The sequence below is a fragment of the Azospirillum sp. NS33 genome, from assembly GCF_059703765.1.
On sequence record NZ_BAAKJB010000016.1, the window covers coordinates 109,215 to 152,709 of the forward strand.

Below are 43,495 nucleotides of genomic sequence, written 5' to 3' on the forward strand. Positions count from 1 at the left end.
GTTGCCGTTGTCCCAGACCCGGTTGCGCCGGACGGCCGGAAGGTCCGCCCCGGGAGCCCAGAACCCCGACTTCGTGTTGTTGTCACAGGTGTTGCCAATGACGTCGGCCCGCGACGGCTCGCGCGGACTTTTCTCGTCTCTCTGGAGAGCGATCCCGCTGTGGCCGTTGGCCCAGCATTCGTTGCCCTCGATCGCCTCGGACTCGCTTGATGCCAGGAGGATGCCGGAATACCTGTTGTCATGGCAGAGGTTGTTGCGGACGGGCGCCCGCGACGGCGTGTCCGGACTGCTGCTGTCCCGGCCGAGGTGTATTCCGCTGTGGCTGTTGCCCCAGCATTCGTTGCCGTCGATCGCCCCGGACTCGCTCGAACCGAGAATGATTCCGCACTCCCCCTGGTCATGGCACCGGTTGTTCCGGATGGGGCCCCGCGATGGCGCGTCCGGACTTTTTTTGCTTTCCCGGTGGAAGTGTATGCCGCTGAGGCTGTTGGCCCAGCATTCGTTGCCCTCGATCGCCTCGGACTCGCTCGACGCCAGGAGGATGCCCGAAAGTTTGTTCTCATGGCATCGGTTGTTGTGGATCGGTGCGCGCGACGGTTCGCGCGGACTTTTCTCGTCCCTATTGAGAGCGATCCCGCTGTGGCCGTTGGCCCAGCATTCGTTGCCCTCGATCGCCTCGGACTCGCTCGAAAACAGGACGACGCCGCACTCCGCCTGGTCGTGGCATCGGTTGTTGCGGATGGGGGCCTGCGACGGCGCGTCCGGGCTCTGGCCGTCCCGGTTGAGGTGTATTCCGCTGAGGCTGTTGGCCCAGCACTCGTTGCCCTCGATCGCCTCGGACTCGCTCGACGACAGGAGGATGCCGGTGCTCTTGTTCTCATGGCACCGGTTGTTGAGGATCGGCGCGCGCGACGGCTCGCCTGGACTTCTCTCGTCCCGCTGGAGAGCGATTCCGCTGAGGCTGTTGGCCCAGCACTCGTTGCCGTCGATCGCCTCGGACTCGCTCGACGACAGGAGGATGCCGGTGTTCTTGTTCTCATGGCACCGGTTGTTGAGGATCGGCGCGCGCGACGGATCGCCTGGACTTCTCTCGTCCCGCTGGAGAGCGATTCCGCAGAGGCTGTTGGCCCAGCACTCGTTGCCGTCGATCGCCTGGGACTCGCTCGACGACAGGAGGATGCCGGTGTTCTTGTTCTCATGGCACCGGTTCTCGCGGATGGATGCCCGCGACGGCGCGTCCGGGCTCCGGCCGTCCCGGGTCAGGAGTATTCCGCTGAGTCCATTGCCCCAGCATTCGTTGCCGTCGATGGCTTCGGACTCGCTCGACGACAGGGCGACGCCGAATTTGCTGTTTCCATGGCATCGGTTGTTGTGGATCGGTGCCCGTGACGGTTCGTGCGGACTTTTCTCGTCCCGCTGGAGCGCGATCCCGCTGAGGCTGTTGGCCCAGCACTCGTTGCCCTCGATCGCGTCGGACTCGCTCGAGAACAGGATGATGCCGCACTCCGCCTGGTCGTGGCAGCGGTTGTTGCGGATCCGCGCAAGCGACGGCGCATCCGGGCTCAGCGCGTTCCGGGTCAACAGGATTCCACTCAGCCTATTGCCCCAGCACTCGTTGCCCTCGATGGCGTCAGACGTGCTTGAAGACAAGACGATGCCGAATTCCCTGTTCCCATGACATTTGTTGTCGCGGATGGATGCCCGTGACGGCTCGTGCGGGCTTTTCTCGTCCCGCTGGAGAGCGATCCCGCTGACCCCGTTGCCCCAGCATGCGTTGCCGTCGATCGCCTCGGACCCGCTCGAGAACAGGATGATGCCACACTGCGCCTGATCATGGCATCGGTTGTTGCGGATGGGGGCCTGCGACGGCGTGTCCGGGCTCAGGTCGTCCCGGGTCAACAATATTCCGCTGAGTCCATTGCCCCAGCACTCGTTGCCCTCGATGGCGTCGGACCAGCTCGAAGACAAGATGATGCCGAACCCCCCGTTCATATGGCATCGGTTGTTGCGGATGGAGGCCCGTGACGGCTCGTGCGGGCTTTTCTCGTCCCGCTGGAGAGCGATCCCGCTGACCCCGTTGTCCCAGCATTCGTTCCCTTCGATGGCCTCGGCCTCGCCCGATGACAGGAGGATGCCGAATTCTCTGTTCTGATGACAGAGGTTGCCAATGATCCGCGCGGAGGACGGACGCGGTGCGTCTGATCGCGCCGGAACGAGGGAGATGCCGTGGCGCGCCGTCGAGATGTCGTTCTGAACGATCCGCGCCCGCGACCCCTGCAGGCGAATCCCGGAATGCCCGGAAAACGCAATGCGGCAGTGTTCCACGACGCACTGGTCGCCATCATGCAGGAAAATCCCATGAATCGTCTCGCCCTCGTCGCCGACACCGGAAAGGTCCAGCCTGCGCAAGACCACGTTCCGTGATCGGGTGACAACCACAAGGCCGGAGTCCGTACCGGTGGGATCGCCGTCCGGCGCATTCTCTCTGAAAGGTTGCCCGTCCGGTGGTTTGGTTCGAACGGAACGGTCTCCCGTTTCGAGGCGCAGATCCTCGACCCCGCCACCATCGGCCTCATGCAGGCGGATCAGGGGGAAGGAGGCGTGGCGACGCAGCACGGTGCCGGCCATGCCGGCCAGGGTGACGCCGCCGGGGACCGACAGCGTGCCCTCCCCTTCGTACACACCGGGGCGCAGCCGGACGACATCGCCGTCTCGGGCAGCGGCCAATGCCGATTCCACACCCTTCCATCCGTCGCTTTCGATGCACAAGAACTCGCTCATCGTCAGGACGCCTTCCCCTCTCCTAGGAAGGTAGGATACAAGGACATTGCGTCGATGTCTGCCGAGCGCTGCTGTTTTTTCTACCGATCCGGAGCGACGACCACGCGTTGCCCGGGATGGTGGGCTTCCAGGGGGGAGATCGTCAATCCGCCGGACGGGGTTGTCTTCGATGGCGACGGGGGAATGGGATCGTCGGCGCGGGCGTCAGGGCGCGCTCAGGGCGCCACCCGGCGTGCCCGACGCCCCGGTCTCTCAGTCCTGCGGTCCCGGTCCCTGGCGGCCCTTCTTGACCTCGGACCGCTTGGACTTTCCCTCCAGCCGGCGCTGCTTCGATCCCAGGGTCGGCCTGGTCGGGCGGCGGGTCTTGGGCACCACGGTGGCGTCGCGGATCAGGTCGATCAGGCGCTCGCGCACGTCCTCGCGGTTGCGCATCTGCGAGCGGTAACTGTCGCCGACCAGGATCAGCACGCCTTCGTTGGTCATGCGGGAGCCGGCCAGGCGCACGAGCCTGGCCTTGACGTCCGTGGGGATGTTCGGGGACGCCGCCACGTCGAAGCGGAGCTGGACGGCGGAGGACGTCTTGTTGACGTGCTGGCCGCCGGGCCCGGAGGCGCGCACGAACTCCTCCTGGAGTTCGCCTTCGTCCAGAGATATGCGGTGGGTGACGCGGATCATGATGCCGTCACCCTAACCGGGATCGCGCCGTGCGCCAGCGAAAAGTGCGGGCGGGGTGGCGCCCGCGGCGGGGCGCCACCCCTCCCGGCGGCCCCGCGGCGGTCAGCGCCGGCCGGCCACCGTGCCGGCGGGGAAGGGCCCCTCGTACCGCGGCGCGCTCAGCGCGGTCATGGCCCGGAACAGGCGGCCTACGGCGCCGCGGATGCACAGGGCCCGCTCGCGCTCGGCCTGGCGCTGGATCGCCTGGATCTCTTCGGGGGTCGGGAAGCTGGAAAACTCGGGATGGGTGATCATCGGTACTCTCCTCCTCATGACAACGAGAAGGCGTCCCTCCCAGGGACGGTGTTGTGCGTTGCAGCAAGAATGGGCCCGGCGGGGGGCGCGATCAAGGCCCATCGGTGGATAGGGCAGCATGGCTGACCCGCATCACAGGTATCAGGAAAACAAGCGTTTTCAACGGTCAAAATGGAAGGCGCCGATGGTTGGCCGGACCCGCGGATGGTGGTGGCGATGGTCTGCTGCACCGCAGCATGGGGCGTCAGTCGCGGGCCAGGGCGACCACCGGGTCGAGGCGGGCGGCGTTGCGTGCCGGGGCGAAGCCGAACAGCACGCCGATGACGGTGGAGCAGACCACCGCGGCGACGATGGAGGTGCCGGAGTAGACCAGGCTGAAACTCGACACCAGGGCGTTGAAGGCGGCGCCGAAGCCCAGCGCCGCGCCGATGCCCAGCAGGCCGCCGGCCAGGCACAGCAGCACCGCCTCGATGAGGAACTGCTGGAGGATGTCGCTGCGGCGTGCGCCCACCGCCATCCGCACGCCGATCTCGTTGATCCGCTCCGACACCGAGACCAGCATGATGTTCATCACCCCGATCCCGCCGACCACCAGCGAGATCACGGCGATGGCGGCGATCAGCAGGGTCAGGGTCTCGGTGGTGCTGGTGATGGTCTGGCGGATGTCGTCGGTGTTGAGGATGAAGAAGTCCCTGGTGCCGTGGCGGCGCTCCAGCAGGGCGGTCACCGCCTGCTCGGCCAGGTCCATGGCGGTGTCGTCGGCCACCCGGACGGCGATGCTGCGCAGGGTGTCGCTGCCCAGCATCCGCGCCTGCACGGTGGTGTAGGGCAGGTAGACCGACAGGTTCTGGCTGCCGCCGAAGCCGCCCTGCTGCGCTTTGGCGACGCCGACGATCCGCACCGGGACGCGGCCGATCAGCAGGGTCCGGCCGAGGGCGGCGCCGGCCTGGCCGCCGAACAGGGCCTGGCGCGTGTTCTCGTCGATCACCGCCTCTTGGGCCAGCGTGCGCACGCCGCGGGCGTCGAAGACGCGGCCCTCCAGCAGGGTGGTGCCCTTGGCCTCGAAATACTGGGCGCCGACGCCGCTGACCTGGGCGTTGGCCTCGGTGGCGCCGAAGCGGACGGTGCTGGCGGTCGACACGGTCGGCGTCACGGCGGCCAGGTAGGGCTGGCGCGCCAGCTCGTCGGCGTCGCCCACCACCAGGGTGCGCACCTTGCCCGAACGGACGTCGCCGAAGCTGCGGCCGGGGAAGACCTCCAGGGTGTTGGTGCCGAGGCCGCGGATGTCCGACAGCACCCGCTGGCGCGACCCCTCGCCCAGGGCCACCACGCACACCACCGACGCGATGCCGATGACGATGCCGAGCATGGTGAGGAAGGCGCGCATGCGCCGTGCCGCCATCGACCGCAGGGCCATCGCGAAGGCCTCGCGAAAGCGCCCTGCGGCGGCGCCCAGCGTGCCGGTCCGGCCGGCCGGGGGCGCCGGCCGCGGCGTGGCCGGCCGATCAGGCGTGACGGACGGGCCGGGCGTGACCGACGGGCCGGGTTCGCGCGCGGTGCGCCGGTCGGACCGGATGGCGCCGTCGGCGATCTCCACGACGCGGTTGGCGTGGGCGGCGATGGCCGGGTCATGGGTGACGACGATGATCGTCGTTCCCTCGGCGTGCAGCTCCTTGAGGATGCGCAGCACCTCCTCGCCGCTGTGGCTGTCCAGCGCGCCGGTCGGTTCGTCGGCCAGGATGACCTGGGCGCCATTGACCAGGGCGCGGGCGATCGACACGCGCTGCTGCTGGCCGCCGGAGAGCTGGTTGGGCCGGTGGCCGGTGCGGTCTTCGAGGCCGAGCCGGCGCAGCAGGGCGGCGGCGCGGGCGTGGCGCTCCCGGGGGGGCTGGCCGGCGTAGATCGCCGGCACCTCCACGTTGCCCAGCGCCGTCAGCTCCGGCAGCAGGTGGTAGCGCTGGAAGATGAAGCCGAAATGCTCGCGGCGCAGCCGTGCCAGCTCGTCGGGGCCGAGGCTGGCGGTCTCCCGCCCGGCGATGCGGTAGCTGCCCCGGGTCGGCCGGTCGAGGCCGCCGAGGATGTTCATCAGCGTGGACTTGCCCGACCCCGAGGCGCCGATGATGGCGACCATCTCGCCGGCCTCGATGGTCAGGTCGACCCCCTTCAGCGCGGCGATGGTGCCCTCGCCGGACGGAAACTCCCGCCACAGGTCGCTGAGCGCGATCAGCGCCGGACGGGTCGCGGGGCGGGCCGTCGTGCCACCGGCGTCCATGCCCTAGAACCCCAGCGGCGAGGGCGGGCCGCGGCGGGTGCCGCCGCCCGCGGCCCCGGCGAGACGCGCGGTGACCACCCGCTCGCCCTCCTTCAGGCCGGACCGCACCTCGGCCGTGACCATGTCGTTCAGCCCGATCTCGACGGTGCGCGGCTCCGTCGCGCCGTCCGGCCGGAGCACCTGCACGGTGTGCCGCCCCTGGGCGTCGCGGGCGCCCAGGGCCGCGGAGGGGATGGTGAGCACCCCCTTGGCCGTGCCGACGACGATGTGCACCTGGGCGGTCATGTAGGTGCGCAGCTGGCGCCCCGGGTTGGGCACGTCGAACACGCCGATGTAGTAGATCGCCGCGGAGGTGGAGGTCGAGCTGGTGGTGCGGCTGCTGGTGCCGCTGGCCGAGGCGATGCTGCTGTCGCTGACCACCGATTCCGGGGCCGGCTCGATCGCCCCGAGTGTCGCCTCGTAGCGCTGGTCGGGAGCGCCGAGGATGGTGAAGTAGACGGGCTGCCCGGGGGTCACGCGGACCACGTCGGCCTCGGAGATCTCCGCCCGCACCGTCATGGTGTCGAGCTGGCCCAGCACCACCATGGTCGGCGCCGACTGCACGGCGTTGACGGTCTGGCCCTCCTGGGTCACCACCGCCAGCACCGTACCGTCGATGGGCGCGGTGATGCGGGTGTGGCCGAGGTCGGTGCGGGCGATCTCCACCGCCACCTCGGCCTCGGCGATTCGCGCGTCGAGGGCGTCGATCTGGGCGCGCACGGTCTCCACCTCGGCCTCGGCGGCCTCGAAATCGGCTTGCGACACGTTGCGCTGGCGCACCAGCCGCTGCTGGCGCTCCAGCGCCAGCTCCGCCTTGGTCAGCAGGGCGACCCGCTCGGCGCGCTGGGCCCGCACGTTGGCGAGCTGCGCCTCGGCGGTGCGCACGCGGTTCTGCTGTTCGACCGAATCGATGGCGGCCAGCGGGTCGCCGGCGCGGACGTCGTCGCCCACCGCCACCGCGACGCCGGTGACCCGGCCGGACACCTGGGCGCCGACGGCGACCAGGCGCGACGGCTTCAGCATGCCACTGGCCAGCACCGTCTCCTCGATGTCGCCGACGGTCACCGGGGCGGTCATCACATCGGCCGCCGCCGTCGCTGCCGGCCCGTCGCCGGTGCCCGCACCCTCGATCGCCGCCGCCGCCGCCGCGATGCCGAGCACCGTGGCCACCGCCAGCGTGATGATGGTCCGTTTGCGCGCCATGCCTGCCCTCACTCCTCGATACCCGTCCCGGTCCAGCGACCGCGGACCGCCCGAAGATGGGGGTCCGGGTCATAGGTCGCAACGCCCGGGGCAACCCGATCGATGGTCAGCGCGCCGGTGGCGGCGAGCAGCCGGAATCCGGCGGCCAGCGCGTCGTGGCGGGCCTCCACCAGCCCGACCCGGGCCTCCAGCAGCTCCTGCTCCTGGTCCAGCACGTCGAGCAGGGTGCGCGCGCCGACCGCCGCCTCCTCGGTCACGCCGTGCAGCGCCGCCTCGGCGGCGGCGATCCGGGTGCGGGAGAAGCGGATGGTGGCGCGCGCCGTCTGCACCCCCTCCCAGGCGGTGACCGCGTCCCGGGTCGCCGCGCGCCGCGCCTCGTCGGCCAGCAGGCGCAGGCGGGCGGCGGTGTGCTTGGCCTCGCGCACCCGCGCCTCGGGCAGCCCCGCCTGGTAGAGGGGTATGGTCGCCCGCACCGACAGCGACAGGCTGTCGGTGCGCTCATAGGTCACGCCGTCGGACTGCCCGGGGTCGTAGGTCCGCCCGGCGCTGGCCGCGGCGCTCACCGACGGCAGCAGGGCGCCGGCGCGCTGGTCGGCGGTGTGGCGCTGCGCCGCCTCCTCGTGCCGGGCGGCGACCACCTCGGGGTGGTCGGTGCCGGCCCGGGCGACCGCCGCGTCGAGGGTGTCGGGCAACGGCAGCGCCAAGTCCGGCTGGGCCAGCGGCCCGGGCCGGTCGCCGACCACCCGGGCGTAGGTGGCCCGGCTGGTTTCCAGCGTGCCCTCGGCCGCGATGCGGGCGGCGGTCGCCTCGGCGATGCGGGACTCCGCCTGGGCCACGTCCGTGACGGTGTACTCGCCCACCCGGCGGCGCTGGCGGGCGGCGTCGAGCTGCCGCTCGAGCACCCGTTCGTTGCTGGCGCGCAGATCGAGGATCTGCTGGTTGCGCACGACGTTGAGGTAGGCGGTCGCCGCGTCCAGGAGGACGGTCTGCTCGACGCCGCGCAGGGTGGCGCGGCCGGCCTCGGCGGTGCGCTCGGCGCGCCGCACGTCGGGCGCCACCGCGGCGTCGAACAGCGGCTGGGCGGCGCTGACCGTCAGCGCCTTGGGGGTGCTGGCGGTGCGCACCCGGGTGCCGCCGGCATACCGCGTGTCGGCGGCCTCGCGGCCGGTCGACAGCGTCGCCTGCGCCGTCGGCCGGTAGCCCGCCAGCGCCTGGGGGACCTGCTCGTCCACGGCGCGCAGGCGGGCGCGGGCGGCGGCCAGGGTCGGGCTGGTGGCGTACGTCTGGGCGAGGGCGTCGGCCAGCGACTGGGCCGACGCCGGGGCCGGGGCCAGCCCCAGCCCCAGCCCCAGCCCCAGCCCCAGGAGGAGGGCGCCGCCGATCGCCCTGGACAGGATGCGGCACGACCGCCGGTCGTGCCGTCGTTGGCTGCTTGGCATGGTCACCGCTGTTGCAATGGATGGCGTCAGGTCATGTCACCGCTGGTACGGGGCGGGCGGGCGGATCCCGGCGGCGGCGTGGGAAAAAATTTCAGCGCCTGCTTCCGCCGTGCCGGCCGTGCCATCGGTGATGTCACCCCGAGAAGGACCCCCGGCGATGCGCACCGACGATGCCGACACCATGATGGGCAACATGCTGCTGCACGTGAACCTGCTGGCCATGCGGGCCCTGCTGGTCAAGCTGATGGAGGAGGTGTTCCGGGCCTCCGGCGACCCCGCGGGCATGGCCGACGACTGGCTGCGGGTGTTCGACCTGTCGGCCCGCAAGATGACCTTCCCCGACGCGGCCCCGGAATGGAGCGACCTCGCCGCCCAGGAGTTCCACGACATCCTGCTGCAGACCATCCACCATGCCCGCGGCCTGGCCGTGACGCGGCCCGCCGCCGACCGCGCGCCGCGCGCCGCCGCCTGACCGGCGCCGCCTGACCGGCGCTCACCGCGGGCGGGCGGCCAGCAGCAGGGCGCCGTGGCCGGGCAGGGTCCAGGGCCCGTTCTCGGCCAGCGGCGGCGTGCCGACGCCCCCGTAGGCCGGGTCCTCGCTCGACCACACCAGCGCCCAGCGGCGGCGGGCGGGGGGCGCCAGCAGCGGCTCGGGCATCGGCTCCAGCGGCAGGTCCAGGCCGAGGTTGACCAGCAGCAGGCGGTCGTCGTCGGCCGGCCCGAACACGCGCACCACGAAGGCCTGCTCCCCCAGGACCGCGCCGTCGCGGCCGCCGGTGCCGCGGGTGCGGAGGGCCGGGTCCTCGCGGCGCAGGCGCAGCAGGTCGCGGTGCATGTCCCAGACGGGCCGGTTGCGCTCGCGTTCGCCGTGGTCGAGCGCGCAGCGCCGGAAGGTCTCCGGGTCGCCGGGGGCGGTGCCATGGCATTGCGTCGCGGCGCGGCCCAGGCTGGGGAATTGCGCCAGGAAGGCGGCCCGCCCCTCGGCCACCCGGGCCGCCAGATCCGGCTCGTGGTCGGCGAAGTAGAGGAAGGGGGCCGAGGCCGCGAATTCCTGGCCCTGGAACAGCATGGGCGTGCCGGGGCCGAGCAGCAGCAACGCCGTCAACGCGCGCCAGCAGCCGGGGGCGGCCAGGGCGTGGCCGCGCTGGCCACCGCCGGAGTTGGCGATCTGGTCGTGGTTCTGCAGGAAACCGACGAACGCCGCGGGCGGCACCCCGCGGGTCGGCGTGCCGCGGGGCTGCGTCTGCCAGCGGTACCACTGGCCCTGGTAGAGGAATCCGTGCTTCAGCGCCGACACGAATTCCTGCGGCCGGCCGCGGTGGTCGCTGTAGTAGGCCTCGTTGCGGCCGGTCAGCGCGACCATGGCGCTGTGATGGAAATCGTCGTTCCACAGGGCGTCGAGGCCGCAGCCGCCGGCCGGGAAGGGGCGCAGCAGGGTGCCGTCCTGGGGCTCGTTCTCGCCGATCACCAGGGTGGCGCGGCCGGCCGCGGCCCGCGCCACGGCGCGGCGGATCTCCGCCAGGATGTGCGGCGTGGAACGGTCGACGATCTGCTGGGTGGCGTCCAGGCGCAGCCCGTCGAGGTGGAACTCCTCGATCCAGTAGGCGGCGTTGGCCAGGACGAACGCGCGCACCGGGCCGCTGTCGGGGCCGTCGAAGTTGACGGCGTCCCCCCATTCGTTGTCGTAGCGGTCGGTGGTGTAGGCGTCGGAGAAGCGGGGCAGAACGTTGCCGGCGGGGCCGAAGTGGTTGTAGACGACGTCGAGGATGACCGCCAGGCCGTGGCCGTGGGCGCGGTCGACGAACCGGCGCATGGCATCGGGGTCGCCGTAGAGCTGGGTCGGCGCGAACAGCCCGACCCCGTCGTAGCCCCACCCGAAGCGCCCGGGGAAGGCCGCCACCGGCATCACCTCCAGCACCGTGACGCCGAGGGCGGCGAGGGCGGGAAGCTGCTCCGCCGCGGCGTCCCAGGTGCCCTCCGGCATGAACGTCCCGATGTGCATTTCGTAGAGCACCGCCTCCTCGATGGTCCGGCCGAGCCAGGCCTGGTCGGTCCACGCGAAGCGGGTGGGGTCGACGACGGCGGACAGGCCGTGCGGCCCGTCGGGCTGGAAGCGCGATGCGGGATCGGGCAGCGGCGGGCCGGCGCCGTCGAGGCGGAAGCCGTAGCGCGTCCCGGGCTCCAGGCCGTCGACCACCGCGCAGGCATGGCCGTCGCCTTCCACCGTCAGCGGGACCGCCCGGCCGCCGGGCTCGACCACCAGATCCACCCGGCGCGCCTTCGGGGCCCACACCCGGACCAGGGCGCGGCCGCCGGGCAGCGGTTCGACGCCGACCGGATGGCGCCGGGCGGTGGCGATGACGGATCGGGAACTGGTCACGGTGCGCCCCCTCGGCCACGGACGGCCGGGCGGCCGTCGATCGTCCCACAACAGGGCGGCCGGCCGGAACATCCCGGGTGGGCGGCGGCGGGGAGCGGCCTGGGCGGCGCCCAGGCGGGGGCATCGGCGGCGGGCGATCGGCGGCCCGGGATCGCGGCGGGCGATCAGCGGCCCGGGATCGCGGCGGGCGATCAGCGCCCGCTGTCGAAGCGCGCCGCCTGCACGCGGTTCTGCACACCCAGCTTGCGGAAGACGTGGCAGAGGTGGGACTTCACGGTGACCTCGCTGACGTTGAGGCGGCGGGCGATCAGCTTGTTGGAAAGCCCCTCGCGCAGCAGGTCGAGGATCTCCCGCTCCCGGTTGGTCAGCCGCGGCTCGCCGTCGCCGCCGGTCCAGCGGATGCCGTCGCCGGGCGCGTCCTCGATCACCGTCGCCGGGACGTAGCGCTCGCCGGCGACGATGAGGCGCAGCGCCGACACCATGGCCTGGGCGCTCAGCCGCTTGGGGATGAAGCCGGCGACGCCCTGCGCGAGGGTGGCGAGGACGAACTTGCGGTCGGTCACCGACGACAGAACCGCGACGGCCAGGTCGGGATGGCGGCTGCGGATGGCGCGGATGCCGTCGGGAAGGTCCAAGCCCGGCAGCCGGAGGTCGAGGATGAGAAGAGCGACGCCGGGGACGCCGGCCAGGATCTCCAGCATGTCGCCGTAGCAGCCGGCCTCGTGGATGTCCACATCGCTGGCGATCTCCCGCAGGAAAGGGCGCAACCCGTCGCGAACCATGACGTGGTCGTCGGCCATCAACAAACGCACAGCACTCTCCTTTGCAGATGCGGAGCAAATGTTTGCGTAGGGAGTGTCGTCGAAGTGTTGATTTGCGTCAATTCCCCGGCGGTTTCTTTTTAAAGACAGCATATAATAGTCGCGGAGTATCTTTCTTATTTATTTGCGACACAATCGAAAGGCGGAGCGAAAGGCGGAGCGGTCGATCGGGTGTGGCGGTGGTCGCGTGGCCCCGATCGGCCAAAAGGCGCAGGCCGCCTCAATCCCTGGCAGGGCGCCGCGGTCGTGCGGGGGGGGGCGGCCGGTTGGCCAATGCCATGCTCCGCCCTGCCGGGCAGCCGGCGTCGGCAGGGGGGCGGCTGCGGGGTCCGGCGGCCATGGAATCCATAGCCGCCGTGTCGCGGGTTATTCGTAGTCGGCCCAGGTGACGCCGCGGTTGCGGTCGTAGGACAGCGAGATCTTGCTGACGGTGCAGAGGTCGAAGTTTTCCCACTCCGCGTCCTCTTCATCCTCGAACACGATGCGGAGATCCCACATGCAGGACTTTTCCTTGCGCGCGAAGGTGATGTTCGCCACCTCGCCGTTGTCGAGGACGTCCTGGCCGAGGACATCCTCCTCCCAGTCGTCGGCGTGGTTGGGGCTGACGTAGACCTCGTTGATGACGTAACCGGTGCGGTTGACCAATGTGAAATCCTGCTTGCCCTGGGCCAGCGCGCCGCCGGGGGCGGCGAGCATCAGCGACACCAGGGCGGTCGCTGCCAGGGTCTTCAGCATCGTCATGGACGTGATCTCCGATCGGGGTTGATCGTCGGGTGGCCGCGGGCTCGCGGTCATGGGCCGACCGGATCATGGTAGCGCCGGATAATCGACTCTATCCAGAGGGCATATGCAGGGCGGCGATGGCCCGGGCCACGGCGATCCACGCCTCCTCCGGATCGCTGCCGCGCAGCACCAGCAGCGGCGGCCAGACGCCGAGGCGGCTGCCCCGCCGCTGGTGCAGCAGGCGCTCCACCTCCTCGGGGGTCGGCAGCCGGTCGCCCTTGGCCTGGTTGCAGCGGCGGTGGGCCAGAACCACGTTGGCCGGCTCGTCGGCGCCGCCATAGGCCTGCGGGATCAGGTGGTCGAAGGTGGCCTGGCGGCCCACCGTCTCGCCGCAGTAGAAGCAGCGGCCGCCCTGGGCCACGTCCATCAGCCGCGCGGCGTCGCGGTCGACCGCCATGGCCGCGTCACTCCGTCCGTTCGACGCTGCCCCAGAGGTCGTGCTCGTCGGCGTGCTCGATGGTGACGTCGACGATGTCGCCGGGCTTCACCCCGGTCTCGCCGTTGAGGAAGACGCTGCCGTCGATCTCCGGCGCCTCGGCGTAGGAGCGGCCCACCGCGCCGTCCTCGTCCACCTCGTCGATCAGCACGCCCAGGGTCCAGCCGACGCGGCGCTGCAGGCGCGCCGCGCTGATCGCCGCCTGGGTCTCCATCAGCCGCTGGTAGCGCTCCCGCTTGACCTCCTCGGGGACGGCGCCCGGCAGGTCGTTGGCCTTGGCCCCGGCCACCGCCTCGTAGGGGAAGCAGCCGGCGCGGTCGAGCTGCGCCTCGCGCAGCCAGTCCAGCAGGAAGGCGAAGTCCTCCTCCGTCTCGCCGGGGAAGCCGACGATGAACGAGGAGCGCAGGGCCAGATGCTCGCACTCCCGGCGCCAGCGCTGGAGGCGCTCCAGGGTCTTCTCCTGGGCGGCCGGCCGGCGCATCGCCTTCAGCACGGTGGGCGAGGCGTGCTGGAAGGGGATGTCCAGGTAGGGCAGGATGCGCCCCTCGGCCATCAGCGGGATGACCTCGTCGACGTGCGGGTAGGGGTAGACGTAGTGCAGCCGCACCCACAGGTCGAAATTGGCCAGCTCGCGGCACAGCTCGGCGAAGCGGGTCTTGACCGTGCGGTCGTACCACGGCCGCTCCTGGTAGCGCAGGTCGAGGCCGTAGGCGCTGGTGTCCTGGGAGATCACCAGCAGCTCCTTGACACCGTTGGTGGCCAACTTCTCCGCCTCGCGCAGCACCCGGTCGATGGGCCGGCTCACCAGGTCGCCGCGCAGGTCGGGGATGATGCAGAAGCTGCAGCGGTTGTTGCAGCCTTCCGAGATCTTCAGGTAGGCGTAGTGGCGCGGCGTCAGCCGGATGCCCTGGGGGGGCACCAGGTCGAGGTAGGGATCGTGGGCGGGCGGCACCGCCTCGTGCACCGCGGCGACCACCGCCTCGTACTGGTGCGGCCCGGTGACCGAGAGCACGCCGGGGTGGACGTCGCGGATGGCGCCGGCGTCGCCGCCCATGCAGCCGGTGACGATCACCCGCCCGTTCTCCTTCAGCGCCTCGCCGATGGCGTCGAGGGATTCCTTCTTCGCGCTGTCGAGGAAGCCGCAGGTGTTGACGATCACCGCGTCGGCGCCCTGGTAGGTGCCGGAGATCTCGTAGCCCTCGGCGCGCAGGCGCGTGAGGATGCGCTCCGAATCGACGAGCGCCTTGGGGCAGCCGAGGCTGACGATGCCGACCTTCGGCGCGGCGCGGCCGACCGTGCGCGGATCGGTGACGGTCGGGAGCGTGGTGGGTTCGGGCGTGGTCATGGCGCGGATATATAGGCGAGGGGGGGCGGAGCGCCAGCCGAATCGCGCGGCCGCGGCCCACGGCGCCGCGTCACGCGCTCGGGTGGGCCGCGCCGGGCGCTGGACACCGGCCGCGGCGCCTGCTACCGTCGCATTTACGTTAGCGTCTATATGGTTCGGTGTGGAATGTCCAGCAGCGCCCCGCCCGACGGCGTCACGTCGGCCGGCACCGCCCCGTCCCGTGCGGTCGCCGAAGCCATCCTGCACATCGCGCACATCGTCGACAGCCTTGGCTATTCGCAGGGACTGAAGCCGTCGCAATGGACGGCGCTGCGCTATGTCGCCGCCGCCGAGCCGGCGCAGCGCACCGTCTCGGCGTTCGCCGACTATCACGCGACCACCCGCGGCGCCGCCTCCCAGACCGTGGAGGTGCTGGTGGGCAAGGGGCTGCTGACCCGCCAACCCGTGCCGGAGGACCGCCGGGTGGTCCGCCTCCACCTCACCGAGACGGCCGCCGCGTTGCTGGCGCACGACCCCCTGAAGGGGTTCGCCGGGGTGATCGACGCGCTGGCCCCCGACGAGCGGGCGACGCTGGCGACCCTGCTCGACCAGGTGCTGCTCCGGGTCATCGCGCTGCGCCCGGCGGCCTAGGGGCAGCGGGGGAGGCGGGCTTCGGGCGGTCGCGATCCGGCCGCACCGTGCCGCCGCTCGACCTTTTGACGGACACGGACCGACGCGCCCTGCGCCGCTGGCGACCCGCGTCCCACTACGGGGGCTGGAACGGGCCGGCGCGGCCCATTGATTTGTTCCCGCCGGGAAACAAAAGGCGGTGGAACCTCTGGAGCCTTCGCGACCATCCTCTCGGCCGCCGCCGGTTCGGGCGGGGCGGACCCTTCGGCAGGGAGACGGAACGTGAAGGTGAACAGCGTCGCGGAGCAGGATCGCCCGGAGCTCAGCGCAAAGGACGCGGAGACGGTCGGCAAGAGCTTCACCGAAGCGGTCGACAGGCTGACGGAGGGTGATGACGATTTCGCCGGCGCCCTGCGCGACGACGCCCTGTCGGACCTGCGCATCATCACCGGGAGCCAGGACGCGGCGGAGGAGCTCGCCCGGCCGATGGAGGCGGCCCGACTGCTGCGGCAGAACTGGGGCGAATGGGATCTTGGGACGTGCAACTTCGCCGACCCCGAGAGCATGAAGACCTGGGACTCCCTGCCCAAGGACGCCCAGGCCGTTCTGAAATTCGTCGCCAGCAGCGACAACCTCCGCCAGGCACTGGACGCCCCGGAACCCGGGGAAAAGGTGGACGGCAAGATCACCAAGAACAGCCTGGAGGAGTTCGCCAAGCAAGCGGCCGCGGATCTTCGTGCTGCGACCGACGCCTACATCCGCTTTCTCGACGCCAACCCCGGCGCCAACGATACCGCGATGGAGCAGGCGCGGTCCGCGGCGACCCTCGCCGCCAACCAGACCCTGATCGCCGCCTCGGGCGGTGCCATGGCCTATGGCGCCGACGATCAGCGCAAGAACAACCATGGCCTGCACCCCAGCAACCTCAAGGCCGTGGAGCAGGATGCGGCGCTGTCGGGGACGCTGCGGGATGCGGCGTCCTGGGCCCGCCGGAGCGACGTCAACAAGACGCTCGACACCGGCAGCGGCGGCGACGAGGACCGCGTCATCGGCCGCGAGGACATCACCGAGTGGCTGGCCAACCGGGAGCTCGGCGCGGCGGAGCGCAAGGCCCCCGGCGTCGATGCGGGGACGCCCGCCGAGCTGGGCGCGCGGTTCTCCGAGGCGGCGGCCCGGCTGGAGCGAAGCCGCAATCCGATGGACACCCTGATCAGCGAGTCCGTCCTGAAGGACGTCGAACGCTTTGCGGGCAGCGAGCAGGAGGCGGAGGAGCTGACCCGGCCGCTCCAGGCGGCGCGGCTGCTGCGCGAGAACTGGGGCGAGTGGGATCTCGACGGCTGCGACTTCACCGATCCCGAGAGCATGGAGAACTGGGACGAGCTGTCGGCCGACGCCAAGACCGTGCTGAGCTACGTGGCGCGCAGCGGCAACCTCCTCCAGGCCCTGGACGCACCGGAACCCAAGGAGAGGGTGGACGGCAAGATCACCAAGAACAGCCTGGAGGAGTTCGTCAAGCACACCTCCAAGGACATGAAGGCGGCGGGCGAGGCCTACGCCGCCTACGTCGAGAACAACCCCGACGCCGACGACAGCGCCAAGGCCATCGCCAGGTCCGCGGCCCTGCTCGCCGCCAACCAGACGCTGATCGCCGCCTCCGGCGGGGCGATGGCGCTGGATGCCGAGAACCAGCGAAAGAACAACCACGGCCTGCACCCCAACAACCTGGAGGCGGTCGGGAACGACGAGCTGCTGCCCGACTCCCTGCGCGACGCGGCGGCGCTGTGGCGCCAGCCGGGCATGACCGCCCTGGTCGACACCGCCAGCGAGGCGCCGGCCGTGGCCGACGCGGACCGCGTGGTGGGGCGCGAGGACATCACCACCTGGCTGGAGAACACCGAACTGTCGACCGACAGCGAGACCATCTCGCTGCTCGACATGGCGGCGACGCGGCAGTCGGTGGCGGGGGTGTCCACCAAGGACCTGACGGCGGACGTGCTGGAGCATCCGGAGGCGTACGACGGCGACGTCAAGGCGGCGGCGCTGATGCAGCTGCTGGACACCCAGGCCATGATGGCGTCCGGCAAGGACAGCACGCTGTGGGATGACCTGAAGCTCGACGCCAAGCACATCAATCCCAATTACGACAAGGTGTCGGCGCAGCTGTCGGAGGCGATCGCCATCCTTGCCGGCGACGCCGACGTCCAGACGTACCTTGCCGGCCAGCGGCAGAGTTCCCTGCGCGAGATCGTCTCCACCAACAGCGATCTGCAGAACGCCCTGACCGCCTACGCCGATCACGCCATGATCGACGGCACCGCCCTGAACGAGGCGCTGGCCATCACGGACGCCGATGGCAAGCCCGTGGCCACCGGCGACGCGCTGAAGCATTTCGTGAACCAGGCGGCCTCGGTGGACCTGGCGCTGGGCGGCGACGGCAACCCGGACCTGTCCATGGCCGCGAAGAACGCGGGCAAGCAGGACGAGATCAAGGCGTATTTCGACAAGGACCTGAAGAGCGGTGCCGCCTTGAAGGCGGCGCTGGAGGCCGGTGTCGACCCGCTGGACGCCATCCAGACCTTCGCCGCCGACGCGGCGGCGGCCCAGCGGGTGCTGGGCGACGCCGTCACCGACGAGGACCGGGCCGCCCTGCAGAAGAACCACGCCGCCATCGCCGAGCAGGCCCTTCTGGACCAGGTGGACGACGCCGATCTGGAGAGCCTGTTCGGCGACGGGGAGGGCGGCCTCGACGCCGGCAAGATCGAGCAGGCGTTCGACAACGCCGCCGCGATCGACCCGGGCCTCGCCACCACCGCCGACGGCGCGGCGATCTCCGGCGACCAGGTGGCCAAGGCGGTGCGCTCCGCTTTCGATTCCATGCGCAAGGGGGAGAAGGCGTCCGATGCCCTCAAGAAGTTCGACATCGGCGGCGGTGCCAGCGAGGCCTACAAGAGCGGCCTGCTGCACGCCGTCAGCACGGTGCTCACAGGCTCCTACCTCGCCACCAAGGCCGCCAACGGCAAGGGCACGGTCGTCGACGACATCACCCTGGCCGGGGCCGGCATCGCCATGGCCGGCACGCTGACGGAGGCCGGCACCAAGGTCGCCAAGTACTCGGGCGCCGTGGAGGACGGTCCGTTCCTGAAGAGGATCGAGAACGCGGGCAAGATCCTGGGCAACGTCGGTGGCGCGCTGCTCAGCTCCGTCAGCATCGTGTCGGGGGTCAACGCGTTCAAGAACGGCGACCCCCTGGCCGGGGCCTTCAATGTGACGAGCGGGGCGCTGGGCGGCCTCGCGGCGGTGTCGGGCATCGTCGAGGGGGCGCTGGGTCTCGCCGGCACCTTCGCCAGCGCAGCCACCGCGTCCACCCTGTCGACCGTGGCCGCCGGCTTCGGCGTCGCCGCCGGGGTGCTGGGGGCGGCGTCCTCGGGGGTCGGCGTGGTCGGCAGCCTGATCCTGTTCGGCATCGCCGACCACAAGAAGAACAAGGCCGAGGACGACTTCGTCGACACCCTGGCCGACACTCTGCGCCAGTACGGCATCACGGGCGGCGACCGCGTGCGGGGTGACTCCAAGGATCTGGACTTCTACGACGACGAGGCGGAGGCCCCGCTGATCGGCTCGTAGGCGGCGGACGGACCGGCGCGTCGGCCGCGGCGTGCCTCAGCGACCGTCCACCACGGCCCGCAGGGTGGCGACCGGGCGGACCGTGGCGACGCCGGGCAGCGCCAGGGCGGCGAGCCGGGCCGCCATGCCGGTGTCGCCGCCGTCGCGGTAGCGGTCGTGGCGGGCCAGGAGGTGGAGGGTCCGCGCGCCCGCCAGATCCTCCGGCGCGATCGCGCGCAACGCGACCTCGTAGACCTGCTGCACGCCGTGGTCGGTGATCAGCGCGCTCAGCGGCAGACGCGGCGTGCCGCCGGCGCCGGACGCGGGCGGGCGGGCCGGGCCGAGCCATTGCAGCGCGGTGCTGTGGACGCCGATGCGGCGCAGGCGCGCGCCGCCGGGCCTGACCACCAGGGCGGAGACCGTGACCAGCCCGTCGGCCAGCGCCGCCCGGTCGGCGGCGTTGTCGGCTCGGTAGGGCGGGATGACCAGGGCCACCACGGCCTCGTTCCCGCCCAGCGCCGCCTGCAGCCGGTCGAGGCCGGCAAGCGGCGGGGCGAGCGCCAGCGCCGCCCGCTGCGCCTCGGCGCGGGCGCGCAGGGCGTCCAGGGCGCCGCGGTCCCACCCCGCCACCGGCCCGGCGGCGGCGGCGGCCAGCGCCGCCTCGGTGCGCAGCAGGGCGTCGACCGCCGCCGCCCGGGCGGGCTCCGCGGCCGCGGGATCGGCGGGGTCGCCCCGCGGCAGCGCGGTGAGCTGGACCGCCAGGGCCGCGGCGTCGCCCGGTGCGGCGCCGTCTGCGCCGTCGGCGAGGGCGTCCAGCACGGCGAAGGCGAGGTCGAGCGGCGCCGTGCCGGGTGGGCCGGCGGCGGCCGCCCGGCGGCGGATGGCCGAGCGGTCGGCCTCGATGGCGAGCGCCTGGCGCGCGGCCTCGGCCGCCGCCGCGCCGTCGCCGGCGGCGATCAGCGCCCGCGCCAGCCCGCCCAGGGCGCGGCCGGTGGCCGGCGCCGTCGGCCCGTGAACCGCCGCGAGGATCGCCGCAGCGGCGCGGAACGATGGGGCCGCGTTCGGCGCGTCGCCGGTGCGGGACCGCACGCCGCCCAGGGTGTCGAGGGCCTCCGCCACCGCCGGGTGGCCGTCCCCGAGGCGATCCACGACCAGGGCGTGGCACAGCCGGGCCGCCGCGACCGCGGCCCGCGCGGAGGCGGGGTCGCCGCTGCGCGCGGCGCTGTCGGCGAGGGCTTCGGCCAGGCTGCGCAGCACCGGGGCCGGGGCGTGGAAGGCGGCCGGCGGCGGCCCGCCCAACGCCGCCTTCAGCCCGGCCAGGGTGGCGTCGGCGTTGAAGCGGAGCCGGCCGCCGCTGGCGAACCCGTCGAGCGTGCGGTGGCGCGGCGTGCGGTGGGCGAGGGCGCCGGCGGGCAGGCCGATCACCCCCTCGAAGACGGCCAGCGCCGCGAGATAGGCCTGGACGGCCTCCTCCGGCCGGCCCAGGCGGCGCTCGACGTCGCCGCGGTCGCGCCAGGCGTAGCCGACCAGGCCGTGCCGGGGGCCCAGCGCCGCCACCCGGATGGCCATGGCCTGCTCCAGCGCCGCATGGGCGGTGCCGGCCCGGCCGGCCGCCGCCGCCGCGTCGGCGAGAAAGGAGGCGGCGGTGGAGACGCGCAGGTCGTCCGGCCCGTGCCGGCGCATGAGCTGGACGCGCTGGCGGGCGAAGGCCGCCTCGGCCTCGGCGGCACGCCCGGCGGCGAGCAGGAAACGGCCCTGGGTGAACAGCAGCTCCGCCAGCTCGGCCGACGGCTCGCCGGCGGCCGCGGCCTCCGCCCCGGCCACCGCGCGGGCGATCGCCGCGGCGGCCTCCGGGATACGGTCGACCGCGGCGAGCGCCTCGAAGCGGGCCAGCGGGTCGGCGGCGGCGGCCGTGTCGCCGGCCACCGCGGCGGCCGGCCGGCCGGCGAGCAGCAGGACGACGGCGAGTGTCATCGCCGTCCGGCCGGCACCGTGACGTGCGGTTGCGGCTGCGGTGGTGAAGACGGCTGTCATCGGGAAGGCCTGACCTATGCCCTTGCGCGGGTGGGGGGCCAGTCTAGGGGACCCGTCCCCGCCGGCCAAGCGGCGGCCGCGGCGGAGCCGTCACCCCAGCGAGACGTCGAGGAACATCATCACCGCCAGCCCCACCATCAGGCCCGACGTGGCGAGGCTCTCGTGGCCCTTGCGGTGGGTTTCCGGGATGATCTCGTTGGAGATGACGAAGAGCATCGCCCCCGCCGCGAAGCCCAGCCCCCAGGGCAGCAGCGGCTGCGCCACCGTCACCACCCCGGCGCCGAGCAGCCCGCCCAGCGGCTCCACCAGCCCGGTTCCCAGCGCCAGGCCGGCCGCCACCAGCCGGCGGTAGCCCAGCGAGGCCAGGGCGGTGGCGACCGCCAGGCCTTCCGGCACGTTCTGCAGGCCGATCGCCAGCGCCAGGGCATGCCCCTCCTGGGCGCCGCCGCCGTAGGCGACGCCGACCGCCAGCCCCTCCGGCGCGTTGTGCAGGGTGATGGCGATCACGAACAGCCAGATCCGCCGCACCCGGGCGGAGGCCGCCTGCCCGTTGGGGCCGGAGATGAAATGCTCGTGCGGCGCGTAGCGGTTGACGAGGCCGAGCACCAGCCCCCCCAGCAGCACCGCCACCACCACGATGGCCGCCGCGGCGGTGCCGCCATGGCCCTGGCCACGGGCGGCCTCGAGCCCCGGCAGGATCAGCGAGAAGAAGGACGCCGCCAGCATCACCCCGGCGGCGAACCCCAGCAGCGTGTCCTGGAGGCGTTGCGAGAGGTCGCGGACCACCAGGACCGGCAGGGCGCCCAGCCCGGTCGCCGCGCCCGCCGCGGCGCTGCCCGCCAGCCCCATCCACACCGTGTCCCACGCCATGCCCGCACTCCCTCGTCGCTGGTGTCCGCTCAGGTCAACGGCCGTGACCGGCCGCGGTGCCGCGCCGCAGGCCTCAGCGCGGGCGCGGCTTGGCCCGCGCCGTCGGTTCGGCCTGCAAGGGATCGTCGGGCCAGTGGTGCTTGGGGTACTGGCCCCTGAGGTCGGCCTTCACGTCCCTGTAGGCGTTGGCCCAGAAGCTGGCGAGGTCGCGGGTCACCTGGACGGGGCGGCGCGCCGGCGAAAGCATGTGCAGCAGCAACGCCACCCGCCCGCCGGCGATGCGCGGCGTCTCGGCCAGCCCGAACATCTCCTGCAGGCGCACGGCCAGGACCGGTTCCTCTCCGGAATAGTCGATCGGCACCCGCGACCCGCTGGGCACCGTGACATGGGTCGGCGCCTCCTCCTCCAGGCGCTTGGGCAAGGGCCAGGGCAGCCGCGCCGCCAGCGCCCCGGCGAGGTCGAGCCGCTCCAGATGGGCGCGCCGGGTCATCCCGGCGAGATGGGGTGCTAGCCACTCCTCCAGCCCCGCCTCCAGCGCCGGGTCGGAGACGTCCGGCCACGCCTCGCCCTCGATGCGGCGCAGGAACGCCAGCCGGGCCTGCCAGCGCCGCAGACCGTCGCTCCAGGGCAGGCAGGCGAGCCCCATGGCGCGCACCCCGGCCAGCATCGCCGCGGTGACCGCCTCGGCCGGCGGCGCCGCCAGGGGCCGGTCCTCCAGGGCCAGGGCGAACAGCATGCGGCGCTGGCGCGCCTGCACCGCCTGCTCCCGGTCGTCCCAGGCGACCACCGCGGTGTCGCGGATCTGGTCGGCGAACGCGTCCTCCAGCTCCGCCCGGGCCACCGGCGCGGCCAGGAAGATGCGCGACTCCCGCGCCGCCCCGTCGAGGTCGGCGACCGCCAGCCACTCCTGGGCCACCAGCGGCTCGGGGTCGGCGAAGAAGGCGCCGCGGCCGTTGGACAGCCGGTACTGGGTGCCGCCGGCGGCGCGCCGCCGGGCGATGCGGTCGGGGTACGCCAGCGCCACCAGCAGGCCGGTGGCGGCCAGCGGGGTGTCGCCGTGCCCGGCGCGGAGCTGGCGGCGCCACTGCCGGGCCTGGCGCAGCGCCTGCTGGGCGGCGCCGCGCTCCACCGACAGGCCGCGGCCGGCCCGCCCCCGCCCCTCGGCGTCGAGGCCGCGCAGCAGTTCCACCCGCAGGCGCAGGTCGGCGTCGCGGAAGCCCGGCTGGGCCTTGACGATGTCGCGCTCGCCCAGCAGCGCCGCGACCTCGCAGGCCAGCCCGCCCAGCCCCCGCTCGCGCCCCATCAGCATCATGTGGGCGAGCCGCGGGTGCACGCCGAGGCCGGTCATGCGGCGGCCGTGGCCGGTGATGGCGCCGTCGGCGTCGAGCGCGCCCAGCCCGCGCAGGAGGTCGCGCGCCTGGGCGAGCGCCGCGGCCGGCGGCGGGTCGAGCCAGGCGAGATCGCCGGCGTCGGCGACGCCCCAGGCGGCCAGCTCCAGCGCCAGCGGGGCGAGGTCGGCGTCGCGGATCTCCGGCGCCGCGAAGGGGGCCAGCGCGCGCTGCGCCGCTTCGGACCACAGGCGGTAGCACACGCCGGGTTCCAGCCGGCCGGCCCGGCCGCGGCGCTGCTCGGCCGAGGCCTGGGAGACCTTGGCGGTCACCAGCCGGGTCATGCCGGAGCGCGGGTCGAAGCGCGGCGCCCGCATCAGCCCGCTGTCGATCACCACGCGGATGCCTTCGATGGTCAGGCTGGTCTCGGCGATGGGGGTGGCCAGGACGATCTTGCGCAGGCCCGGCGGCGCGGGGGCGATGGCGCGGTCCTGGGCCTCGGCCGGCAGGTCGCCGTAGAGCGGGGCCAGCAGCACCCCCGGCCCGGCCACCGTGCCCTCCAGCAGCGCCTGGACGCGCCGGATCTCGCCGGCCCCGGGCAGGAACACCAGCAGGTTGCCGGTCTCCTCGGCCAGCGCGTGGCGCACCGCGGCGGCCACCGCGTCCTCCACGCGGGCCCCGCGGGCGGGGGCGTCGAGGTGGCGGGTCGCCACGGGGAAGGCGCGCCCCGCGCTGGTCACCAGCGGCGCGTCCCCCAGCAACGCCGCCACCGGCCCGCCGTCCAGCGTCGCCGACATGGCGACCAGCCGCAGGTCGTCGCGCAGCGCGCCGCGCGCCTCCAGGCACAGGGCCAGCGCCAGGTCGCTGTCGATGCCGCGCTCGTGGAACTCGTCGAACAGCACGGCGCCGACGCCGGCCAGCTCGGGGTCGTCCTGGAGCTGGCGCAGGAACAGGCCGTCGGTCACCACCTCAATGCGGGTGGCGGGGCCGACCCGGGTGTCCAGGCGCACGCGGTAGCCGACGGTCTCGCCGACCGCCTCGCCCAGCATCGCGGCCATCCGGCGTGCGGCGGCGCGGGCGGCCAAGCGCCGGGGCTCCAGCACCACCACCTTGCGCCCGGCCAGCCACGGCGCGTCGAGCAGGGCGAGCGGCACCCGGGTGGTCTTGCCGGCGCCCGGCGGGGCCTGGAGAACGGCGACGCCGCGGCGCTCCAGCGCCGTCAGCAGGGCGGGCAGGACCTCGTCGATGGGAAGGGGCAGCACCGCAGCGGGGCCTTTACCTTGGGGAATACCGGGATAGGTATTTGTGCTACCACACCCCGCCGGTCCCGTCACCGGCGCCGCTTCGGAGCCATGAGTCCACGCGTGGTCAACGTCAAGAAATACTCTCCGGTTCTCGATGCGATCCTCTTCGGCGGCTCGAGCGTCGCCATGAATCTGATCGACCTGTCGGCGCAGGCAGCGCCGGAGAAGCGGCTGTTCGCGTCCCGGGCGCTGAGCCACGCGGTGATCTTCAAATACCCGAACTTCCCCGAACGCCTGCCCTCGCGCGATCTCTCGGGCTGGAGCGGCCGGCCGCAGGGCGCCGAGGAGTTCCGGCCGATCGAGACGGGCGTGTACCTGCCCTACGATTCGGAGCAGCCGCGCGAGGGCGGGTCGGCGTTCTACCTGCGCCAGAAGAACTATCCCGCGCTGATGCAGGAGTACCTGGGCCTGAGGGGTGACTCCGACAAGGATGGGTTGCAGCGAGACTCGGTGATCCTCAACCTTCTGGACACGGTGCCGTCCCTCGACCCGTTCCTGGTGAAGGACTGCCTCGATGCCAACGGCATCGCCTTCGACCCCGACTACCTGCAGCTCGACCGCGCCGAGGTGGCGAAGATCCGCCAGGCGATCGGGGTGAAGATCTCCGAGATCGTCGACAAGGCCCTGGCCGACGAGCAGCGCTCCGCCCAGGACCGGCAGCGGATGGTCGACAGCCTGTGGGACCCCTCGCTGCCCGAGGCGAAGGACTTCATCGCCGCCTTCGGCATCTCCGAGCAGGAGGCGCCGCTGGTGTTCGGGGCGTGGAAGGGCATCACCTTCTATCAGGTCCAGCTGCGCGACATCGCGCCGCGCATGGGTGAGGCGTTGCGCTGGTTCGGCTCCCCGGCCTCGGTCCCGACCGACGCCATGGCGGTCAGCCGGGAGTCCCGGGAGCAGCTCCAGATGTTCAAGGGGCGCATCGCCAAGCGGCTGATCGCCACCGGCGAGGAGGCCCGCGCGCTGCTGCGCGACTACGAGGCCTGCCACCAGGAGTTCCTCGCCGGCCGGCCGCGCAAGCTGGTGTCGTTCCTCAAGGACAGCCGGCGCTCCTACTGGGTTCTCGCCGGGTGCCTGTCGGCGATCCACAGCGCGCTCAACATGCTGTTCAACGACGTGCGGGCGCAGCGCGAGAACCGCCTGACCAACGACGAGGAGCACGACCTGTTCCGTCGCCTCGATGTGGTGCTGGACCGCCGCCGCGACGCCCCCATGGCGTTCTGAGGCGCCCCCCTTGGCGTCCCGCGGCGGTCTCCGGCCCGACCCGCTGCGGGGTGCCACGTCAAAGGCTTGGCGAAAATCCCGTATTTTGTTTATGGTTTCGTGGCGTCCCTTCCACAACGGCCACGGTTGCGCCATGAACGACGTCGCCCTGTTCCTCGCCCACGCCATGAAGCTGGAGGAGGAGGCCGCCCTGCGCTTCTCCGACCTGTCCGAGGCGATGAAGACCTACGGCAACCAGGAGGTCGCCCGCTTCTTCGGGAAGATGGCCGAATTCTCGCGCCTGCATCTCGCCGACGCACGCAAACGGGCGGGCTTCCACGCCATCCCCGACCTGGCGCCCGAGGACTACCGCTGGCCCGACGACGAAAGCCCGGAATCCGCGTCCATGGAAGGGTCGCACTATTTGATGACCGAGGATTACGCGCTCGACCTCGCCCTCGACAGCGAGCGGCGGGGCCTGGCGTTCTATGCCACGGTCGCCCGGACCAGCGACGATCCCGAAGTGCGGATGATGGCGGAGGCGTTCGCGGCCGAGGAGGCCGAGCACGTCGCGCAGCTGGAGGTGTGGGCCAGGCGCTTCCCCAGGCGGGTGTGAGGCGCCGGTCGTCCCGCGCCGAGCGGGGGACGGCGGGCCGCCGTCGCCCCGGGCCGGCGATCACCCCGGCAGCTTGGCCCAGTCGATCTCGTACTCCCTGGGTCCGGGCTTGTAGCCCTTGAACGCGGCGATGACGGAGTCGACGGCCGTGCCGTCCGGCACGTTCTGGATCTCGTAGACGATGGAATCGCCGCTGGTCGGGCCGACATCGGCGGATTTCAGCGCCTTCGACACTAGGCCTTCGCGCGCCACCTTGATCATCATCGAAGCCATTGCACACTCCCGTCGTTGCGGCGGTCGTCCCGCCAAAACCATAATCGAAATACGGTTATAAGGGGAGTTCCGCGGCGCGGGCCGTGCGACACTCCGTCGCAGGGGGGCGGCGGCGGGCGGGTGTCAGTCCGCGACGTCGAACAGCTTGTGGAAATGGGCGACCGCCAGCAGGTGCTTGACCCCGTCGCGGGCGCCGTGCAGGGCAAACGGCACGCCCTTGCGGTGCGCCACGTCGCGGGCGACGATGAACATGCCGAGGCCCGAGGAATCGACGTAGTCGAGGCCGGACAGGTCGAACACCATGCTTGGCCCGGCCGCCCCGTCGACCGCCGTGAGGAGGCCGCGGAACGCGTCGTGGTCAGTGAAAGTCAGTCGTCCGATCAGCCGAAACACCGTGGCGTCGCCGCGTTGGCAAATCGTGTAGTCCATGGCGTGTCCCGCGGTTGTACGGCACCTTGACGCCACGACCATAGCATAGGATGCAAGACGATTCTATGCGCACAAAGATGTCGGTTCGATGACGCGACGATTCAGGACGTCAATATTTCGTCGCCGCGTGGGGTGTGCTGGCCCCGCAGCGATCGACTCTTCACGCAACCGTCATTGCAGCGACACGGCTTCGATGACCGGGGCGTCCGCGCCGCCGCCGGTGATCGTCGCCACCAGCCACGCCGAGTAGGCGGCGCGGGCCTCGCCGCCGAGATGCATGAGGTCGCAGTAGCTGGCGGCGTGCTGGAGGCGGCGAGGGAACCGCCAGACCTCGAACGCGTCGTCGCCGGCGAGGCGCGCCATCGCCTCCGGCGGGAACGGCGCGCCGCCGAAGCGGCTCTTCTCCACGGCCGGGGGGCGGCGCATCTCGAGAACCGTCACCGGAACACCGGCGGCGCCGGCGCGCGCGGCGAAGGCGCGCACGCGCGCGTAGGCCTCCGCGTCCGCGGACAGGGTGAAGCGCCAATCCTGCCGGTCGATGAACGCCGCAAGGTCCGGCGCCGCGCGATCGGGCGCCGCGCCGCCACCGGACCGGCCCGCCGCCGGAGTGACCGCCGGGAAGGCCGCCGGGATGGCCGCCGGGAAGGCCGGAGCGGTCGGCGGGCCGTCGCAGGCCCGGGCGTATTGCTGGTGCACCTGGTCCAGCGAGAACGGATGCCCGCCCACCAGGGCGTCGCCGGTGCGGCGCAGGCGGTCGGTGAGGAAGGCCAGCGGGCGGCGTTCCCGGAACAGCAGGTCCATGTCGATCAGCACCCGGTCCGGCCGGCTGGCGAGGATGTCGTCGAGCAGCGGCTCGAAATCGCGGAAGTCGGCGGCGTCGGCGGTGATCCGCAGGAACACGAAGGGAGCGGCGCCGCCGGCCGCGGCGAGGTCCGCCATGGCCGCCTCGTCCAGCGTGGCGTCGCGCAGCCGCGAGGTGCCGAGTGCGACGACCAGCGTCCCGTCCGGCGCGCGGCGGGCGCGGGCCTCGGCCGCCTCGATCCGGTTGCGGTTGTAGAGGACGAACGGATCGGCGTAGGTCGAAAACCCGACCTTCTCCAGGGCGAAGACGGTCGTGGTGCCGAGCACGGCCAGCAGAACGGTGGCGGCGGCGAAACGCTGCAGGCCGACGGGAATGCGGCGACGGCGGGGGGTGTCGGCTTCGGTCATGGCGTCGACGGCCTCTTGGCGACAGCGGGGACTGCCGGTTCCAACGCCGGACGGCGGCCTCGGGCTCCCCGCGAGGGCCTGGAATTTCGGGGTAGGCGGCGCCCGGCGGCGGCGTGGACGGGGCACCCCGGGGGGTGGCCGCCGCGCCGCACCCCGCCGCTTTCGGTGCCGTGGCGCAGCGTTTGGTGTAGACTTTGCGCAGGGCGCCCCGCGCGGCGGAGCGGCCGTGACTACGCAAGCAGACGAGGCGGCCATGAGCACCGAGATCCGCACCTTCCACATTCCCGCTGCCGATCGCGAGGAGTCCCAAGGCGCCTTGTCCGCGTTCCTGCGCACCGTGGAGGTGCAGCGAATCGACACCGCCTATGCCGACGGTGCGTGGCAGGTCCTGGTGCTGTTCCAGGACCTGCGCCGGAAGGAGGAATCGCTGCAGATCGAGAGCGCCATCGGCGGCGCCCTGAACCTGTGGCGTGAGCGGGTCGCCCGCAGTTCGGGGGTGAGCCGCGACGCCGTGCTGGCGGACGAGCTGGTGCCGGAGATCGCCCGCTTCGCCCCGACCACCGAGCGGGAGCTGTCGGTGATCGTCGGCGCCCGCGGCGCCGACCTGGGCCAGTTCGGGGCGGAGATCGTGCAGGTCGTGCGCAGCACCCTGGACGAGTTGATCGAGGACTGAGCGGCCGGCGGCGGCGCCCGCCCGGCCGTGCTCAGGGGGCTTCGGACGATCGCGACTCGCCCGAAGCCCTCTGAGCGCTAGGCCGCGGTGACCGGCGGCTCGGCCTTCTCCACCTTGAGGGCGATGCCGTCGATGCCGACCACCTTCACGGTGGTGCCGGCGGGCAGGTCCGGCCCCTCGACCGTCCAATGGGAATCGCCGACGATGGCCCGGCCGCGGCCGTTGACGATCGGCGTTTCCAGCGTGTGCAGCGTGCCGATGTACTGCTCGGCCCGGCGGTTCAGGTGCAGCGAGGGGTCCGGGCCTTCGCCGCGACGGTAGAGCAGACGCGCCCCCACCACCGCACCGATGGCGAGCACGCCGAACAGCAGGAACTGGACCTGCCACATCATCTCCGGCCAGGCCAGCAGCGCCAGCCCGACCAGGCCGGCGGCCGCACCCAGCCACAGGAAGGCGGCGCCCGGGGCCAGCGTCTCCACCGCGCCGAGCATCACCGCCACCACCCACCAGTGCCAGAACTCCACCATTCCCAACCACCTCCGCCCGCCCCGCGGGCCGCCCCGGTGCGGATGCCCCGGGAATGTCCGTCGCCGTGTGTAGCCCGGTTCAGCCCTCGCTCCAAGGCCCGCGCGTCGGCGGGGTGTCCGGCGCCGCGCCGGCGGGGGGGACGACGCCGGGCGGCGGGGCGGGCATGGCGACGGCGACCGCCGTGGGGGCGGCCTGGCCGGCCGGCACCGGGTCCGGGCGCCGCGCGGCGAAGGCCTCGCGGGCGATCTCGGCCACCCCGGCGATGGAGCCGATGACGCCGGTGGTCTCCAGCGGCATCAGCAGCACTTTCTGGTTGGGAGCGGCGGCCAGCTCGCCCAGCGCCTTCACGTAGCGCTGGGCGACGAAGTAGTTGATGGCGTGAAGGCCGCCGTCGGCGACCGCCGCCGACACGGCGCGGGTCGCCTTGGCCTCGGCGTCGGCCTCCCGCTCGCGCGCCTCGGCGTCGCGGAAGGCGGCCTCGCGCCGCCCTTCGGCCTCCAGGATGGCCGCCTGCTTCTCGCCCTCGGCGCGCAGGATGGCCGCCTGGCGCTGGCCCTCGGCGACCAGGATCGCGGCGCGGCGCTCGCGCTCCGCTTTCATCTGGCCGGCCATGGAATCGACGAGGTCGCGGGGCGGCTGGATGTCCCGGATCTCGATGCGGGTGACCTTGACCCCCCACGGCGTGGTGGCGTCGTCGACCACGGTGAGGAGCTGGGCGTTGATCTTGTCGCGCTGCGACAGCAGGTCGTCGAGGTCCATGGACCCCAGCACCGTGCGGGTGTTGGTCATGGTCAGGTTGAGGATGGCGCGCTCCAGGTCGTTGACCTCGTAGGAGGCCTTGGCGGCGTCGATCACCTGGAAGAAGACCACGCCGTCGGCGGTGACCATGGCGTTGTCCCGGGTGATCACCTCCTGCGACGGCACGTCGAGCACGGTCTCCATCATGCTCTGCTTCTTGCCGACGTGGTCGATCACCGGCGTCACCAGGTGCAGGCCCGGCGGCAGGGTGCGGGTGTAGCGGCCGAACCGCTCCACCGTCCATTCCTCGCCCTGCGGCACCGTCTTGACCCCGAGCAGCACCATCACCATCGCGAACACGACCAGCGCGATCACGAACAGCGTAAAGCCTCCGAAGAGCGCGTCCATTCCCATTCCCCAGTCCCGCTTCCGTTCCCGGGACGATGCCATGGCGGCGGCGGGAAATGAAGGATGGTGGCCGCAGACCGGCCCCGCACCGCGGCGCCGGCCGGCCGCTTACTGGCCGAGCACGGCGCCGACGTGGCGCAGCGGCGGGTTGGCGTCGCACAGGATCTTGAGCACCGCGAGGATCGGCACGGCCAGCAGGGCGCCGGGGATGCCCCACATCCAGCCCCAGAACAGGATCGACACGAACACCGCGATGGGGTTCAGGGACAACCGGCGGCCGATGATGGTCGGGGTGATGACGTTGCCCTCCATCGCGGTCAGGGCGACGAAGGCGAGCGGTGGCAGCAGGATCTGCCCCAGGGTGTCGAAGGTCAGCAGCGACACCAGGAACAGCACCGCCGCCATCACCGCGGCGCCGATGAAGGGGACGAAGTTGACGATGCCGGCCAGGGTGCCCCACAGGCCGGCGTTGGGCAGGCCGAGCAGCCACATCACCAGGGCCGTGGCGCCGCCGAGCGCGGCGTTGATGAGGGTGATGGTGGCGAGGTAGGCGGCGATGTTCTGCTGCACCGTGCCGGCGACCATGGCGTAGTGGACGCGGTCGTCGATGCTGCGCAAGGTGCCCAGCAGCGCCTCGAAGCTGTTGCGGCCCCGGGCCAGGAAGAAATAGAGCAGCACCTGCAGGATCACCACGTTGGCCAGGAACGCCTGGGTCCGGTCGAGGACCTGGTCGGCCAGCGACGGGCCGCGCACCACCACCTCGCGCGCCCCGGAGTTGGCGTTGGCGATCTCTTCCAACTGCTGGGACGCCTCGCGGGCGCGCTCGATGCTCTCGCGCAGGTCGCCCAGCTTGAACTGCACCTCGCGCAGCACCACCGGCATGCGGTCGATCCACTCCGCCGCCGGCGCGGTCAGGGTGTAGACGGCGAACAGGGAAAGGCCGAACACGCCCACCACCACGGCGGCCGCCCCCAGCCATTCCGGCAGGCCGACCCGGTAGAGGCCGCGCACCACCGGGCGCAGCAGGAAGCTCAGCAGCAGGGCGAGGGCGATCGGCAGCAGCACGTCGCGGCCGAAATAGAGGGTGTAGAGCACGGCGATGGCGAACAGGCCGATCACCGCGACGTCGACGGCGCGGCGGCCGGGACGGCCCGGCGGGTCGTCCGGCGCGGTGCCGGGCGCCGGGTCGGGCGCCGGATCGGGCGGCGGGCCGGGGGGCGTGTCGGAGGCTGCGGGGCGGGGTGGTTGGCCGGGGGCGGGCGCGTGGCGGTCGATCATCGGTGTCGTCGTCTCCGTCCAGCCCCCGCGACGCTTGACGGCGCGCGCCCGGGGAGCCGAAGGTGCGGGCTTGCGGGGCCGCCGGCGCGGCGGCTCCGGCCCCGATCACCATTCTCGGAGACGGATGACCATGCGCGGCCCCTTTCGCCCGGTAAACGCTTCGGCAGCGCCCTTGGTTCTCGCCGCCAGCATTATTGTCACGCTTGCGCCGGCCGCCGCCCGGGCCGAGGCGGTCGGCCGGTTCTCCAACGACTGGACGGGCAACGGGCTCGAGGTGGAGGCGGTGGCCGACCCCGAGGTGAAGGGCGTGACCTGCCACGTGGTGGACTTCGACCGCAGCCTGATCGACCGCCTGTCGAAGGGGAACTGGTTCGAGGACCCGTCGAACGCCTCGATCGCCTGCCGCCAGACCGGCCCGATCGTCATCGGCGACATCGAGCTCGACAGCGACGGCGAGGACGTGTTCTCGGAACGCAAAAGCCTGGTGTTCAAGTCGATCGCCGTGCGGCGCATCTACGACCGTGCCAACGACACGCTGATCTACGTGATCTACAGCCGCCAGGTCACCGATGCCTCGGCCAAGATGGCGATCTCGACGGTGCCGCTGTGGGGCACCGAGGTGACGTGGAGCAACGGCAAGCCCGGGGGCTGAGGCCGGGCGGCGGGGCGGGGGAGCGCCCCGCCCGCCGATGAACGGCGCGGCGACCGGGGCCGCGTCATTCGGGGGTGGCGGAATCGCCCTCGGTTTCCGGCGTGCCCATCATGGCGTTGGCGACGAGACCGGCGTTGGCGCGGATCTTGTCCTCGATGGTCTTGGTGGCGTCGGGGTTGCTGCGCAGGTAGTTCTTGGCGTTCTCGCGCCCCTGGCCGATCCGCGTGCCGTCGTAGGAGAACCAGGCGCCGGACTTGTCCACCACGCCGGCCTGGATGCCGAGATCGAGCAGTTCGCCCACCTTCGACACGCCCTCGCCGTACATGATGTCGAACTCGACCACCCGGAACGGCGGGGCCATCTTGTTCTTCACCACCTTGACCCGGGTCTGGTTGCCGACCACCGTGTCGCGGTCCTTGATCGCGCCGATGCGCCGGATGTCGAGCCGCACCGAGGCGTAGAACTTCAAGGCGTTGCCGCCGGTGGTGGTCTCCGGGTTGCCGAACATGACGCCGATCTTCAGGCGGATCTGGTTGATGAAGATCACCAGGCAGTTCGACTTGGAGATCGACCCCGTCAGCTTGCGCAGCGCCTGGCTCATCAGCCGGGCGTGCAGGCCGACATGGCTGTCGCCCATCTCGCCTTCCAGTTCGGCGCGGGGCACCAGGGCGGCCACGGAATCCACCACCAGCACGTCGATCGCACCGGAGCGCACCAGGGTGTCGGCGATCTCCAGCGCCTGTTCGCCGGCGTCGGGCTGGGAGATCAGCAGCTCGTCCACGTTGACGCCCAGCTTGCGGGCGTAGCTCGGGTCGAGCGCGTGCTCGGCGTCGACGAAGGCGCAGGTGCCGCCGGTCCGCTGGGCCTGGGCGATGGCGTGCAGGGCCAGCGTGGTCTTGCCCGAGCTCTCCGGTCCGTAGATTTCCACGATGCGCCCGCGCGGCAGGCCGCCGATGCCCAGCGCGATGTCCAGGCCGAGCGAGCCGGTGGACACCACCTCCGCCTCGACCGAGCTCTCGCGGGCCCCGAGCTTCATGATCGAACCCTTGCCGAAGGCCCGCTCGATCTGGCTCAGTGCGGCGTCCAGAGCCTTCTGCTTGTCCATGGAATCCTTCTCGACCACACGAAGCTGGGGGGACGACATAGCGCGAATCCCTTTCTTAGACCACAGGGGCGGGCGAACTGCAACGAGGCTGATCGTACGCGGTTCGTTCCGGTTTCGCAAGCCGAGTTTCCCATTTGTTCGCATTCCGCCCGGCTCCTCCTCCGGCTCCTCCCCCGGGCCGCTTCCGGTGGTGCGGAACCCACCCGAACGGCCTTTGACGCGGACGGCCTCAGGTATAACCTTTATCCTATGGCGACCGATGGGGAGGCCATGACCGTTTCGCTCGTCCGCCGCAGGGCGCTCGCCGCGCTCGCCGGCTCGCTGCTGTGCGCCGGGGCCGTCCCGTGGGTGGCCAGACCCTCCCTTGCCGGGTCCGCCGGTGGCGAATTGGCGCCTGCACCCTCCGCGCCGTCCGTGCTGCTCCGCATCTCCTCGGAGAACGGGCCGGCCCACGTCCACACGCGCATCCTGCAGCGGTACGCCGATGCCCTGGCGACGCGGTCCGGAGGCCGGCTGGTGGTGGAGTTCCATCACAGCGGCCAGCTCTACCGCGACCGCGACGTGGTGATGGCGCTGCAGCAGGGACGGGTGGAAATGGCGGTTCCCGGAACCTGGCAGCTCGACCGCTACGAGCCGACCGTCGGGGCGACGCTGCTGCCCATGTTCTACGGCCGGGATTCCATGGCCATCGACCAGGTGCTGGACGGGCCGGTGGGGCGGCGTCTCGCCGCCCGGCTCGAGGCGACGCTGGGCCTGCGCGTGCTGGGACGGTGGATTCCCCTGGGCTTCGCCCACCTCTACACGCTGGACCGGCCGGTGCGCCGTCACAGCGACCTGAAGGGCCTGCGCATCCGCTCCCCCGGCGGCGAGGTCAACGACCTGCGCCTGACGGCGCTGGGGGCGCAGCCGGTGCCGGTCCCCTGGACCGACCTGCCGCACGCCCTGGAGGCCGGCCGGGTCGACGGCCTTCTCAGCACCCACGCCACCGTGGCCAGCGCCGCCCTGTGGCGCCACGGCGTGCGCCACGCGTTCGAGGACCGCTCCTATCTGCCGCAATACGTTCCCCTGGTGTCCGAGTATCTCTGGCAGCGGCTGACGCCCGACCTGCGCGGCCTGGTGGCCGCGGTGTGGGACGAGCAGGTCGAGGCGGCCCGCGGCGAGACGGCGGCGGCCCAGGAGGAGGCGCGCCGGGCGCTGGTCGCCAACGGCGTCTCCATCGCCGTGCCGTCGGCCGAGACCCTGGCGGAGTGGCGCGGCCGCCTGTGGCGGCTGCAGGAGGGCTGGGTGGCCGACATGGGCATGGACAAGGAGGTCGTGCGCATTCTGGAATCCGGTCTCGACGACGTGGCGGCGCGGTGACGGAAGGGAGGGACGGCCACGCCATGAAGGGCCCCATGTCACGAACCCGCATCGCCCGCTCCTACGTCGCCCGCTCCTACGTCGGCCAGGCGGCCGCAGTGGCGTTGCTGGCGCTGATGGCGCTGCTGGCCTCGAGCCTGTGGTCGTCCCGCGACGCGGCGGTGCGGCTGGCGGAGCTGTCGCTGCTGCACGAGACGCGCCTGCAGGCCCAGCGGGTCGACGCCGTGGTGACGATGGTGGACTTCACCCTGCGCGCGCTGTCCGACGACCTGGGCGACGCCTCCCCCGCCCCGGGCGCCCTTCCGGAGGCGTCGACCCTGCTGGCGCTGGCCCGCCGCAGCCTGGCCTCGGCGCACAGCGTCACCGTGGCCGCCTACGGCGCCGACGGCACGCTGGCGGGCACGGTGGGGCGGCGCGGGCTGCTGCCGGCGGCGGTGGCGGACCAGCCCTTCTTCGCCCGCCACCGCGACCAGCTCGCGGTGTTCCAGTACGCGACCGCGGCGCAGGTCGGCCAGGACGGGCGGCCGTTCCTCGTCTTGAGCCGCGCCGTGGTGGCGCAGGGGCGCTTCGCCGGGGTGGTGCTGGTGCTGGTCGATCTGGAGCACCCCTTCGACCACACCCAGGGCGACGGTGTGGAGCCGGCGCCGCAGGCCAAGATCCTGTTCGACGCCACGGGAACGGTGCTGGCGGCGTGGCGGATGGCCCGATGGGCGCCGCACGACGAGGCCAGCGACAGCCCCTTCGCCCGCCTTCTGGACCATCCGGACCGCGCCACCGTGGCGCCGGACGGCGAGTGGATCGTCGTCGTTCACCAGCTCGCCGATTTTCCGTTCCGCCTCGCCGCGGCGATGCGCCGCGACGCGGCGCTGGCCGGCTGGTGGCAGGAGGCCCGGATGCTGGTCCTGACCCTGGCGGTGGCGGCCGCGCTGCTGGTGGGGCTGGTCGCCGTCCTGGCGGGCCAGGCGCGCCGCCGTCACACCGCCGAGGAAGGGCTGCGCGACCAGCTCGCCTTCCAGAAGGTGCTGCTGGACACCATCCCGTTTCCGGTCTTCTGGAAGGATGCGGAGCGCCGGTACCTCGGCTGCAACGCCGCCTTCGAGGTTCTGGTCCGGTGCCGCGCCGCCGATCTGGTGGGCCGCACCGCCGAAACCCTGTTCGCGACCGAGGACGCGGCGGAACACGGGGCCGTTGATCGCCAGGTGCTGGCCGACGGGGCGAGCCGGTCCTACGAGCGGGTGTCGCGGTTCCCCGACGGGGTGGAGCGCGCCATCGTCGTCTGCAAGGCGGCGTTCGCCCGTGCCGACGGGACACCCGGCGGGCTGGTCGGGGTGATGGTCGACGTCACCGAGCGCCGCCGCACCGAAGAGCGGACGGCGGCGTTGCTCAAGGCGCTGGAGCACACCCCGAGCAGCATCCTCATCACCGACGCCCAGGGCACGGTCACCTACGTCAACCCGACCTTCAGCGAGACCACGGGGTACGCCGCCCACGAGATCGTCGGCCAGAACCCGCGCATCCTGCAAAGCGGCGAGACGCCGGCGGACACCTACCGCGCGCTGTGGGACACGGTCACCGCCGGGCGGGTGTGGCATGGAGAGTTCCGCAACCGCCGTAAAAACGGGCAGGTCTACTGGGAACGCGCCGCCATCGCGCCGATCCTCGACCAGGACGGCCAGCCCCTCAGCTACGTGGCGGTGAAGGACGACATCAGCGCCGACAAGATCGCCGCCGAACGGGTGTGGGAACAGGCCCATCTCGACGCCCTGACCGGGCTTGCCAACCGCGTCACCCTGCGCGACCGGCTGTCGACCGCCCTCGACGGGGCGCAGCGCGCCCGCGGCCGGCTCGCCCTGCTCTACATCGATCTCGACCGCTTCAAGCCGGTCAACGACCGCTTCGGTCACGAAACGGGTGACACGCTGCTGATGCAGGTGGCCGACCGCCTGCGCGAGAACGTTCGCGGCGACGATCTGGTGGCCCGGCTGGGCGGCGACGAATTCGTCGTGCTGATGGCCATCCACACCCCCGCCGAGGCGGAAGCGGTGGCGGCCCGCATCCTCGCCGCGATGACCCGTCCGTTCGCGCTGAGCGTCGGCACGGTGGAGATCGGCGCCAGCATCGGCGCCAGCGTCTACCCCGGCGACGCGACGGACGCCGACGCGCTGATCCGGCACGCCGACTGCGCGATGTACGTGGCCAAGCAGGCGGGCCGATCGACCGTGCGGTTCTACGACGCGACGATGCGCGGCCGTGACACCCCGGCGGTCACGTCGCTGCCCGAATGACCTCCTTCACCTTGGAGGCGAGCTGTTTCAAGGAGAACGGCTTGGGCAGGAAATGGGCGTTCCCGGCGCCGTCGAACTCGTCCTTGAAGCGGTCCTCGGCGTAGCCGGAGATGAAGATCACCCGCATGTCGGGACGGCGCTCGCGCACCTTGCGGGCGAGGGTGGGGCCGTCCATCTGGGGCATGACCACGTCGGTGATCAGCAGGTCGATGCGCGAGCCGTCACCGATCTGCTGCATCGCCGCCTCGCCGTTCTTCGCCTCCATGACCTGGTACCCCTTGTTGCGCAGCGCGCGCGCCGAGAACACGCGCACCGCGTCCTCGTCCTCGACCAGCAGGATCGTGCCGCTGCCGGTGAGATCGCTGCCGCGCCGCTCGCGCGGCTCTCCGGTGTCGGCGGGGCGCGGCTGGCCCTGGTGGCGGGGCAGCAGGATGGTGAACCTCGCCCCTTCGCCGGGCGCGCTCTCCACGAAGATGAAGCCGCCGGTCTGGCGCACGATGCCGTAGACGGTGCTGAGGCCGAGCCCGGTCCCCGACCCCACCTCCTTGGTGGAGAAGAACGGCTCGAAGATGCGCTGAAGGTTCTGTTTGGGGATGCCGACCCCGGTGTCGATCACCTCGACCGAGACGTAGTCGCCGGTCGGGATGATCTCGTGCTCGCGCCGGTCCGGCGCGGCGACGGCGTAGTTCGACGTCACCACCGACAGCCGGCCGCCGCTGCCGGCCATGGCGTCGCGGGCGTTGACGACGAGGTTGATGATCACCTGCTCGAGCTGGTTCTGGTCCACTTTCACCAGGCCGAGGTCGCGGCCGTGGATCATCCGCAGCTCGATGTTCTCGCCGATCAGGCGGCGCAGCAGGTTGGACAGCTCGGCCAGCACGTCGGTCACGTTGATGATGCGCGGCTGCAGGGTCTGCTGGCGCGAGAACGCCAGGAGCTGGCGCACCAGGTTCGCCGCGCGGTTGGCGTTCTGCTTGATCTGCATGATGTCGCTGAACGACTGGTCGCCCGGCTTGTGGCGCAGCAGCAGCAGGTCGCAGAAGCCGATCATCGCCGTCAGCAGGTTGTTGAAGTCGTGGGCGACGCCGCCGGCCAGCTGGCCCACCGCCTGCATCTTCTGCGACTGGGCGAACTGCGCCTCCAGGTTCTTGCGCTCGGTCAGGTCGATGAACTGGAGGATCAGGCTGGCCCCGGACTCGTCGCCGATCCCGCCGTCGACGCGGCTGAGCCGGCGGGTGTAGAGCTGGACCACCAGGTCGCGCTCGCCCGACAGGCGGACCTCCAGCGGCGCCTCGGGGTTGGCCCCGTCCCGCACCTCGCGCAGGCGTGCGGCCACCCCGGCGCGCTCGCCCGGCGCGATCAGCGCCGACAGCGGCCGCCCGAGGACGGCGTCCGCCGGGGTGCCGATCAGCGACAGGAAGGCCTGGTTGCACTCCACCAGGCCGCCGGCGCCGTCGGCCAGGGCGATGCCGATGGGGGCGTCCTCGAAGAACCGCTGGAAGCGCTGCTCGGAAATCCGCAGGGCCTCGGCCCACCGGTGCTCCGGCGACAGGTCGCGCACCACGGACCGGGTGTAGACCGTGCGCCCGTCGTCGACGATCACCACGGTCTGGGCCGCCGACGCCTGGAAGCGCCGCCCCGACGGCCCGCGCATGGTCAGCTCGCCGCGCTGGTCGGTGCCGCCGGACGCGAACAGGTCGTAGGGCTTCGCGCCGGCCGGGGGCTCGGCCAGGACCTCGTGCAGGCGACGCCCGCCCTCCACGAGGTCGCGCTGGGCGCAGCCCAGCCAATCGGCCAGCGTGGCGTTGACGAACAGGAACATGCCGTCCTGGTCGACCGAGTAGAAGCCGACCGGCGCATGGTCGAGGAAATCGACCAGCTTGCTCTGCTCCTGCAGCATCACCTGTTCCAGCTCGCGCCGGGCGGTGATGTCCTCCAGGCGCCAGTGCACGGCGCCGGGGAACCCGGGGATCGGCAGCGCCTGCACGCGCCGCCATTCCGGCGACGCCGCCTCCCGCGCGATCCGCAGCTCGGCGGTGGCGGGAACGCCGGCCCTGGCCCGCTCGCGCACGCGGTCCAACTCGGCGCGCGATTCGGTGTCGGCGCCGACCAGGCGTTCCAGCGCCGCCAGCGGCGGCTCGTCCGGAGCGGCGGCGCACAGGGCGCGGAAGGCGGCGTTCACGAACACCGTCCCGTTGCCGGCGTCGCACACGACGTTGCCGACGTTCAGGCCGTCCAGCGCGCCCGTCACCAGGGCGACGTCGTTGGCGAGGTGCCGGCGCAGGCGGGCGATGCGGGTCACCAACGCCGCCGCGCCGACGGCCACGGCCGCGGTCCCGGCCCAGGCGACGGAATCCTGGGCGAGGGCCAGCCCGGCGGCCACCGCCACCAGGCCGGCGGCACCGACACCCTGCAGCAGCGCCGCGGCGATCGCCACGCGCGGCGGTGCGGCGGGACCGATCCGGGAGGCGTCGCGGCGCGTGTCGAGGAAGGAGGATACGTCGCCCACCGGCTCTCCCGCAGTGCCCGTACGTTGCGTGGCGGCGGTGGCCGGGGTCATCCCCCGGGGGTGCGCCGCTTCAGCTTGAAAACATAGGTGATCACCTCGGCCACCGCACGATAATGCTCCGCGGGCACCTCGTCGTCGATGTCGACGGTGGCGTACAACGCCCGGGCAAGCGGCGGGTTCTCGACGATCGGGATGTCGTGCTCGGTGGCCACCTCGCGGATCTTCATGGCCAGGGTGTCGACGCCCTTGGCCAGCAGCACCGGCGCCTGCATCGTCTGCGGGTCGTATTTCAAGGCGACGGCGTAGTGGGTCGGGTTGGTGACCACCACGTCGGCCTGGGGGACGGCGGCCATCATGCGCTGGCGGGCGCGCTCGAAGCGCAACTGGCGGATGCGGTTCTTGACGATCGGGTCGCCTTCCGCCTGCTTGTGCTCGTCCTTCACCTCCTGCTTGGTCATCTTCATCTTCTTGGAATGGCTGTGGATCTGCCACGCCAGATCGCCGGCGGCGATGAGCGAGAGCACGGCCAGGACGCCGACCAGCAGGTGGAAGGCGATCTCGTCCATGGAGGCCAGCAGGGACATGATGTCGATGCCGACGAACAGCTCGATGGAGCGCACCATCGGCGCCAGCGCCAGATAGGAGACGCCGCCCACCACCAGCATCTTGCCGACGCCCTTGGCCAGCTCCACCGCCTGGGAGGCCGGCGAGAACATCCGCTTCACCCCGCTCAACGGGCTGATCTTGCTGAACTTCGGGATGATGAGCTTCCACGAGATGTGCCAGCCCGTCTGCAGGATGTTGGCCAGCACCCCGGCCACCACCAGCAGGAGGATGGGCAGCCACAGCGCCCACAGCGCGTCCATGGCCGCACGGTGCATGACCTGCCCGACGCCACCGCTGTCCATCGGCAGCTGGTAGATGTTGGCGATGTAGAACGACAGCCGCTGCGCCATGCCCGCCATTGTTCCCGGCAGGATTGCCACCAGGGAAATCAGCATGACGGCGACGATCAGCCAGTTGTTGATTTCCTGGCTGCGCGCGAATTGTCCTTCTTCGCGAGCCTTTTGTTTCTTTTTTTCTGTCGGCTCTTCTGTTTTTGATGACTCGTCGGCGTCTTCGGACACCGTGGATCTCCGCCGGGGTTGCGCCGCGACCGCTCAGGTCGGGCTGAGGAACTCGATGAACGTCGTTTCGAAATGGCTCAGCCAGAACATCATCATGCCCGACAGGGTCAGGGCGAAGAGGAACAGGCCGATCGCCACCTGCGCCGACATGAACAGGAAGAACACCTGGATCTGCGGGGCCAGCTTCGACAGGATGCCCAGCGCGATGCCGAACATCAGGCCGATGATGAGGAACGGCGCCGCCATCTGGACGCCGATGACGAAGCTCTTCGACACCATGCGCGCGATCAGGTCGGCCATGTCGTTGGTCGGCAACGGCGCTCCCGGCTCGAACAGCGAATAGCTGTCCACCACCGCCATGATCAGCAGGTGGTGGAGGTCGGTCAGGAACAGCATCAGCAGGCCCAGCCAGCCCAGCAGCGCACCGGGCAGCGTGCCCTGCGAGCCCATGGCGGGGTTGAACATCTGGGCGTTGGCGAGGCCCGACTGGGTGGCGATGATGGTTCCCGCCACCTCCAGGGCGCCGACCAGGATGCGCGCCACCGTGCCGATGAAGATGCCGACGGTCATCTCGGCGATCAGCAGCTTGGCCAGCGCGAACACCTGCTGCGGCTCGGGCGGCAGGCGGGGGCTCAGAACCGGGGCGACGACGACGCTGACGGCCAGCGCGAACAGCAGCCGGGTGCGCGTCGAGACGAAGGGATCGCCGATGGTCGGCATAACCATGAAGGCGCTGCCGACCCGGGCGAACACCAGCAGCCACACGAAGATCTGTTCGGCGAACAGGGTCTCGATCAGATCCATGGGCACCGGCCCCTCCGCCCGCGCGTCAGCGCCCGACGCCGATGGCGACGATCCGGTCGGTGATCTCCTGGTTGAAGAACTGCTCCAGCTCGCCCAGCATGTAGGGCATCAGCAGGATCGACAGGCCGAAGACGACCAGCACCTTCGGCACCATGGACAGCGTCTGTTCCTGGATCTGCGTCACCGCCTGCAGCACGGAAATGATCGTGCCCACCACCGTCATGGCCACCAGGATGGGGCCGCACACGAACACCAGCGTCACCAGGGTGGTGCGGCACAGCTCGATCACTTCGGTGTCGGTCATGGGGCTGGACGTTCCTGGCCGGCGCCGTCACATCGGCATGCGCAGGATTTCCTGGTAGGCCGTGATGACCTTGTCGCGCACGGTGGTGACCGTCTGAAGGGTGAGCTCCGCGTTCGACACCGCCTGCACCACGTCGGACAGGTCGGCCTGGCCGACGGCGGCCATGGCGGTCACCGTCTCGCCCTTGCGCATGGTGTCGACCGCGGACGAGGCCGCCTCCTTCAGCACATCGCCGAAGCTGGGCCCCTCGTCGCGCGGCGCCATGCCCGGCCCCGAGGTCCTGGCCGCGGTGTTGGCGTAGGCGGCGATCACGTTGGCGACGTTGGCGACCATGGATGGCACTCCTCAAGGCGGGGCGGGCGCGGGCGGGCGCCGGTCAGCCGCGCAGGATGTCGATGGTGCGCGACAGCATCTGGCGCGCGGATTCGATGACGGACAGATTGGCCTCGTAGGAGCGCTGGGCCTCGCGCATGTCCATGGATTCGATGATGGTGCTGACGTTGGGCATGAGGACATAGCCGTCGGCGTCGGCGCTGGGGTGCGACGGATCGAAGCGGCGCTGGAAGTCGCCGGCGTCGACGCCGATCTTGGCGACCCGGACGGTGTCGACGCCGAGCTGGCGGTCCAGCTCGTTCTGGAAGGTCACCGTCTTGCGGCGATAGGGCAGGTCGCCCGGCGTCTCCGCCGTGGTGTTGGCGTTGGCGATGTTCTCGGCGATCACCCGCAGCCGCGTGCCCTGGGCCTTCATGCCCGAGGCCGACACCGCCATGCTGTTGTAGAGGTCCATGCGTCCACTCCTCCCTTAGGCCCGCGCCGTCACGCCCCGCCGCGGCCCAGCGCCATCTTCAGCATGTTGATCTGCTTGCGGTAGAGGTTGGTCATCGTCTGGTAGTCCATGGCGTTCTGGGAAACCTTGAGGACCTGCTCCTCGATCACCACGGCGTTGCCGTCGGGCGCCGTCTCGTAGGGATTGCGCACCCGCTGCTCTTTGGCGAGCCCGCCCACCGGCACGGTGCCCTGCAGGTGCGTGGCGCTGGTCGTGCTGGCCTGGAGCCGCCGGCTGTCGGCCAGCGCGTCGCGGAAGGAGAAGGGCTTGAGGTCCTGCGGCTTGAAGTCCGGGGTGTCGGAATTGGCGATGTTCTGGGCCAGCGTCCCCTGCCGCTGGGTCAGCCAGTCCATCTTGCGCGTCAACAGCTTGTAGATCGCCAGATTGTTGAGGTCCATCGTCCGCTCCGCCGTCGCCTGCTCCGCCGCCCGCACCCTCCCGCGCCGCCGCCCGACGGCAACCGGACGCGTCGGGGCGGGCACACCGCCACGTCGGGATGGTGCGCGGATTTGCGTTAATAAAACCTGAATCCGTGCCACGCCCGCCGGTCGGCCCCGGGAAACGGCCCCGGGAAACGGCCGCCGCAGCGTTGCTCCCGCGGCGCGCTGTGGTAGGGTGCGGTCCCGTTCCCCAGCCGCGATGGAGTCATGGCCCGCGCCGCCGCCCGTCCCGCATCTGGCACAGCCGTCCGGCGGTGCGCCGCGCCCTGGGCGCGCGCCGTCGTCCGGATGGCGGTGGTGGTGGTGGTGCTCCAGGTGCTCCTGCCGGTGCAGGCGCTGCTGGCGGTGGCCGACGCCAACGCCGGCTGGGACAGCGTCTGCCTGGCCAACGCGGGCCGGCGCGAGGCCGGCGGCGGCTCGCCGGCCGGCTCGCCGGCCTCGGCGGCGGGCTGCCCGGTGTGCACCGCGGTGGCCGCCGCCGTCGGCGCCCCGCCGCCGCTGCCGGCGGTCCTGCCG

38 protein-coding genes (1 of these 38 running past the window's edge) are annotated in these 43,495 nt (G+C 71.8%); 10 read left to right on the top strand and 28 right to left on the bottom strand.

Features of this window, described 5'->3' with window-relative positions:
- The 6 genes from AC6H2I_RS15640 to AC6H2I_RS15665 all read right to left on the bottom strand — a co-directional run.
- Positions 1-2,781 carry the start of a right-handed parallel beta-helix repeat-containing protein gene (locus tag AC6H2I_RS15640; RefSeq protein ID WP_497501593.1) on the bottom strand. 2,868 nt of this gene lie to the left of the window's left edge, so the window shows 2,781 of its 5,649 coding nt (coding positions 1-2,781); the start codon lies at positions 2,779-2,781; the stop codon falls past the left edge of the window.
- A gap of 252 nt (positions 2,782-3,033) precedes the next feature.
- Positions 3,034-3,456 carry an alternative ribosome rescue aminoacyl-tRNA hydrolase ArfB gene (arfB, locus tag AC6H2I_RS15645; protein WP_497501595.1) on the bottom strand — a complete coding sequence of 141 codons (423 nt, stop codon included), beginning with the start codon at positions 3,454-3,456 and terminating at the stop codon, positions 3,034-3,036.
- 102 nt (positions 3,457-3,558) lie between these two features.
- Positions 3,559-3,750, bottom strand: a complete 192-nt coding sequence (locus tag AC6H2I_RS15650) for a hypothetical protein (RefSeq protein ID WP_497501596.1) — start codon at positions 3,748-3,750, stop codon at positions 3,559-3,561.
- A gap of 244 nt (positions 3,751-3,994) precedes the next feature.
- A complete protein-coding gene (locus AC6H2I_RS15655) occupies positions 3,995-6,022 on the bottom strand; it encodes a MacB family efflux pump subunit (protein WP_497501597.1) in 2,028 nt (675 codons plus the stop codon).
- 3 nt (positions 6,023-6,025) lie between these two features.
- Positions 6,026-7,264 (bottom strand): efflux RND transporter periplasmic adaptor subunit, encoded by a 1,239-nt coding sequence (locus tag AC6H2I_RS15660; protein ID WP_497501598.1) that lies wholly within the window; start codon positions 7,262-7,264, stop codon positions 6,026-6,028.
- A gap of 8 nt (positions 7,265-7,272) precedes the next feature.
- Positions 7,273-8,703, bottom strand: coding sequence for a TolC family outer membrane protein (locus AC6H2I_RS15665; RefSeq protein ID WP_497501599.1), 1,431 nt, complete (start codon positions 8,701-8,703; stop codon positions 7,273-7,275).
- 157 nt (positions 8,704-8,860) lie between these two features.
- On the opposite strand from AC6H2I_RS15665, the gene AC6H2I_RS15670 reads away from it, so the two are divergent.
- The gene (locus tag AC6H2I_RS15670; protein ID WP_497501600.1) at positions 8,861-9,175 is read left to right on the top strand and encodes a hypothetical protein; all 315 of its coding nucleotides are present in this window, start codon (positions 8,861-8,863) and stop codon (positions 9,173-9,175) included.
- Positions 9,176-9,196: 21 nt separating this feature from the next.
- Here the strand turns inward: AC6H2I_RS15670 and treZ are convergent, their stop codons facing one another.
- The 5 genes from treZ to rimO all read right to left on the bottom strand — a co-directional run bounded on the left by treZ (position 9,197) and on the right by rimO (position 14,468).
- Positions 9,197-11,083: a malto-oligosyltrehalose trehalohydrolase gene (gene treZ, locus AC6H2I_RS15675; protein ID WP_497501601.1), complete on the bottom strand. Its 1,887-nt coding sequence runs from the start codon at positions 11,081-11,083 to the stop codon at positions 9,197-9,199.
- 191 nt (positions 11,084-11,274) lie between these two features.
- On the bottom strand, positions 11,275-11,895 hold the full coding sequence (locus AC6H2I_RS15680) for a LuxR C-terminal-related transcriptional regulator (RefSeq protein WP_497501602.1): 621 nt from the start codon (positions 11,893-11,895) through the stop codon (positions 11,275-11,277).
- Positions 11,896-12,270: 375 nt separating this feature from the next.
- Positions 12,271-12,645: a hypothetical protein gene (locus AC6H2I_RS15685; protein WP_497501603.1), complete on the bottom strand. Its 375-nt coding sequence runs from the start codon at positions 12,643-12,645 to the stop codon at positions 12,271-12,273.
- Positions 12,646-12,736: 91 nt separating this feature from the next.
- Positions 12,737-13,084 (bottom strand): HNH endonuclease, encoded by a 348-nt coding sequence (locus AC6H2I_RS15690; protein ID WP_497501604.1) that lies wholly within the window; start codon positions 13,082-13,084, stop codon positions 12,737-12,739.
- Positions 13,085-13,091: 7 nt separating this feature from the next.
- Positions 13,092-14,468, bottom strand: a complete 1,377-nt coding sequence (gene rimO / locus AC6H2I_RS15695) for a 30S ribosomal protein S12 methylthiotransferase RimO (RefSeq protein ID WP_497501605.1) — start codon at positions 14,466-14,468, stop codon at positions 13,092-13,094.
- Between the two features lie 165 nt (positions 14,469-14,633).
- Between rimO and AC6H2I_RS15700 the strand changes: the two genes are divergently transcribed.
- Positions 14,634-15,098, top strand: a complete 465-nt coding sequence (locus AC6H2I_RS15700) for a MarR family winged helix-turn-helix transcriptional regulator (RefSeq protein WP_497501606.1) — start codon at positions 14,634-14,636, stop codon at positions 15,096-15,098.
- Between the two features lie 261 nt (positions 15,099-15,359).
- The gene (locus tag AC6H2I_RS15705) at positions 15,360-18,701 is read left to right on the top strand and encodes a type III effector HrpK domain-containing protein (RefSeq protein ID WP_497501607.1); all 3,342 of its coding nucleotides are present in this window, start codon (positions 15,360-15,362) and stop codon (positions 18,699-18,701) included.
- Positions 18,702-18,737: 36 nt separating this feature from the next.
- On the opposite strand, the gene AC6H2I_RS15710 is transcribed toward AC6H2I_RS15705, so the two are convergent.
- From AC6H2I_RS15710 to hrpB, 3 genes are all read right to left on the bottom strand, one after another.
- Complete coding sequence (locus AC6H2I_RS15710) at positions 18,738-20,654, bottom strand: tetratricopeptide repeat protein (protein ID WP_497501608.1); 1,917 nt, start codon at positions 20,652-20,654, stop codon at positions 18,738-18,740.
- Positions 20,655-20,804: 150 nt separating this feature from the next.
- Positions 20,805-21,584, bottom strand: coding sequence for a ZIP family metal transporter (locus AC6H2I_RS15715; RefSeq protein ID WP_497501609.1), 780 nt, complete (start codon positions 21,582-21,584; stop codon positions 20,805-20,807).
- A 73-nt stretch (positions 21,585-21,657) separates the two neighbouring features.
- Positions 21,658-24,174: an ATP-dependent helicase HrpB gene (gene hrpB, locus AC6H2I_RS15720; RefSeq protein ID WP_497501610.1), complete on the bottom strand. Its 2,517-nt coding sequence runs from the start codon at positions 24,172-24,174 to the stop codon at positions 21,658-21,660.
- Between the two features lie 90 nt (positions 24,175-24,264).
- Between hrpB and AC6H2I_RS15725 the strand changes: the two genes are divergently transcribed.
- Entirely contained in the window at positions 24,265-25,437 is a 1,173-nt protein-coding gene (locus AC6H2I_RS15725; protein ID WP_497501611.1) for a hypothetical protein, read from the top strand.
- Positions 25,438-25,570: 133 nt separating this feature from the next.
- Positions 25,571-26,032 carry a ferritin-like domain-containing protein gene (locus tag AC6H2I_RS15730; protein ID WP_497501612.1) on the top strand — a complete coding sequence of 154 codons (462 nt, stop codon included), beginning with the start codon at positions 25,571-25,573 and terminating at the stop codon, positions 26,030-26,032.
- A gap of 60 nt (positions 26,033-26,092) precedes the next feature.
- Here AC6H2I_RS15730 and AC6H2I_RS15735 read toward each other — a convergent pair whose 3' ends face one another.
- The 3 genes from AC6H2I_RS15735 to AC6H2I_RS15745 all read right to left on the bottom strand — a co-directional run bounded on the left by AC6H2I_RS15735 (position 26,093) and on the right by AC6H2I_RS15745 (position 27,943).
- Positions 26,093-26,305, bottom strand: a complete 213-nt coding sequence (locus AC6H2I_RS15735; protein WP_497501613.1) for a hypothetical protein — start codon at positions 26,303-26,305, stop codon at positions 26,093-26,095.
- A gap of 123 nt (positions 26,306-26,428) precedes the next feature.
- Entirely contained in the window at positions 26,429-26,734 is a 306-nt protein-coding gene (locus AC6H2I_RS15740) for an STAS domain-containing protein (RefSeq protein WP_497501614.1), read from the bottom strand.
- Between the two features lie 171 nt (positions 26,735-26,905).
- Positions 26,906-27,943, bottom strand: coding sequence for a hypothetical protein (locus AC6H2I_RS15745; protein ID WP_497501615.1), 1,038 nt, complete (start codon positions 27,941-27,943; stop codon positions 26,906-26,908).
- Positions 27,944-28,196: 253 nt separating this feature from the next.
- On the opposite strand from AC6H2I_RS15745, the gene AC6H2I_RS15750 reads away from it, so the two are divergent.
- Complete coding sequence (locus AC6H2I_RS15750; RefSeq protein ID WP_497501616.1) at positions 28,197-28,616, top strand: HRDC domain-containing protein; 420 nt, start codon at positions 28,197-28,199, stop codon at positions 28,614-28,616.
- A gap of 77 nt (positions 28,617-28,693) precedes the next feature.
- Here AC6H2I_RS15750 and AC6H2I_RS15755 read toward each other — a convergent pair whose 3' ends face one another.
- The 3 genes from AC6H2I_RS15755 to AC6H2I_RS15765 form a co-directional block, all read right to left on the bottom strand.
- Positions 28,694-29,143 (bottom strand): NfeD family protein, encoded by a 450-nt coding sequence (locus tag AC6H2I_RS15755; RefSeq protein ID WP_497501617.1) that lies wholly within the window; start codon positions 29,141-29,143, stop codon positions 28,694-28,696.
- 79 nt (positions 29,144-29,222) lie between these two features.
- Positions 29,223-30,290: an SPFH domain-containing protein gene (locus AC6H2I_RS15760; protein WP_497501618.1), complete on the bottom strand. Its 1,068-nt coding sequence runs from the start codon at positions 30,288-30,290 to the stop codon at positions 29,223-29,225.
- 108 nt (positions 30,291-30,398) lie between these two features.
- The gene (locus AC6H2I_RS15765; protein WP_497501619.1) at positions 30,399-31,568 is read right to left on the bottom strand and encodes an AI-2E family transporter; all 1,170 of its coding nucleotides are present in this window, start codon (positions 31,566-31,568) and stop codon (positions 30,399-30,401) included.
- A 172-nt stretch (positions 31,569-31,740) separates the two neighbouring features.
- Between AC6H2I_RS15765 and AC6H2I_RS15770 the strand changes: the two genes are divergently transcribed.
- Positions 31,741-32,220: a CreA family protein gene (locus tag AC6H2I_RS15770; protein ID WP_497501620.1), complete on the top strand. Its 480-nt coding sequence runs from the start codon at positions 31,741-31,743 to the stop codon at positions 32,218-32,220.
- A 64-nt stretch (positions 32,221-32,284) separates the two neighbouring features.
- Here the strand turns inward: AC6H2I_RS15770 and recA are convergent, their stop codons facing one another.
- Complete coding sequence (gene recA / locus AC6H2I_RS15775) at positions 32,285-33,364, bottom strand: recombinase RecA (protein WP_497501621.1); 1,080 nt, start codon at positions 33,362-33,364, stop codon at positions 32,285-32,287.
- A gap of 231 nt (positions 33,365-33,595) precedes the next feature.
- On the opposite strand from recA, the gene dctP reads away from it, so the two are divergent.
- On the top strand, positions 33,596-34,684 hold the full coding sequence (gene dctP, locus AC6H2I_RS15780; RefSeq protein ID WP_497501622.1) for a TRAP transporter substrate-binding protein DctP: 1,089 nt from the start codon (positions 33,596-33,598) through the stop codon (positions 34,682-34,684).
- A gap of 35 nt (positions 34,685-34,719) precedes the next feature.
- A complete protein-coding gene (locus tag AC6H2I_RS15785) occupies positions 34,720-36,969 on the top strand; it encodes a diguanylate cyclase domain-containing protein (protein ID WP_497501623.1) in 2,250 nt (749 codons plus the stop codon).
- Here the strand turns inward: AC6H2I_RS15785 and AC6H2I_RS15790 are convergent.
- Genes AC6H2I_RS15790 through flgB form a run of 7 tightly spaced genes read right to left on the bottom strand, consistent with a single transcriptional unit; the run spans position 36,950 to position 42,937 of the window.
- Positions 36,950-39,478, bottom strand: a complete 2,529-nt coding sequence (locus AC6H2I_RS15790; protein ID WP_497501624.1) for a hybrid sensor histidine kinase/response regulator — start codon at positions 39,476-39,478, stop codon at positions 36,950-36,952. The two genes, AC6H2I_RS15785 and AC6H2I_RS15790, sit on opposite strands and share 20 nt — an antisense overlap.
- 47 nt (positions 39,479-39,525) lie before the next feature.
- Positions 39,526-40,605, bottom strand: a complete 1,080-nt coding sequence (flhB, locus tag AC6H2I_RS15795) for a flagellar biosynthesis protein FlhB (protein WP_497501625.1) — start codon at positions 40,603-40,605, stop codon at positions 39,526-39,528.
- A 33-nt stretch (positions 40,606-40,638) separates the two neighbouring features.
- On the bottom strand, positions 40,639-41,409 hold the full coding sequence (gene fliR / locus AC6H2I_RS15800) for a flagellar biosynthetic protein FliR (RefSeq protein WP_497501632.1): 771 nt from the start codon (positions 41,407-41,409) through the stop codon (positions 40,639-40,641).
- 25 nt (positions 41,410-41,434) lie between these two features.
- Complete coding sequence (locus AC6H2I_RS15805; protein WP_497501626.1) at positions 41,435-41,713, bottom strand: flagellar biosynthetic protein FliQ; 279 nt, start codon at positions 41,711-41,713, stop codon at positions 41,435-41,437.
- Between the two features lie 27 nt (positions 41,714-41,740).
- Entirely contained in the window at positions 41,741-42,046 is a 306-nt protein-coding gene (gene fliE, locus AC6H2I_RS15810) for a flagellar hook-basal body complex protein FliE (protein ID WP_497501627.1), read from the bottom strand.
- Positions 42,047-42,089: 43 nt separating this feature from the next.
- Positions 42,090-42,500 carry a flagellar basal body rod protein FlgC gene (gene flgC, locus AC6H2I_RS15815; RefSeq protein WP_497501628.1) on the bottom strand — a complete coding sequence of 137 codons (411 nt, stop codon included), beginning with the start codon at positions 42,498-42,500 and terminating at the stop codon, positions 42,090-42,092.
- A gap of 29 nt (positions 42,501-42,529) precedes the next feature.
- On the bottom strand, positions 42,530-42,937 hold the full coding sequence (gene flgB, locus AC6H2I_RS15820) for a flagellar basal body rod protein FlgB (RefSeq protein ID WP_497501629.1): 408 nt from the start codon (positions 42,935-42,937) through the stop codon (positions 42,530-42,532).
- 330 nt (positions 42,938-43,267) lie between these two features.
- On the opposite strand from flgB, the gene AC6H2I_RS15825 reads away from it, so the two are divergent.
- Positions 43,268-43,495: hypothetical protein (locus AC6H2I_RS15825; protein ID WP_497501630.1), on the top strand; the 228-nt coding region annotated here is incomplete at its 3' end.

Coding starts and splice junctions, on each gene's coding strand:
- AC6H2I_RS15655 (WP_497501597.1), bottom strand. CDS start 6,022: ATGGACGCCGGTGGCACGACGGCCCGCCCCGCGACCCGTCCGGCGCTG.
- AC6H2I_RS15700 (WP_497501606.1), top strand. CDS start 14,634: ATGTCCAGCAGCGCCCCGCCCGACGGCGTCACGTCGGCCGGCACCGCC.
- AC6H2I_RS15740 (WP_497501614.1), bottom strand. CDS start 26,734: ATGGACTACACGATTTGCCAACGCGGCGACGCCACGGTGTTTCGGCTG.
- AC6H2I_RS15785 (WP_497501623.1), top strand. CDS start 34,720: ATGTCACGAACCCGCATCGCCCGCTCCTACGTCGCCCGCTCCTACGTC.
- fliR (WP_497501632.1), bottom strand. CDS start 41,409: ATGGATCTGATCGAGACCCTGTTCGCCGAACAGATCTTCGTGTGGCTG.
- AC6H2I_RS15690 (WP_497501604.1), bottom strand. CDS start 13,084: ATGGCGGTCGACCGCGACGCCGCGCGGCTGATGGACGTGGCCCAGGGC.
- AC6H2I_RS15715 (WP_497501609.1), bottom strand. CDS start 21,584: ATGGCGTGGGACACGGTGTGGATGGGGCTGGCGGGCAGCGCCGCGGCG.
- AC6H2I_RS15750 (WP_497501616.1), top strand. CDS start 28,197: ATGAGCACCGAGATCCGCACCTTCCACATTCCCGCTGCCGATCGCGAG.
- fliE (WP_497501627.1), bottom strand. CDS start 42,046: ATGGTCGCCAACGTCGCCAACGTGATCGCCGCCTACGCCAACACCGCG.
- AC6H2I_RS15710 (WP_497501608.1), bottom strand. CDS start 20,654: ATGACACTCGCCGTCGTCCTGCTGCTCGCCGGCCGGCCGGCCGCCGCG.
- AC6H2I_RS15660 (WP_497501598.1), bottom strand. CDS start 7,264: ATGGCGCGCAAACGGACCATCATCACGCTGGCGGTGGCCACGGTGCTC.
- AC6H2I_RS15735 (WP_497501613.1), bottom strand. CDS start 26,305: ATGGCTTCGATGATGATCAAGGTGGCGCGCGAAGGCCTAGTGTCGAAG.
- AC6H2I_RS15650 (WP_497501596.1), bottom strand. CDS start 3,750: ATGATCACCCATCCCGAGTTTTCCAGCTTCCCGACCCCCGAAGAGATC.
- AC6H2I_RS15730 (WP_497501612.1), top strand. CDS start 25,571: ATGAACGACGTCGCCCTGTTCCTCGCCCACGCCATGAAGCTGGAGGAG.
- AC6H2I_RS15805 (WP_497501626.1), bottom strand. CDS start 41,713: ATGACCGACACCGAAGTGATCGAGCTGTGCCGCACCACCCTGGTGACG.
- AC6H2I_RS15685 (WP_497501603.1), bottom strand. CDS start 12,645: ATGACGATGCTGAAGACCCTGGCAGCGACCGCCCTGGTGTCGCTGATG.
- flgB (WP_497501629.1), bottom strand. CDS start 42,937: ATGGACCTCAACAATCTGGCGATCTACAAGCTGTTGACGCGCAAGATG.
- recA (WP_497501621.1), bottom strand. CDS start 33,364: ATGTCGTCCCCCCAGCTTCGTGTGGTCGAGAAGGATTCCATGGACAAG.
- arfB (WP_497501595.1), bottom strand. CDS start 3,456: ATGATCCGCGTCACCCACCGCATATCTCTGGACGAAGGCGAACTCCAG.
- AC6H2I_RS15670 (WP_497501600.1), top strand. CDS start 8,861: ATGCGCACCGACGATGCCGACACCATGATGGGCAACATGCTGCTGCAC.
- AC6H2I_RS15760 (WP_497501618.1), bottom strand. CDS start 30,290: ATGGACGCGCTCTTCGGAGGCTTTACGCTGTTCGTGATCGCGCTGGTC.
- rimO (WP_497501605.1), bottom strand. CDS start 14,468: ATGACCACGCCCGAACCCACCACGCTCCCGACCGTCACCGATCCGCGC.
- AC6H2I_RS15665 (WP_497501599.1), bottom strand. CDS start 8,703: ATGCCAAGCAGCCAACGACGGCACGACCGGCGGTCGTGCCGCATCCTG.
- flgC (WP_497501628.1), bottom strand. CDS start 42,500: ATGGACCTCTACAACAGCATGGCGGTGTCGGCCTCGGGCATGAAGGCC.
- AC6H2I_RS15765 (WP_497501619.1), bottom strand. CDS start 31,568: ATGATCGACCGCCACGCGCCCGCCCCCGGCCAACCACCCCGCCCCGCA.
- AC6H2I_RS15755 (WP_497501617.1), bottom strand. CDS start 29,143: ATGGTGGAGTTCTGGCACTGGTGGGTGGTGGCGGTGATGCTCGGCGCG.
- AC6H2I_RS15745 (WP_497501615.1), bottom strand. CDS start 27,943: ATGACCGAAGCCGACACCCCCCGCCGTCGCCGCATTCCCGTCGGCCTG.
- dctP (WP_497501622.1), top strand. CDS start 33,596: ATGACCGTTTCGCTCGTCCGCCGCAGGGCGCTCGCCGCGCTCGCCGGC.
- AC6H2I_RS15725 (WP_497501611.1), top strand. CDS start 24,265: ATGAGTCCACGCGTGGTCAACGTCAAGAAATACTCTCCGGTTCTCGAT.